Source organism: Shewanella sp. 4_MG-2023 (assembly GCF_030548015.1).
In the GTDB taxonomy this organism is placed as follows: Bacteria; Pseudomonadota; Gammaproteobacteria; order Enterobacterales; family Shewanellaceae; genus Shewanella.
In genome coordinates this window covers 1-57,671 of sequence record NZ_JAUORL010000019.1, presented here as the reverse complement: position 1 = coordinate 57,671, position 57,671 = coordinate 1, and the positions used below count along the sequence as shown (strand labels likewise).

Below are 57,671 nucleotides of genomic sequence, written 5' to 3'. Positions count from 1 at the left end.
AATGGATGGTAGTAATAACTATGACTCGTCGTTGGATTGTTCCAATTAACAAACTTCGACGCTTGCTTAAAACTGGCATCGCAATGAGTTAAAAAATCTGACTCGCGAATCCCGATATGTTTCAGCGTTTCACGCATTGAAGGCCAAGTCCCCTCACCCACGCCTATCGTGGGAATATCAGCGGATTCAACTAGGGTGATATTAAACGCTAGTGACTTTTTTTTGAACTGTGCAGCAAGGATCCCTGCCGTTAACCAGCCTGCTGTACCACCGCCAACAATAACAACTTCTGTGATTTTATTATTCATTGCTCACTACAAACACAAGTAAATAAGGGTGATAGCGACTGGGGACAGCCGCTATCATTTACAGCTCGCTACTAGAACGTATAGCGAACCCCTAATCCATATCGCGCACCTGTTTGTGTTGTTTCAAACACTAATTGGCTTTGACGACCATGCTTACGAACCACTTCTTCAGTAATGTTTATCCCTTCAGCAAAGACGGTAAGTCCTTCAACTGCTGGAATGTCATAACTGATACTGAAGTCAATTTGATAATATTCTTCAGTGTAGATAGGCGTGGTTAAATCGCCATTAACGCGTTTATCTGACAAGAACTCATCACGCCAGTTATAAGCAATACGCGCCTGCACACCGTAGTTATCGTAAAATAACACTAAGTTTGCAGTATCACTTAAGCCCACTAATGCTTCAGTATCTTCAAGTGAACTATCATCATATTGTAAATCTGAATCTACCATGGTGTAGTTTACAATACCGCCGAAACCCGTTTCACCAAATAAGTGTTGTACATTAAACTCAATGCCATCGATGGTATGTTCTGTGTCACCATTAATAGGCACATTTAAGTCAAATACGACTTCATCATCTGTTAATGGGTCGCCAGCAATCGTACCGCCATCTAACAAGCCATCATCATCAAAATTTGGTGTTACGTTTGGATCATCTGCATAATTTTCAAAAATATAAGTACGAATTTGCTCATTTGATGCGTTAGCACCTAAAGCTGCCACTGCCGCATTAAATTTATCACCACTCAAAGGGTTAGATAGATTGAAAATATTAGACTGTGTAGAGCCATAGCTAATCCAGTTAGACACGTCCTTTCTGAAATAACCCAAAGAAGCATAACTACCCGCATCGTAATACCACTCTGCAGACAAGTCATAGTTAATTGACTCTAATGGTTCTAAGCCAGGATTCCCTGAACTGCCAGAGTACCCACTTAAATTACCACCCGTATTAATGGTCGTTCCACCTAACAGCGAGTTATAACCCGCACGTGAAATTGTTTTACCTACTGCTGCGCGAACGCGTACATCTTCGGTCACATCTAAGTTAAAGTTAATGTTTGGTAAGAAAATATCGTAGTCAGCACTTTGCTTTAGAGTTTCAATACCTGTTTGCCCCGTGATAGAGGTGGATGTGTCTTCGTTCCATTCAACGCGGCTATAACCCGGCGCCGAAGCTGTCGAGACTACATCAGTTTGTTCATAACGTAGACCGACATGTACGCTATATGGCATATCAAACATTTCACCTAAGAAATTAGCTTGAATGTATGCTGCGGTGGTTTCTTCTTCAGTAAAGCGGTTGGTATCAGCATCCCAATTCGTCGAAGCACAGAATTGGCCTTCTCCATTAGGACCTGCAGCAGCGCCAGAGGCGGCCTTACAATCACCATATAGACCATCAACATTAGCGATAGGATCGGCATATTCTGCAGCACTGATGATCTCATCAAAGTCAGCAAAGAAAATACGATTAAATAAATCGTAATCACTTTGGGTTGGAGTACCTTCAAAATCACCAGCGGTACCTGTATCATCAAATTTGTCTAGGATGGTATCTTCAGTCCAATTAATATCCTCGAAGTCACCTTCTTCACCGACGCCACCCCAATCTGGGCGTTGCACTTGAGTATGACGATAGCGGTTATTCACAGTGTTAAGCGAAACACCAAAATCAATACTTAAATCACTGTTAAAATGGTATTTACCATCTAATTGAGTTTGATCAATTTCTGACGTGTATTTGTCATTGGCAAACCAACTTCCTGATAAACGCATGGTACTAGGGTTAAAGTTTTCGATATCGCCTACAGCAATGCCCGGTAAACTGCCCGTTAAATCAAGGCCGGTACGGCTACGCGTATATGACGGTAATTGCACGTTGTTACGAGTACCGTGACGTGGATCCGACGCTTTCATGTTGGCTTTAGAGCTATGATGATCTAGCGTTAACACTAAATCTTCTGTTACCTGCCAATCAAGGTTTAAGCCAATTGAATCAGTAACCTCTTCACGACCCCAAGCACCTACAGTTAATGAAGTATCTTTTAAATCACCAGGGCTGTTGATGTCATAAATTTCAGAATAAATTAATGGCACAGCATTGGGCTCACCCGTCCAAACCGATTCACTGCGATCGCCAGCATAGTTAAACCAAACTGAAGCATCAGTATGTTGTTCTTCAATAGTATTTCTAAAAGTGGTGTAATCAAGGGTTGCGGTAAAGTTTTCAATTGGACGATATTGTAATGTTAATTGGCCATTGATACGTTCGCGTTGACGTTCTTCCATGACATAGCGTGGCTGTTGTGGGTTTGAGTAAATACCCATAGTTGGACGATTAGTTCCGCCTTCAGCACCTGCTGGTACGCCGCCCCAACCTGTGTTGCTAGCGTCACTGGCACGATAGCCTTGATCGGCTAAAAACTGTTTCATACCACTTTCACGTTCTTGATAACTACCTGAAATAGCAATACCAAAAGTATCATCAGCAAAAGTTTGTGAATATAAACCGCTAAACTCAGGAGTAACCCCACCTGTTTCAGTCGAAGCATCATCTACAGCTTTACCTGAAAGACTGGCTGTTAGACCGGGTGCATCTAGTGGTTTATAAGTACTTAAATTAATCGTTGCACCAATACCACCAGTAGTAATGCTGGCATCAGAGGTTTTATAAACTTCAACACCGGATACACTTTCGGCAGCGACATTGGCAAAATCAAACGTACGACTCCCTGTAGTATTAGGTAACTGTCGTCCATTTAAGGTGATAAGATTTTGTGCCGAGCCAAAACCACGCACAGTCACAGTACTACCTTCACCGTTAGAACGGTCAATAGAAACACCAGTAATACGTTGCAGTGACTCCGCTAAGTTAGTATCCGGAAATTTACCGATATCTTCTGCAGAAATGGCATCAACAACACCTTCGGCTTCGCGTTTTAGATCCATTGAACGGATTAAACTGCCACGAATACCTGTCACTTGAATCACTTCGACGTCATCAGCTGCTTCTGCAGCATAACTGCTATGTGTCGCAGACATTGAACTTAATGCTGCTAGAATTGAAGTGGCTATTATCTTTTTATTAAACATCTCATTCTCCCCTCGCTTCGTTATTGCCAAAATGGCAATGACTCATTTTTCAATTAATTACTCCCCAGAAGTAACTAACCGTTTGATTTAAAAATCCAATAAAGAGTACTAACAAAGACTGCAATCGATTCGTATGTTATTAAATCGTTAAATTCAATATAAAGCTATAGTTTGTCGATTCTCTGCTCATTATTGCGTATTTAAATGTGTAAACTTTTCGTTAATCTTTACCTGTATCATTTATATCTACTGGTCAAATTGACCATAACTTATTTAGGCAAATAAAAATGCTGCTATCCAGCTTTATACAAAGCATTACTCATATGCTGTTACGGTTATTATTTGACCGTCTGAATCATGGTGTAATTGTGTTTTTTTCACACAACGTAAATGTGTTTGACCCGAAGATAAACTGGCATCATGGTAGAATAAAAACCACTTTCCTTGATGCTCCACAATTGAATGATGGTTAGTCCAACCTAAAACGGGATTTAATATCACACCTTGATATACAAATGGCCCATAAGGATTATCACCAATACCATAAGCAATATTATGGGTATCTCCAGTAGAGTATGAAAAATAATATTTCCCATTATGTTTATGTACCCAAGACGCTTCAAAGAAACGACGTTGGTTATCTGCTGTGGTGATTGGATGACCCTTTTCATCGACAATAACGATGTCTTGAACCTCTTCGGCTAAAGACAACATATCATCTGATAACTTTGCCATTTTGGCTGGCAATGCAGCTTGCTCATCTTCAGGGTAAATGTCTTGCTGACTAAACTGGCCTTCATGCCAATTTTGTAATTGCCCGCCCCATAAACCACCAAAATATAAGTAATAACTGCCATCATCATCTTCAAAAACAGCCGGGTCTATACTAAATGAACCTTCAATATAATTATCTTCAGCAACAAACGGTCCTGCTGGTGAATGGCTTGTTGCAACGCCAATTCTAAAAATACCTTGTAAATCACGAGCCGGAAAATAAAAATAATAAGCGCCATTTTTATGAGCAGCATCTGGCGCCCACATTTGCTTACTGGCCCACTTAACATTTTCTACACTCAGAGCAACACCATGATCAATCACGTCATTAGTATCATTATCAATAGATAAAACATGATAATCTTTCATGGCAAAATGATCGCCATCGTCATTAATTTGAGTATCAGTTTCTATATCATGTGAAGGATAGATATATATTTTATCCTCAAACACATGAGCAGAAGGATCGGCTGTATATATATGAGATACTAATGGTTCATCCTTCTGTTTAAAAGAATGAGCATTTTCAATATCCAATTGCTGCTTCCTTTCAGCATCACTTACTTCTTTATTAATCATGGTTTCCCTTTTCTATTTAACCTTAGCACCCAATACAACACCAAGATTTCAACGAATACTTTTAAATTAACAATTTTCAATAATTAAAAGTAACTAGCTGCATTTTGTTTCAAGTAGATTTAATTGAATTTTTTTAACTTCCATTTCTGTTAAACGATATTTACTAATGACAAATAAACAGATGATGGTGCACGCAATAGGTATTCCGGCAAAGGCCAATAAAATGCCTGACAATGTATGTTCAGTTTGTACTTCATTAGGGACATAGTCATACGCAGACAATATCCAACCAGCTAATGCGCCACCAATAGCAAACCCAAATTTAATGGCTAACAAATGCCCTGAAAAAGTGATAGCCGTTAAACGTTTACCCATTTTCTCAACGCCGTAATCAACAGTGTCAGCAACCATTGAAAACATAATGGGCGTTATGATCATATGGGCAAAGTTGGCGATGAAGTAAGTAATAAAGATAAGTGTTATTTGGTCACTGCCTATGACATAAAATAATGAATGTGAAATTATCACTACCACTAATGCCACCTGAAACAGGATCTTTTTCTCAATAAACTTAGACAGGAAATTAGTCGATATCGCACCAAGTACTGAACCCACTGCTGCCAATGTTAAAAAATTCGATAGCAGCGATTCATCACCGATGTAATATTTAATATAATGCGGTGCAACAGATGCTCGAATACCGATAAGAATTAACGTCGCTAGACTAATAATGGCAATGACTAACCATTGATCATTTTTAAATAACTGAAAGAAATCTTTAAAAATACTCTGAGTCGAGCGTTTACTCGCATCCGTGTTAGTGAGTGTTTCTTTGGTCATTGCAAAACACATTAAGAAACAGATAGCGGCTAATGTCCCCATGAAAATCATTGCTAATGGATAACCTACAGCATCATTCCCTTGACCAAAATATTCGACTAACCTTGGTATTGCCCAAACAATAACCACCAGCGCAGCCATCGCCATGGCAAATCTAAAAGATTGTAAAGAGGTCCTTTCTTTAGGATCTGAAGCCATCACCCCACCTAAAGCACCATATGGAATGTTAATTGCCGTGTAACATGTCATTAGCAGCCCATAAGTCACGTAGGCATAAATCAACTTACCCGTACTATCAAAATCAGGGGTGATAAACGCTAAGCAGGCTAAAACGCCATAAGGTACTGCTAACATTAGAATGTATGGACGGTATGAGCCCCAACGAGTACGAGTTCTATCTGCTAGACCGCCCATGATAGGGTCAGTTAATCCGTCAAAAAGCCTAACCGATAACAATAAGGTTCCGGCTGCTGCAGCTGAGAGACCATAAACATCGGTATAGAAAATCAACATAAAGTTGGCGACCATTTGAAACACGATGTTACTTGCAGTGTCTCCTAGGCCATAGCCAAGCTTTTCTTTAATGGTGAGTTTCTTATTCGTCTTTTCCATTACCATTACATTCCAATTAAAGGTTATAGTCACAAACACTATATCAATTAATTAACATTGTAAACAGCTTTAGGTAATTATTAACAGGATGTAAAAAAAAGACAGCGATTGCTGTCTTTGATGGGGTAGCAAAACTTATGTTTTAGTATTCAAAGGTATAACCGAATTGCGTCAGCTTTTCATAAACATCAATGTCAAAACGGTACAATGCGGCAGCGCGATGTGCCACATTACGTTGTTTTTCTTTGCAATCTATCAATAAATCCATCTTTAAAATTTTTCGACGAAAGTTAGGTTTGTCTAAGGTTAAACCCAATATAGATTCATACAATTCTTGCAGTTGTAATAAAGTGAACTTCTCAGGTAATAGACTGAAACCTAAGGGTTCATGTCTTACTTTGTATTTTAAATGATTTAAGCAGCTGGCGAGAATGTTGCCATGATCAAACATTAATTTAGGGACTTGTCTCACATCAAACCATTCACACTCAATAGCATTGGCACCATGAGCTAAATCAGTGTCATCAAAACGCACTAATGAATAAAAAGCAATGGTAATAATACGTCTGGCAGGATAACGGTCAACATCACCAAATGCACCTAGCTGATCTAAGTACAAGTTTTCGACACCCGTGGTATTTTTAACGACGCGAGATGCCGCCGTTTCAAGATTCTCATTACTGCGTACCCAGTGTCCAACGAGCCCCCACTGGTTAGTTGCAAGCCCTTGATTGTATTTAACGAGCAATACTTTTAGCTTACCTTCATGCAGGGTAAAAATAAGATTATCAACGGTTAAGTTACTAATACAATCAGCTGGAATCGTTTCTTCATTAATAACTTCGTTTATAAAGTTCACGGGGGGTATCCAAATAATAGAGCAAGCAATGTGATACAACTTGAGGGGATGTAGCAGTCAATAGCTAGCTAAACACCCTATTCTAAAGTCATACACAACAGAAATTTATAAAACACTTTACTCATCAAAATCATAATTGTAAATGACTGATACAATTTCAATTTATACTTTGAGAGACTGAAAAGTTAAATGTTGAGTGCATAAACACCCAAGTGTAAACGTGTGTTTATGCCTCCAAATTTTTGATGTGAGTATTGTTAAAACCAGTTTATTAACACTTTTAGTCGTTTACGTGTTCGCTTTACTCGACTCTCTTTGGATAATAGTAAAGTCTAGAATGTTGCGTAGTTGAGTGCCTTTTAGATCAGAAAAGTCTTTATTTTTATTAGCGGTAAATAAACTCACCGCTAACTTGGCCATGTCATTGATAGGTTGCCTAACCGTAGTGATGTTTGGCCATACAATCGTAGCAAGCGTTGTATCATCAAAACCGACAACAGATAAGTCATTAGGGACATTCAGCCCTTGGTTTTGGGCAATTGATATGACTGCGGCAGCCATATCATCATTAGCTGCAAAGATAGCGCTAGGTTTATCAGTTAACGACAACATTTTCTTCGCAGCTAACATTCCAGATTGATAGCTAAAGCAACCTTGCTCTATGTATTCCGGTGGGGTATTTATTCTATTTGAACGCAGTGCATCTAAATAACCTTGATAGCGTAAACGACTAACCCCTTGCTTCGGATCACCAATAATATGGCCAATTTTATGATGACCTTGTTTTATTAGTGTTTCCGTTAAATCAAAAGCGGCTTGATAGTCGTCCATACAAATATAGGGTGAAACAGTTAATTGACTATCCGGCGCGACTCTTACAAACGGAACATTAGCCCGTTGTAAACAATCAATTATTTCCTTTTGGTCACAAACCGGAGGCAGTAAAATTATTCCATCCACTTTGGTTTCGTTAATCAGATCATTTACTGATTGCAGTGTTATATCAAGGTTATTGTCTGCTTCATCTACCACGAGGTGAAACCCTTTAGCACGACAGTTTTTCAATGCACTTAACAAAAACTGGCTAATATAGGCATCACTTGGATTGTCATATATTAACCCGAGTAAATAGGATTTATTACTGGCTAATCGACGTGCAGATTCATTAGGTCGATAGTGTAACTGCTTAGCCACAGCTAGCACTTTACTGCGAGTATTATCACTGACGTTAGGATCTTGGTTTAAAACCCGCGATACTGTCATCATTGAGACACCAGCTGCTAATGCGACATCCTGTATGCGTGCTTTTTTTACCTTACCCATAACTTGCCTACTCATCATTATCAGGTCAAAAATATAAACAGCTACTCACGTACTTCATAAATATATCGTTAATATTAAAAAACTTAATGATACAGAAACACTAACCTTAAGCCTTAAATAAGCGCCTTAACCTTGGCTAACTGTACTTGAAACAATAAGCTATGTTGATGGGTAACCACTGCACTTTCAGCCTTGCCCTGCTTAATCAGTCGGCATGCTTCATCTGCCTCAAAGTGATAACCTAATGATTGTCTATCATCACTAAAACTTTCGATTAAATCATCAAGATGAAATAAATGACATTCTTTCGCTCTAAATGCATCAGGGATCAAGATGTAACCCTTATCGCCAATAAGATAAGCATTATTACCCAATCGGCATTGAAATGAGGTTGCAAGACTGACCATCACATCATCCCTTTTGCCAATAATGATGACATCATCTTCCACACCTGTTTCGCAGACATGTGCTTGAACATAGAGATTATCGATATCAGACTGTAGGAAGTAATCTGCAATTGCCAAGGGATAAATTCCCATATCCAATAAACAACCACCCGCCAATTCAGCATTATATTCTCGGCCATCTGGGTTAAACGGCACGGGATAACCAAAATCAACTTTAATGTGCTTAAGCTTGCCAATTCGGCCATCATTTAACCATTGCTTAGCTTGTTGCATCGCAGGTAAAAAGTAAGTCCATAAGGCTTCCATCAGCAGCAAGCCTTTATCTTGGGCTAAGGTGACCAAAATTTGGCATTGCTCTGTTGAAACTGTCATCGGTTTTTCGCACAGTACATGCTTTCCAGCAGTCAACGCATCGAAGGCTTGTTGAAAGTGAAAATTATGTGGGGTGCCGATATACACAATATCAACCTTTGGATCATCAAATAATGCTTGGTAGCCTTGATACGCTTTTTCAACCTGGTATTGCTTGGCAAATTCATCGGCATCAGTTTGCTTTCTGGCTGCTACCGCATATAAATGGCTATTCTCAGAAAAGACTAAGTCCTGACAAAATAAAGCTGCAATCCTTCCTGCGCTAACAATCCCCCAATTTAGCTTGGCCATACTTTACTCCCTTTATATTCATCAAATTGCCTTATCAAAAGCGATTTATCGCGCTGTAAAACCTGCGCTATCTGCTATTAACTCGATTAACAGCCAACCAAAGTTAACATTAATGAAACAAAATACACTTGATAGATTTAAAACTCAATGATAATGTTAGCGCTAACAAAAAATAGAAACTCATAACAACGGATAGAATTATGTACCTTGGAATAGACTTAGGAACCTCTTGTGTGAAGGTCATTATCTTAGACAATAATGATCAGTTGTTAGCACAAGCCAGTTCAGCACTGACAATATCTCGTCCCCACGACCAATGGTCAGAACAAGATCCAAATCATTGGTGGCAAGCTACCTGTTCAGCGATGGCAGAGCTTAAAACCCAAAAGCCTGAATTACTCAAAGCGATTAAGTCTATTGGTTTGTCAGGTCAAATGCATGGGGCGACTTTACTAGATAGCGACAACCAAGTTATTCGTCCGGCGATATTATGGAATGATGGTCGAAGCGAAATTCAATGTAAAACCTTAGAAGAAAATGAACCCAACTCGCGTAATATTACCGGTAACATTGCGATGCCAGGCTTTACTGCACCAAAGTTGTTATGGGTAAAAGAGCATGAACCTGAAAACTTTAACAAAGTATCCAAGGTATTATTACCTAAAGATTTTTTACGTTTCAAAATGACTGGGGATTTTGCATCAGACATGTCTGACTCCGCAGGTACCCTGTGGTTAGATGTCAAGAATCGTTGCTGGTCTGAAGCGATGCTAACGGCAACTTCTTTAAGCATTGAACATATGCCGCAGCTATTTGAAGGCACAGATATAACAGGCAAGTTAAGCCCGAATATTGCCAGTTTATGGGGCATGGATTCTGTGCCTGTTGTTGCTGGCGCGGGTGACAATGCCGCTGGCGCAATTGGTATCGGCGTGATTAAGCCAAACCAAGCATTTTTATCTCTAGGCACGTCTGGCGTTTATTTTGTTGCAAATGAGCAATATTTACCTAATCCAGATAACGCTGCCCATACTTTTTGTCACTGTTTGAGTGATACCTGGCATCAAATGTCGGTGGTATTAAGCGCGGCAAGTTGTTTGAGTTGGGTGACAAAACTAACAGGTTATGGCAATGAATCAGCCCTACTAGAACAAATCGCTAAATGTGATTTTAGTCAGCCAAACTCAGTGTTGTTTTTACCTTACCTTTCTGGTGAACGAACCCCGCACAATAACCCGAATGCCAAAGGCGTTTTCTTTGGTTTAGACCATAACACCACTGCTGCCAGCCTTGGCCGCGCAGTATTAGAAGGTGTGGCATTTGCTTTTGCTGATGGTCAACAGGTGTTACTAGATGCGGGTGCAACCATTGATGAAATTACGGTTATTGGCGGTGGTTCAAAAAGTCGATTATGGGGAGATATTCTTGCTAGCGTATTGAACCGTTCACTTTCATACCGTGAAGGCGGTGAAGTCGGACCGGCATATGGCGCAGCAAGGTTAGCAAGAATTGCTGTAGAACAGAGTCCTCTTGAATCAATCTGCACCAGTGGCAAGCTTGAACACCTGGTATTACCTAACCCTGAAATGCAAGTTTATTACGCCGATCAATATCAAAAATTTAAAGCCTTATACCAAGCAACCAAACATCTATTTTAATAATTAAACCCTTAAATAGTATTAAATTAACTAAAAGAAACGGAGTCAACATGAGCGAACAATTTTTTAATAATATCGAAAAAATCAAATACGAAGGCGAAGCCAGTAAAAACCCTTTAGCATTTCGTTACTACGACGAAAATCGTGTCGTTCTTGGTAAAACAATGAAACAACATTTGCGTTTTGCCGCTTGTTACTGGCATAACTTCTGTTCAACGGGTTTTGATATTTTTGGTGAAGGTACCTTCGATCGCCCTTGGATCCAACCTGTAGGTGATCAACTGGCTCTAGCTGAACAAAAAGCCAAGGTTGCATTCGAATTTTTTGAAAAGCTTGGTGTACCCTATTTTTGCTTTCACGACACCGATATTGCTCCTGAAGGCGCAACGTTAAAAGAAAGCCATGCTAACGTAAACCACATTGCAGACATTCTAGAAAAAGAAATGCAGCGTACTGGCGTTAAATTACTTTGGGGTACAGCTAATCTGTTCTCAAATAAACGTTTTTGTGCAGGTGGTGCTACGAATCCAAACCCTGAAGTGTTTGCCTATGGCGCAGCTCAAGTAAAACACGCAATGGAAGTGACTAACCGTTTAGGTGGCGAAAACTACGTGTTATGGGGCGGCCGTGAAGGTTATGATTCGCTACTGAATACTAACTTAAAGCAAGAAAGCGAACAGTACGCACGCTTTTTAAAAATGGTAGTAGAACATAAACATAAAATTGGTTTTAAAGGCACTTTGTTAATCGAGCCTAAGCCTCAAGAACCGACTAAACATCAATACGATTATGACACTGCAACCGTCGCAGGCTTCTTACACAAGCACGGTTTACAAGATGAAATTAAAGTAAATATTGAAGCTAACCACGCAACCTTGGCTGGACACAGCTTCCATCATGAAGTAGCTGTAGCATGTGCTGAAGGCATTATGGGCAGTATCGATGCTAACCGTGGTGATATGCAAAATGGTTGGGACACAGACCAATACCCTAACGATGTTGCTGAATGTACCTTAGTGATGTACGAAATTTTAAAATCAGGTGGTTTTACAACCGGCGGATTAAATTTCGATACAAAACTTCGTCGTCAATCGTGTGAAAATGATGATTTATTCCATGGTCACATTGGTGGTATGGATACCATGGCTAAATCACTACTTAATGCAGCACAACTTATTGAAGATGCACCGTTATCTTCATTTGTAGAGCAACGTTATGCAGGCTGGAATAAAGGACTTGGTAAAGATATTTTTGATGGTCAACATAGCTTAGAAAGCTTAGCTAAGGTAGTCCATGAGCAGAATATCAATCCAACATCGGTTTCTGGACGCCAAGAATTACTTGAAAATGTGGTTAATCGCTATATTTAAAATTGATTTCTAATAAACCTCTTTGCTTGTGGTTTAAATGAATGTATAGAAAATAGGCCATCTTATTTTAAGATGGCCTATTTTTTTAACGCTGATTTATTAAGATGTTAAATCGCTAATGCTTTTCTTGATAATCAAAATAGTTAAACTCAGCGGCAATATTTGCGCCGGTTAAATCTTGGCAACACATCCCAATAAATGCACCAGTAAAATTAGCGCCTTCACCCTTTCCTGCTTCATCAGAAATAACACTGTAATCTAATTCGCAAATAGGTAACCACACATCCTTCTCAACCGAATAACTAAAGGTCAGCAGCTCATTATCAACTTCAGCCCTAAGGCTCACAGTCTCGCTGCTAATTGGCAGCCGTTTTTGATAAATGGGAAAATCAGCTTTTAAAGATTCATCACCCAAACAGCTCATAACATCGATATGCACACCTTTTTCATCATCATATGAAACATACAAATAATGAAACTTATGCGCATTGTAATAGCAAATTAACCCTGCTTGTTGCTGAAAGCTCATTGGTTTAAAGCGTAATTGAGTTTGTGCCACAAAAGATAAATGCTGTTGTCTTCTCGCGATAAGTGCCTGTTTAAAGGTACTACCTACAGAATGTTTACCATACAAAGTCAACGCGCCAGGCTTATCCGTTAAACTATAAAAACATTCAGGATTTGGGATTCTCAACCATTGATAATGGCAGGGTAATATCGAGGTTGAAAAGTCATCATAATGTGAGAAATCTCTTTTGGGTGTAACGGTTAAGCCTATAGGATTAACCTCACCATACACTTCACCCGATGCCAGCCTAAACCAAGCATCATCATGTAATATTAATGCTTGAATACCGGTTTCTCGCCCTAACGGGCTGCGCTTAACACCATCATCTAGTTTTAGCGGCCTAGAGAGCAGATGGGTTAAATACCATTGCCCTTCTTGAGTTTGAACTAAACCTCCATGACCTGTTCGCTGTAAGGGTTTATCGAGATGATCTTTAGACGTCAATAGATGTACATTGGGATCAATCTCATAAGGACCCGCGATATGCTTTGAACGCGCAAACGTGCAAGCATGTTCATAACTGGTGCCACCTTCTGCCGTTAATAAATAATAATAATCATTTATCTTATACAAGTGTGGGCCTTCTGTAAGGCGATGAGGGCTACCAGCAAATATATTAACTGCTGTGCCAATTAACTTTTGCTGTTTGTGGCAATATTGCTGCAATACTATCCCTGCAAAGGGATGTTTATTTGGTCGATGATCCCACAGCATATTAACTAACCATTTACTGCCATCGTCATCATGAAATAATGATGGGTCAAAACCACTGCTATTTAAATAAACCGGGTTACTCCATTCACCATCAATGGTGCTACACGTCGTTAGATAATTAGGGGTATCTTTAAAATTTCCATCAAATCGTTTTACATTGGTATAAATGAGATAGAACAAACCTTCCGCATAACTCAAACAAGGCGCCCAGATACCACAGGAGTCAGGACAACCTGTCATATCCAGTAGTGCAGCCCGATTTAATGGCCTACTCACTAATGTCCAATTAACCAAATCCACAGAATGGAAAATTTGAACTCCGGGATACCATTCAAATGTCGACACGGCAATGTAATAGTCATCGCCTACTCTGACAATACTGGGGTCGGGATGAAACCCTGGTAAAATTGGGTTTATTTGTTGACTCATAAGCAACCTGTTTTGTAACGACAAAGTTAAAAAGTGAGTTATTTTATATCACACAACAGTTGTTAGCGCTAACATTAGGGGTGGAGTTATTGCTAAAAAAGCTTATTTTTCAATGTTCATTCACCAAAAAACTGACATATTAATTGCTTTTATATCAACTAAATAATTACTGTTTAATAGACTCTACTGAATGATACATGTGTCATATAACGGATAGGTTTAGGGCTAAATTTGGTTGGCGTGTATGTCGGACTTTTGCTGATATTTAAGAAAATGGAAATTGTTAGTATTGATGAAAAAGTGCCGACAACAGACTAGCTTTTAAAGGCATTCTTTCTGTTTGAATTGATCGTAGAAATGATTGTTTAAGTAATCGTTTAACTGATTGTTTAAGTAATCGTTTAACTGATTGTTGCTGTGATTATTTAAGGGGGATTTACTTAACCAAGATGTGTGATAAACGCCTTCATTTTCACATAAAGGCGCTTTCAACTCATGCTGCGAGACATTAAGACTAACGTTACGCTTGATCATAACCATTAGGATTAGCTGATTGCCAGCGCCAGGTATCAACCATCATTTGATCTAAACTGCGCTTTGCTTGCCAATTCAATTGTTGATTAGCTTTTTGGGCATTGGCCCAAAATGCAGCTAAATCCCCTGCGCGTCTTGGACTAACTTCATAAGGGATAGGTTTTTCAACCGCCTTTTCAAACGCTGAAACAATATCAAATACCGATACGCCATTACCTGTACCTAAGTTAAATGCCTCAACACCAGTAAAGCTGGTATTATTGTCTAACCAGTTCATTGCTGCAACATGCCCTTCAGCCAAATCCATTACATGCAGATAGTCACGTTCACAGGTACCATCTTTTGTTGGATAATCAGCACCAAAAATACTCAGCTTGTCACGTTTGCCCACCATAACTTGAGCAACATAAGGCAGTAGATTGTTAGGAATACCTTTAGGCGACTCACCAATTTGGCCGCTTTCATGGGCTCCAATTGGATTAAAGTAACGCAATGAAACTCCTCTAAAATTGCTGTTTGATGCCGCAAAATCTGCCATCACCCGTTCGACCATTACTTTAGTTGCCCCATAAGGGCTTGAAGGTGTACCTAACTTCATGGTCTCAACATAAGGCACATCATTTTCTTCGCCATAAACGGTCGCAGATGAGCTAAAGATAAAGTTATGAACATTATGTTCGGCCATGGCTTCCAATAAACACACAGAGCCGTGAACATTATTTTGATAGTACTCAAGTGGAATTTGCGCTGATTCACCGACCGCTTTAAGGGCTGCAAAATGGATCACGGTTTGAATATCAAATTGCTCAAAAACTGCGGTTAAAGCCTGTTTGTCACGAATGTCACCTTCTATAAAAATTACCGATTTCCCAGTTAATGCCTCTACTCGCTTAATTGACTCAATATTTGAATTAAACAGGTTATCAAAAACAACGACATTACAATTGTTTTCTAGCAGTGATAACACTGTATGTGAGCCGATATAGCCAGCACCACCGGTAACTAATACGTTCATTACTGTTCCTTGTGTGAAAGATAAAAATGAGCATTTATAATCAGTGATTTTGAACCTTAGCACTCAAAATTACTATTAAAAATTAGCTTCATGAGCGTAAATCAGCACAATATGTTAATGAATGTGGTTTTATTACCTATTTTTTTCCTTACCAGCCTCACATTTAAACCCAGTGTATACATTTACAACCTTGCCAATACTTATGTGACAAGCTCGTTTAACGGTATGAATTACTATCAAAAAATGGGACTTTATATGCACAATTGTCGCTATAGGTAATAAGTAAACTGTCAGTCTCGAAACATTTGAAACATTAAATTACACATTGTTACCACTTACAGTTAACAGTTTTATTAACATCTCCATATAATGTCGATAACTCATTTGCACACAAGCGCGAAAGGTTTGTGTTATCTCTTCAAAAAGGATGTCCCGTGGCGACCACAATGCAAAAAGTATTTCCTTTCTTAATTATAGGTTCTGGCATTGCCATAACTGCGGCCTTAGTTGCGATGAAGCAACCACCCGAAGAAAAACCAGCCGTAGACACTACACCGCTTGTATCAGTGCAGAGTATCGAATATAAGCCAATGACATTTACGGTTAGCTCTTACGGTGTTGTTAACCCTAAATATCAAACTGAATTAGTCGCGCAAGTTAGTGGGGAAATTACCTATCTAGCAGACAGTTTTGTAAAAGGTGGCTTCATCAAAAAAGGCGATATCCTTGCCAAAATTGACCCAAGTGATTACGAGTCTGCATTACTTGATGCCCAAGCAGAGTTAGCATCAGCCAAATCGAGCTTGGTGTTAGAAAAAGCTACCGCTGAAGTGGCCGAACGTGAATGGGCCGAAATTACTGATAGTAAGCCCAGTGATTTAAGTTTACGTAAACCTCAATTAGCCAAAGAAATCGCTAAGTTGAAAAGTGCTGAAGCCGGCTTACATCGTGCCCAACGTAATTTAGAACGTTCAGTGATTAAAGCACCTTATGATTCGTTAATCGCCAGTCGTAATATTGGCTTAGGCACTTATGTTGGCAATGGCGCATCAATTGGCACCTTGTATAACACTGAAATTGCTGAAGTACGTTTGCCACTTGCAGATAAAGAAATGCAATATCTAGACAGAAAAGGCGCTAATGCTGAAGTAAGTTTGGTGGGTAACTTCGCCGGTGAAAAACAGCAATGGCAAGGCACGATTGTCCGCAGCGAAGGTGTGATTGATAGTAAGAGTCGTATGACTTATTTAGTCGCTGAAATAAATGACCCTTATGCACTTAAAGGTAACCATAAAGAATTACGCTTTGGCACCTATGTCACAGCACATATTGGTGGCACACAAGCTGGCAGCGTTGCAATTATTCCCCGCCACCTGATTGTAAACGGTTTAGTTGCGGTCATGGATGCAGAAATGAAACTGCGTTATTTACCCGTTAATATTATTCGCCAAGACGGCAGTAACGTGATTATTTCAAGTGGTTTAGAAGATGGGATGAATATTATTACCTCGGCACTTGATTACCCTATTGAAGGCATGTCAGTAAAGTTACCTGAAGATAAGATTCTCCAGCAAGATGCTATTGAAGGTGACGACATTATTAAATCAGCAATCGCCATCAAAGATAAGGAATAATCATGGAAGACACCCATAAAGGTTTGATTGCTTGGTTTGCCCGCAACAGTGTGGCGGCAAACTTATTAATGATCATCATATTACTTGGTGGCTTACTGACAGCAAACACCATACGTAAGCAATTCTTCCCTGCAGTTGAAATTAACTGGATTGAGTTCAGCGCCGTTTATCCGGGCGCTGCGCCCCAAGAAGTTGAAGAAGGCATTACGGTCAAAATAGAGCAAGCCTTAGAAACTGTTCAGGGCTTGCAGCGGGTTATTACCTATTCTAATCGTAACCAAGCCTCTGGTTATTTCAGAATTGAAGACTCCTACGACCCACAAATTGTATTAGATGAAGTAAAGTCAGAAATTAACTCAGTATCGACATTCCCGGCAGGTATGGAGTTCCCAAAAGTTGAGCGCATTAAAATACGCCAAGAAGTGATGTATTTAAGCCTTTATGGCGACTTATCTCAACGACAACTCAAAGACTTAGGCGAAAAAATTCATCAAGAAATCATGCAACTGCCTAATGTAAATATTTCAGAATTCTATGGCGGACTTAATTACGAAATCAGTGTCGAAGTCAGTAAAGACAGACTCAGAGAATTTGGTCTTAGTTTTAACGATGTCGCTGAAGCAGTGCGTGGTTATTCCCGTAATATGTCAGCGGGACAAATTAAAGCTGAAAATGGCTACATTAACTTACGAGTAGAAAACCAAGCGTATGTCGGATATGAGTTTGAAGATTTACCCTTATTAACCTTGGATGACGGTACTAACTTATTACTGGGAGACGTTGCGACAGTCAACGATGGCTTTGAAGAAGGCATTCAATATTCGAAATTCAATGGCCAAAATGCAGTCACCTTTTTTGTCGGCGCCGCTAAAAACCAAAGTATCACCGATGTTGCCGATACTTTAAAAAAATACGTTGCTGACAAACAGGCTATTTTACCAGACGGTGTGACCTTAGAACCTTGGGTTGATATGACCTACTACCTTGAAGGTCGTTTGGATTTAATGCTCGACAGTATGAAAACAGGCGCATTTTTAGTCTTTATCATGCTAGCGTTATTTCTGCGAGTGCGGTTAGCGTTTTGGGTAATGATGGGCTTACCCGTGTGTTTCTTAGGTACGCTATTATTTATGCCAATGGGCTTTATTGATGTCACCATTAATGTCATCAGTTTATTCGCCTTCATACTGGTACTAGGTATTGTGGTCGATGATGCCATTGTTATGGGAGAAAGCGCCCATACTGAATGTGAAGAAAACGGTCAAAATATCGATAGTGTTATTCGCGGGGTTAAACGGGTCGCCATGCCGGCAACCTTTGGGGTATTAACCACCATTGCAGCTTTTTTACCGATCACCTTAGATGACGGCCCTTCATCAGCCTTTGGTCAAGCCATTGGGTTTGTGGTTATTTTGTGCTTAATCTTTTCATTAGTGGAATCAAAGTTAATTTTACCGTCACATTTAGCGCATATGAAAAAACCTAAAGTTGTGCAACCGGGTTCTAAAAATCCGTTAGATTGGTTAAGAAATATCGTTAACTTTATTCAAGGTAAAATTGAAAGAAACCTAGCGAATTTTATTGCTAATGTTTACCGCCCTAGTCTAACTGCTGCAGTAAAATACCGTTATTCAGTTATTGCGACCTTTGTGATGTTAATTGTTATTTGCGCAGCCCTTTATATAAGCGGCTTAGTACGCTTTATTGGGCAGCCTAAAATCCCCCATGATTTTCCTCGTATAACCTTGGAAATGAATGTCGATGCCGCTGAAACCGCAACCCTTAATGCCGCCCATGCCATTGAGTCTGCCCTGCGCACAGTAGAGAAAGATCTTGAATCTCAATATGGTCAAGGCATGATTGCTGAGTTACAAGTTGAGCTTCAAGGTCGTACAAAAGCAGAAGTGAGGACAAAACTGGTCGACCCCGAATTAAGACCTATCAATACCTTCGAAGTTGCCGAATTATGGCGCCAAGCAATGCCTAAAATACCAGGGGTTAAATCTTTTACCATCCAAGATAGCTTGTTTGGCGGTGGCCGAGATGATGGTGATATCAGTTTCCGATTAGAGGGTAACGATGAAGCGCAATTAATTGCTGCATCGAAGGAGTTAAAAGAAAAGTTAGGTACTTTAAAAGGGGTGAGTGACATTAATGACAGTCGTCAATCCTCTGCCAAAGAAGTGCAATTTGACCTAAAACCTTTAGCCCACAGTTTAGGCTTAACCCTGGCCAATATTGCTTCACAAGTCGGTAATAGTTTTTACGGGCTTGAAGCACAGCGGATTATCCGTAACGGCGAAGAAATCAAGGTGATGCTACGCTACCCAGAAGAGCAACGTAACTCTATAGCCCTCGTTCAGGAGGTGTTGATTAAAACGCCTCAAGGTGCTGAATTACCCCTGTCTGAAGTCGCTAATATAAACGTAGTTCAAGGCGTGAGTAGTATTCGCCGTGAAAATGGTAACCGAACAATTAATGTATGGGCCGCGGTTGATGCTGAACAAGCTGAGCCATTTAAACTCGCCAAAGATATTCGTGATAATTTCATTCCGCAATTATTAGCAAAGTACCCACGCGTACAAAGCGAGGTTTCTGGCAGTATTCAGGAGCAACTTGATAGTGCCGATACCCAAATGCGTGATTTTATTATCTCTATGTTGGTGATTTACAGCTTATTAGCGATACCGCTTAAGTCATACGTGCAACCCTTTATGATAATGTCGGTGATCCCATTTGGTGTCATTGGCTCAATGCTTGGCCATATCATTTTAGGTATTGATTTAAGTGCCCTTTCTGTATTCGGGATTATTGCCGCTGCAGGTGTGGTGGTCAATGACTCACTAGTGATGGTGGATTATGTGAATAATTCCCGTAAACAAGGGGTTAAACTCAATGATGCGGTAATTAACGCTGGTTGCAGACGTTTTAGAGCGATTATGTTGACCTCTTTAACGACCTTTATTGGTCTAGTGCCAATCATGACTGAGACCAGTATGCAGGCACAAATGGTGATACCAATGGCCGTATCACTGGCGTTTGGGGTGTTGTTCGCTACTGTGGTAACACTGTGTTTAATCCCTTGTCTTTATATAGCAATTGAAGATACGCGGATTTTCTTGAGAGGTTCTTGGAGACATTATTTTCCATTAACAGCTGAAGAGCATAAAGCAGAGTTAGCCAGTCAAGCAGTAAAATAATCGGTTAAAAATGTGACCAACTTAAAAGCGAAACAGGATGTTTCGCTTTTTTATTGTTTTAATTTCAGTTAATTGCATTGATAATTAACTAAAATACTTGTTAACTAATCAGCCTGCAAAATATGACACATCATATGATTGTCATCAACACTAACTATGCTGGCTAAATTAGATAATAAAAAGAGTTCAAAGTAATTTTTGTCTTCGACTAAATACAATAATAAAGGAAGCAATAATGCGTCAATGGTTAGCATCCAACAGCCTTGCAAGGTTAAAACAACTTAGTAGCAGTATTACTATCGCATTGGTTTTTTTAAGCCATAATATCATGGCAGATGAAACATCATCATTAGGGTCAAATCAGCCCCATAATGTCAATGATAAGCCCTATGTGTTACTTATCTCTATTGATGGTTATAGGCATGATTACAATAAAGTTCATCAGCCTAAGTTTCTTAATAACTTTGCCAGCAATGCCGCAACAATAACGCAATTAACGCCGTCATTTCCAACAGTCACCTTCCCTAACCATTTGACACTGGTTACCGGTCTCTATCCCAGTAATCATGGCATTGTTGCTAATCGTTTCTACAACCCCACAATAGGGCGCCATTACGCTTTAAGCGACCATGATGCCGTCACCGATGGCCGTTTTTACACTGGCGTTCCACTTTGGTCTTTAGCTGCCCAGCAAGGAATGAAATCAGCTACGTATTTCTGGCCCGGCTCAGAAGCTGAAATAGCAGGTTTTAGACCCACTTATTGGAAACGATATGACGGTAGAGTCGCAAATGAAACCCGTGTCGAGCAAGTTATTGAATGGCTTAAATTACCTGAAACGCAGCGGCCGCAATTTGTGACATTATACTTTTCAGATGTCGATAGCGCAGGTCATCATCACGGGCCGTTATCGCAGCAAACCCATGATGCTGTCAATTACATTGATAAGGTCATTGCTAGCTTAATTGAGCAAGTAAATGCGCTACCTTATGCGGTTAATATTATCATCACATCAGATCACGGTATGGCACAGGTTGCTGATTTTGAGCGTATCTACACAGACAAACTGTTTGCCGATGATGAGGCATTAAAATCTCGATTTAGTTTTATTAATGACGCCGCTTTTTCATTAGTGCGCGCCCATGGCAATAATAAAGACCAAGATTTAATTGCCCTTGAGAAACTAGTTGCTGCGACCGATGGCTTAGCATTTTATAGAAAGGAGTCGATACCTAAGCACCTTGAGTATGACTTTAATCCCGCCATTGGTGATGCGATTTTGGTCACCCATGATCATTACATTACCAGCAGTGATGCAAAACCTGGCGTTAAGGGTAAACATGGCTACTACGCTGAAGTGATGCCGGATATGAATGCCATTTTTTATGCCAACGGCCCGGCTTTTAACCATCAAGCAGAAATTGAGTTAGCTAAAAATATTCATGTTTACCCTTTAATTGCACACATACTTAATTTATCTATTAGTGAACCCATTGATGGCAAACTTGACGTGCTGTCTCCTTTATTAAAGCAATAAAAAAACGGGCAATATCTAATCGATATTGCCCGCTTCTTAAATACATTCTTTTAGCCCTGTTCTGCCAAAGTAATTTGATGATAAAGGGCGTCTTTCATTACTACACGCTGCTGCTTTAACTCATGGATGGATTCGTCTGCGATGGGCGAGTCTCGCATCTCAAGATCCCTAATTTGTTTATCTAACGCATCGTATTTTTTCATTATTTCAGCAAAATCGACATTGCTGCTAATAAGCGAAGTAATCGTATCTATGTGATCTGGAAATTCGTTTCTGAGGGAATGATTTTCACCTAGCATAAAAGCCTCTTATATCCTGTCTTCAATGAGTTAAACGTATCTATGTGTACTTACGCGGTAACGCTAGTCGTTCTCTTATTAAAATGTAGAGCAATTGATATAAAAAACAAGTTACGCCATTTAAATTAACGCTACATTTATCACAAAATAATACTTTGCCATAGAGTTGTAAGATCAAACCTCAATTCGATTATCAAGCCTTTAAGCTGCGTGCAACGTCCAGTCAAAAGTGAAAATGATTAACGAATCATAAATTGTCACACGCTAAGTGTTGGCTAATTGTTAATTTAACTTTACTATGACAATTAATTAGCCTTATCCGTAAATTTAATATGAAATTCAAGCCACTATTTAGTATTAGCTTACTAAGCTTAAGCACCTTTTTTAGTTTTAGCATTTTATTTACGAGTGCTATTGCTTATACCGCTGAGTTTAGTGGCAGCCAAACCTGTGTTGAATGCCACCAGCAACAATACAGCGATTGGCAAGGATCTCATCATGATATGTCTATGGGTCAGGCTACTGCAGATATCGTTCTAGCAAACTTTACCGATCAACAATTTGACTACCAAGGTGAAGTCTCACGCTTTTTTATGAAAGGAAGTGAGTACTGGGTCAATATTAAAGGCCCAGATGGCAAGTTTAACGACTATAAAATTAGCTATACCTTTGGTTATGAACCGTTACAACAATACATGGTTGAATTTGAAAACGGTGCGATACAATTAATCCCTTTTGCGTGGGATAGTCGTAGTAAAGATGAAGGCGGACAACGCTGGTTTTATTTGTATCCTGAAATGGATCCTTACGACGAGTTCTTTTGGACTAATAAAGGCCAAAACTGGAACTACATGTGCGCTGATTGTCACTCAACCAATGTCAAAAAAAACTATAACGTAACAGACAATAGCTTTGACAGTAGTTGGTCAGAAATCAACGTGGCCTGTGAAGCCTGTCACGGCCCCGCCAGTGAGCATATCAAATGGACAAAAAATCAAACACAGCCGCTGGCCCAATATGGTTTTAATCGCGATTTAACCCCTAAAGTAGGCGCTTGGGAGTTTAAGCAAGGTAAAAAAATTCTCCAGCCGAACAAAATCAAGCCTTCTGCGCAGTTAGCAACTTGCGGCCAATGTCATAGCCGCCGTTCACAGCTTACAGATAGCAATGATAAGGCACATGACCATATCGATAATTTTTACGACAAATACATCCTCAGCGAAATTGCGCCTAACTTATATTATCCCGATGGCCAAATTTATGATGAAGTATTTGTATTAGGCTCTTTTAAGCAATCTAAAATGCATATGGCAGGCGTAGTCTGTAGTGACTGTCACAATCCCCATAGCAATAAATTAACAGCCCCTATTGAATCAATTTGTTTTCAATGTCATATCCCCAGTGAATATAGTGCAGCTAAACACAGTCAGCATCAACAAGGGAGTGAAGCGGCGCAATGTGTTAGCTGCCATATGCCAAAAACCACCTACATGGAAGTTGACCCCCGCGCTGATCATAGCTTTAAAGTCCCAAGGCCTGATTTATCGATAACATTGGGGACGCCTAATGTCTGTAGCCAGTGCCATAATGATAAATCAGCTACTTGGGCAGCTGAAGCTGTTATTAAACAATTTCCAGATTCAACTATCCGCCAACAGCCTGGTTATGCAGAAGCTTTCTATCAAGCAGCGACTAACGATCCAGATAGTAGTGAGCTTTTAACGAAAATTGCTTTAAACCCATTACAACCAGCAATCATTCGCGCCTCTGCGTTCTCAAGATTGGCTAACTTCCCTAGTCAGCAAAGTTATCGTGCTATGGAGCAAGCTGTCACTGATCCTTCTGCGCAAATACGCTCAACGGCTATCTCTGCTTCTGCCGCATTTGAATTTGCCGATCGTTGGCGGTTAATTGCGCCACTGTTAACAGATACGGCTTATGCCATTAGAACTGAAGCGGCAGGCGCCCTAGCCACTAACTGGGAGAATATGACATCAGCGCAGCAGCAAGTGCTGCAACCTGCATTAACAGAATACCTCGAAATACAAGCTTATAATGCCGATAGAGGTTTTTCGTGGTTAAACCGCGGTAATGTTTACCTCGCTAAAAGACAGTTCGATAAAGCAGAACAAGCGTATAAACAAGCTATTGTTATTGAGCCAATACTGGCCAGCAGTTATGCCAACCTTGCTGATTTGTATCGAAAATTAGGTAAAGAACAAGCGTCCATGGCGATATTAAAACAAGGGATTACAAATCAGCCGAAAGCGGGCTCATTACGCTATAGCGCAGGGTTGGCTTATTATCGTCAGCAACAATTACCCCAAGCCATAGCGTTATTTAAACAAGCGACTGAGGTTGAACCAAGTAACCCTCAAAATTGGACGGTATTGGGGCTGGCACAAGAAAAAGTCAATCCTGTAGACATGATGAAGTCATTATCTACAGCCTATGAAGTCAGTAATGATCCACAGCATTTATACACATTATGTCAATTTAAAATTAAATATCGCGATCCAAGTACTAATGCATGTTTAGCGAAATTATCAACCTTAGTACCGCCACAGGTATTGAAACAATTGACTGGTAGTTAACTTAAATAATTATGATGATATGCGCGTTGAATTTGAGATAAGTCAGCGCGATTTTACTGGTTTTAAACAGCCATAAAGTTAGAAATTGAAATTCACTTTTGCTGTAAATAAAATCAACATCAGACAAGTACGTCCAATAGCTTCTACTTTCCTAGTGACTTCTATTTAGCAGCTATCAATCCCCGCAAAAAACTTCAAGACTCAACAGCTCACTATTTGTTCAAATAGCGAAACACTCTATTTTTATGCATGTTCAATAAGCGAACAATGTTTGATCTGTATCAATATACCTATCCCTAACAGATCTATATTTAATAAAGCAGTTTGATCCTCCAACATGGATAAGGTTATCAGATGGATACACATGCAGCTTTATATCAACGATGTAAAACACGAATTGCGCAATTGCAGCAGTTACAACCACGTCACAGCGTTAGCCTAAAAGATAAATTAATAAAAAATGGCATTAGCCGACGTGAGTTTATGACTTGGAGTGCATCTGTTACCGCACTACTCGCATTGCCCCTGCCTTTCACCAATCTAGTTGCCGAAGCCGCTGAGCTTGCTGATCGAGTACCACTGATTTGGCTGCATATGGCCGAATGTACCGGTTGTTCAGAATCCCTTATCAGAACCGACAGCCCTAATTTAGACAGCCTCATCTTTGATCATATTTCTTTGGAATATCATGAAACATTGATGGCTGCAGCCGGTTGGCAAGCGGAAGAAAACCTTGAGCATGCTATGGAGGCATATAAAGGTAATTACTTATTAGCGGTAGAGGGTGCTGTACCAACGGCTAATAATGGCACTTATTTAACGGTCGGCTGTAAAGGCCATACCGGAATGCAGATAGTAAAAGAAGCAGCTGCTGGGGCGGCTGCAATTATTTCTGTTGGAACTTGCGCCGCATTTGGCGGTGTACAAGCTGCAGCGCCCAACCCTACTGGTGCAAAAGGTGTGCAAGAGGTTATTGATAAACCGGTGATTAATTTAGGCGGTTGTCCTCCTAGTGAAAAGAACATTGTCGGTACCTTGATGTATTTCATCATGTTCGGAAAACTGCCCGCGTTAGATATGTTTAATCGCCCTAAATGGGCATACGGCGCTAGAGTGCATGATAACTGTGAACGTCGTGGTCGTTTTGACGCTGGCGAATTTGTAGAAACCTTTGGCGATCAAGGTGCTAAAGATGGCTACTGCCTATACAAAATGGGCTGTAAAGGCCCTTATACCTACAACAACTGCCCCACTGAACGCTTTAATCATCATACCAGTTGGCCAGTACTTGCAGGTCATGGCTGTATTGGCTGCGCTGAACCTAATTTTTGGGATGATATGGCGGATTTCGAAAAGCCATTAGGCAGACAGTTGCTCCACGGTATTGATGCCACTGCCGATACCATTGGTACCGTCATTCTTGGTGCGACCGTTGTGGGCATAGGTGCTCACGCAGTAACTAGTCTTTTTGCTAAGCCGCTAGAGGAATAAACCATGAGTAAACGAGTCGTTATCGATCCTATCACCCGTATCGAAGGCCATTTACGTGTTGAAGTTGAAGTTGATGAAAATAATGTTATTCAAAAGGCCTGGTCATCTTCTACCCTTTGGCGTGGTATTGAAGTCATTTTAAAAGGCCGTACTCCTATGGATGTCGGCCTAATTGTGCAACGTATTTGTGGGGTATGTACCTATTCTCATTATCGCTGCGGTACTGAAGCGGTTGAAAATGCCTTAGGGGTTAAAATCCCGCTCAACGCAAAGTACTTACGCTCGTTAATGCAAACCTCTTTGTATATGCATGATCACATTGTGCACTTCTATCATTTACATGGTTTAGATTGGGTTGATGTGGTGTCAGCCTTAAGTGCCGATCCGGCATTAGCCGCCCAAGAAGCCAATAAATACACCGAAAACCCTATCGCCACTGGCGAAGGTGAATTACGCGCCGTACAGCAAAGAGTCAAAGGCTTGGTTGATACCGGAAAGCTTGGGCCTTTTGCTAATGCCTATTGGGGCAATAAAACCTACAAGTTCACGCCAGAGCAAAACCTCATTGCCCTATCCCATTACCTTAAAGCGTTAGAAGTTCAGCGTGTAGCAGCTGAAATGCTAGCAATATTTGGCGGCAAGTCGCCGCATCCGCAATCCCTTGTAGTTGGCGGTGTTACCTCTGTTAGAGACATGCTAAGTCCTGCACGTTTACAAGAGTGGAAACAAAAACACGCTATCGTCCATGACTTTATTATCCGCGCTTATAAAGCCGACATCGTTATGGCAGCTGCCGCCTTTGGTGGCGAGCCAAGTGTGTTAGGCGGCGTCAATGTTAAAAACTTTTTAGCCACCGATGACTTTATCTTAGCTGATGGTCAATATCTGTTTGAGCAAGGCGTGATAATGAATGGAGATTTAGCCGGGGTGAGCGATTTAGATCCCGATGCCATAAAAGAAGATGTCACCCACTCATGGTATGACGCAAAAACCGCCCAGCACCCCTATGACGGCACAACGATTCCAAATTACACCGGATTTGTTGAGCGCGATACCGTGTATGGCAAATTACCGACTGTCGATGGTGATGGAAAATACTCTTGGGTTAAATCCCCACGATATCAGGGCGAACCCGTAGAAGTTGGGCCGTTAGCCTGTTTACTGGTGAACTATGCCCGTGGCAACAAGATTGTTGTTGATAGTGTTAATGGGTTGCTCGCCGCAACAGGCCTGCCTATAGAAGCATTATTCACCACCTTAGGCCGCACCGCGGCGCGCATGCTGCAAACCGTGATTGTGGCAGAAGAAGGCTTAAAAACCTTTGATGCCATGTTAACCAATATGCAATCGGATGAATCTACCTATGTGACACCAGAAATAGACTCTGATCGCGATTACATCGGCCATGCGATGATTGAAGCGCCGCGTGGAATGCTCAGTCACTGGATCAGAATTAAGGGCGGTAAGATAGAAAATTACCAAGCTATTGTTCCTACCACGTGGAATTCTGGCCCTGTCGATGCTGACGGTAAAGTTGGCCCTTATGAAGCATCACTGATTGGGCTTGAACTTGAAGATCCAACCAAACCACTGGAAGTCATTCGAATTATTCACTCGTTTGATCCATGTATGGCCTGCGCGGTACACGTAATGGATTATAAAGGTAATGATTTAGGTGAATTCCGCATCGATCCTAACGGGTTTTAGCAAGTTTGCGGATCTAAGAGGAAAGGATTATGACTCAAATTGCAACCCATCGCAGAGAACTCATCTTCTCACCTGCCATACGGATATTCCATTGGCTTAGAGCACTGTCCATTTTGATGTTAGTGGTAACTGGTTTTTACATTTCATGGCCATTTTTGGTGGCGCCCGCATCTTCTGATGTCTTGGTTCAAGGCGGGATCCGCTTTGTACATCTCGTGTTTGGCTTTGTACTTACCAGTATCACCATAGTACGTTTTTACTTGTTCTTTTTTGCTAAAAGCGCCATTGAACGACGTTCAATCAGAGATGTTTTAAGCCTGAAGAGCTGGATAGCACAAATTAAATCCTATATCTGGATGGGACACTTAGATAAAGCTGGCGTATACGGACCTTTGCAGTTTGTGACATACGTTGCCATATCATTTGCGGCTTTATTCATGTGTATCACTGGCTTGGTGCTTTATGCCAATGTTTATCATCAAGGGTTAGGTGGCGCTATATGGGAAGTTTCAGCTTGGTTTACGGCCTTAATGGGCGGGTTAGCACAAGTACGAATTTGGCATCACATAGTCACCTGGGCTTTCATTATATTTGTGGTTATTCATATCTATATGGCGGTTTGGTCAGGCATACGCTTTAAGCATAACTCTGTTGACTCTATCGTCTCCGGTTATGACTACCATAAGGATCACTAGCCTTTGTCTACTAGCTTACTAATAGGTATAGGAAACGTTTTGTACGCTGATGAAGGGATCGGCGTACATTTTGTTAATTATATCGATGAAAAATACGCTTTCTATCAGCCAAACCATCAACTCGATATTTTAGATGGTGGCACCCTTGCTCAAGGACTTATCCCTATTCTTTGTCAATATGACAACTTAATTGTGGTGGATACCGTAAACAGTCCAGGGGTAAAGCCCGGAGAGGTGTATTCATTTAATTTTGATCAAGCGCCACCCGAAATTGATTGGCAAGGCAGTGCCCATGAGGTTGAGATGCTGCAAACCCTGATCATGATGGACATGGTCGGTGATAGACCCAATACTCACGTGATTGGAGTTACGCCGACAGTCATCGAGCCGATGACATTAGGCTTAACTGAGTCAATACAAGCTGCGGTGCCGACGATGGAAAAAGCCTTACTGGCACACCTTGAAAAAGCAGGTTTTAGCTATACAAAAAAACACAGTGTTAATATTAACGACTTAATCCCTGATTCCTATAAACGTGGATGTCAGCCCTATGCATAAAGTCAGTTTTAATTTTACCTGCCAGCGCCCAGTGGCCTTTTATGCGCAGCTTTGTAATCAATATATAGCCGATACCCGCTTTGACTTTAGCGCGGGTTTTAACAACAATCGCTATTTTTTAGAAGTTGAGGCCACAGAGCCACAACTCGCCGCCCTTGCCGATGAGATTGCCGCCAAATTTTTATATTCAATCTGGTTATGCTCTGCTGATGTCGGTGTCATCAAAACCCGTAAAGGCAGCCAAAAGCCGCTAGCCCATGCTGAGCTCAACATCAGTTACTGTAGTGAATGCCAGCCGCAGATGGTTAATGCCGCAGATGCTAACTTTTTAAAGCTTGATCTAGTTTGTCCCCATTGTCACGGCCATGAGCGTATAAGCACCTTAGAGCAATCTATGGCGCCGCAAGATCTTATTGCAATTGCAGCGCGGTTAAAAAATGACACCAAGATTAGTTTAAGCAGCAGTGGCAGCACTTATTTAAGTTCTGAATTAAGTTCTGTATCAAGTTCGGATCCAAGTTCAAATTTCAGTTTGAGCTTACAACCTTTTGCCAAAAACGCTGGCCAACAACATATTTTAATCTGTAACCCCCAGCATTTAAGTAAGTATTTTGCAGTGCAGCAGTACCATACCCTCGCCTTATCCAGTTTAGAAAAACCGCGACTCAAACTGATGTCAGCTGATGCAGCAGTCTTTTCAGGTGTTACTACTGCTAAACATCAAGCTAAGTGTAAAGTCCAGCCAACACTTACTGATCCATACTATCAAGTGAGCTTTGCTGACAGTCGTTTACTTATGGCACTGGCTGATCAGCTAAACACTATTGGTATTGATTGGGTCTATATTGATACAAACGATTCAGTTAGCGCTGATACTCATAACGACTTACACAAGCCTTTAACTAAGTCCATAGCTAAGCCAAGCGTAACTCGCATCAATAATGCTTGGGTAGAAATCGCCAGCAATCACCAATTCTCCATTAATGGCGCCAGCCCATTACATGATGTTGCTCAATACAAACACTATGAAGCCAGCTGGAATAACAAACAGATCCATTGCCGTATGTCAGCAGCTGATAACACCGCTGTGACTGAATTAACAGTGACTGGAATAGACGCGGCTAGCTGCGCCATGCACGCAGGTTTGCTGAATTTGTCTGAAGCTGTGATCAGTCAAATTGCCAATCGAATGCTGTCGAATCAAACGCTAGCAGCAACAGACAAACAATCCATCACCAGTGCCACACTCTATTTTAGCCATGACAACCCCAGTGTAGTTATTACCCAAAATAAACAACAAAAAATTGCCCAGTTTTTACGATTACCGACTTTTGAGCAACATGGCGCTGATATTATTGCGCAATTACAGCACGAAGAATCAAAAGTACTCGCTAAGTTTACCCTAGCATTTCCACAACAAATCCATCAATTAGCACTAACCACACTGGATAAAACTAGTGATAATATTCAACATTTTATTGGCCTAGCTGCCATGTTGATTTTAGATGATGAGGCCTTAAATCAATTAACCAGTATTGACGCGAAAGCAGATGCGTTTCATGCACTGGCGCAGCAGTATCATGGTAATAATGCCCCTAGAATTGATTTTCCACTTTGTTCAGAAAACGGCTATAGGAGCATTAATTGGCGCCGTACCTTTGCCAGCTTAATGAGTTTTAAATTAGCTGGCGCCAATCCCGCCATTTTAGCTTTTGGCTTTTTTGATTCACTGGCTGATTATCTTAGTAACTGGCTTGATCATCTGGAGCAGCAACAAGGAATTGATGCCGTGGTGTTAGCAGGCAACGATTTAGTCTATAGCGTACTTGCTGAGCGCCTATGTATGCGGCTACAAAAGAATTACCCTCTAGTGGTAAACCATCAATTAGATCTCGATGGCGCCAACATTGCCATTGGTGGTTTGTATCTCGCCAAAAGACGCGGGTTAAGGTAAGCCTATGGGACTGCACCAAGCCTATCTTCAACAGGTAAAACTCAATATAAACGGCATAGTCCAAGGGGTTGGTTTTCGCCCTTACGTTTATCAATTAGCCACTCAGTCTAATTTGCTCGGCAGTGTGCTAAATAATGAGCAAGGTGTATGCATTCATCTACAAGGATTAAATACTGATATCAATCATGTGATCCATCAGTTAAGAGTTAATCCACCGCCATTAGCCAGAATCGATAAACTGAATGTGGTAGAAGAACGAATCGATACAAGACTAGCCGACTTTTCAATCAGCCAAAGTCAGTCAAATCAACAAGCCATAGTGTCAATTTCAGCCGATAAAAGTAGCTGCACAGATTGCTTAGCTGACATCGCAGATCCAAATAATCGTCATTACCAATACCCTTTTACAAATTGCACCAATTGCGGGCCAAGATACAGCATTGTTAAGCAACTTCCCTATGATCGCCATCTTACCTCAATGGCTAATTTTGCTATGTGTGATGACTGCCGAAAAGCCTATGAAGATCCCTTAAATCGACGCTACCATGCTCAGCCAGTGAGCTGCCCTAAATGCGGCCCCAAGTTACGTTTTGACAAGCTTACCCATGGGCAGATAACTGAGGTTATTGCTGATCAACAGCAAGTGTTTTCAGCCATCATCAGCGCGTTAAATAATGGCAAAATTTTAGCAGTTAAAGGTCTAGGGGGCTTTCATATTATTTGTGATGCCACTAATGATGAGGCCATTAAAAAGCTAAGATCACGTAAAAAGCGCCCAGCAAAGCCCTTTGCCGTTATGGCAGCAGATATCGAGCAAGCCAAACAACTCGTTACTGGCACAAAAACAGAGTGGCAACTCTTAAGTAGTGCTGAAAAACCTATCACCTTAATGGCTAAACACGCCAATATTGATTATTTTATCAGCAAGTTAATTGCACCCGACATAGATAAATTAGGACTGTTTCTGCCCTACACTCCCATGCATCATCTGCTGCTTAATGCCTTTACCAAACCCATTGTTGCCACCAGCGCAAATCTTTCAGGCTTACCCATTATTACCGACGCCAACGAGATTATGTCGCAACTAGGCCATGTGATTGATGGCCTCGTTGACCACAACAGAGCCATTGTAAACCCTTGTGATGATAGCGTTGTTCAAGTAATTAACGAGCAAATTCAGGTTATTCGATTAGCAAGAGGCTATGCGCCATTAAGTATTGCCTTACCCAGCGCCATTAAATATCCAATTCTTGGGGTCGGGGCGCAGCAAAAAAATACTCAATGCTTTGCTTTTAAACAACATGCCTTTATTAGCCCGCATATTGGTGACTTGTATAACCTCGAAACTAACCAGTTATTTGAACACACCTTAAACACATTTAAGCGACTGTATCGTTTTAACCCTAAGACAATAATAAGTGATAAGCACCCTGATTATGCATCTAGCCAATGGGCTAATAATCAACACAATGTCCCGATTTCACAGGTTCAACATCACCATGCGCATATCCTTAGTGTGCTGGCGATCAATAACTACCAAAAACCAGTATTAGGATTTAGTTTTGATGGCACAGGCTTAGGTGATGATGACAGCCTTTGGGGCAGTGAGTGCATGTTGCTTGATGGCATTAATTATCGCAGTGTCGCTCACTTGAAGTCATTTAAGTTAATTGGTGGCGAGCAAGCGATTAAACATCCCGTAAGGATTTTATTAGCCTTGTTATTCGAGCACTTCAGCCTTGCTCAAATAAAAAACCTGCCCATCGAGGCAATTCAAACAATGCCTGCTCATACCTTAGATAATTTACATCGTATGTGGCTTAACAATAGTGCTTGCATTGAATCACGCTCAATAGGACGGCTGTTTGATGCCATTGCTGTTGCACTTAATCTTATTGAAACGAATCAGTTTGAAGCCCAAGCAGGCATGTTAATTGAAACTTGTGCTAATAACTGGCTCAAGCAATCAATAGCATCTAATACAACAAATACTGCCAACACTGAGCAGCAATTACTGGCATTGTCTCCAGAGCCAACAGTAGCTGCTTCTGCAGTTAAAGTTTGGGATAGCAGCGGATTAATCAAACAAGTTATCGGGCTTATCACGGCTAAACAGCCGCCATCGACCGAACAATTATGTTTTGCATTCACTGCGAGTTTAAGCCGAGCTGTCGCTGATGTTGCTAATCAGTACCCTGAATATGCTTTAGTGTTTAGCGGCGGTGTGTTTCAAAATAAATTACTACTAACACAATGTCAGCAAGCGTTAAAGCAGCGGCAAATACTACCCAGTAAACTTATCCCTATAAACGATGCCGGCATCTCTTTAGGGCAATTATGGTTTGCCTATTTACAACAACAAACAACACAAATAGCCAATTAATATTTAAATAACGATTAATTGCTGATGTTAATCAAAGAATAATTTTTAACCGCCATTGATACTGAGATATAGCAAGAGGCGTTTCGAATAAGGAATATTGATATGTGCCAAGATTGCGGATGTTCAATTACAGATCATCAACATAGCCTACACTCTAACCCGCAGCTTAATGATACTAAGACCTTATCTGTTATTCATAAAATATTAGATAAGAATGATCATGAAGCCCAGCATAACCGTGCGCATTTTGAAGCCAATAACGTCATGGCTTTTAACTTAATGAGTAGCCCAGGTAGCGGTAAAACCACTTTACTGGAATATTTACCCACTCATTTAATGGCTAAATTTGCGGTCATTGAAGGCGACTTAGAAACCTCTCGTGATGCTGACCGCTTAATCGCTAAAGGCATTAGTGCTTATCAAATTCAAACCGGCTCAGCCTGTCACTTAGATGCCTTTATGGTGCATCAAGCGCTGCACCATATTGACCTTAAACCTATTGATGTCTGCTTCGTAGAAAACGTTGGCAATCTTGTTTGCCCCGCCAGTTACGATGTCGGCACCCACAAAAATATCGTACTGTTATCTGTGCCTGAAGGTGACGATAAAATTGAAAAGTACCCGGTGATGTTTCGCCGTGCAGATTTGGTACTCATAACCAAAATGGATTTAGCCGAGCATTTTGACTTTTCCTTAACCGAATGCGAGCAGCAACTAAAAAAACTCAATCCTGATGTGACCTTATTACCCATTTCAGTCAAAGACCCACAATCTCTTAACCAAGTGGCTGATTGGATAAACAGCGCAATTGGAGCGCAATAATATGTGCTTATCAGTGCCTTCTCAAATTACCGCTGTTCACGATGATACTAGTGTCACCGTCGATACCTTAGGGGTTAAACGCCGGGTCAGTAGTCACCTAATGACAGAGCCATTAAAGGTGGGCGAATTTGTGCTGATCCATATCGGATTTGTGATGAATAAAATCGATACAGAAGATGCCAAATTAAGTTTGGAACTCTATAAAGAGATTGTTGATAAACTTAATGATGAAGGAAATGATTTATGATCCTCACTGATCTATATCAACAGTTTCGCAATCCTGACACCATCAAAGCGTTAGCAGAAGAGATAAACTCACATGCTAGTCAGATAGATACTGATATTAACATAATGGAAGTATGCGGCGGTCATACCCACACCATAATGAAATATGGTTTAAAGCAATTGCTGCCTGTTAACATCAACTTTATTCATGGACCCGGCTGCCCTGTGTGTATTATGCCAAAAGAGCGCATCGACCATGCTGCTGCATTAGCACAGCTTGATGACGTTATATTATTGACCCTAGGCGATATGATCCGAGTGCCTGGTTCAAAAGGTAGCCTTGCTCAATTTCGTGCTAAAGGTTGTGATATTCGGCCTTTATACGACCCTATGGATGCGCTTAGTATCGCAAAAGACAATCCCGATAAAACCATTATCTTTTTTGCCATCGGCTTTGAAACATCAACCCCAATGACTGCCGTGTTAATTGACCAAGCTGAAAAACAGCAAATAAATAATCTGTTATTTCATATCAACCACGTACTAGTGCCACCAGCGATTGATGCCGTGATGGCCAACCCACAAGCTAAAGTAAATGCCTTTATAGGACCTGCCCATGTGAGCGTGATTAGCGGCGCTAAAATTTACCAAGCGGCTGTAGATAACTACAACACACCAGTGGTAGTAGCGGGATTTGAACCTGTGGATGTGATGGAATCGATTCTTAGAATTGTAAAACAAAAACAGCAAAATATTGCCAAGCTTGATAATCAATACAGCCGCGCGGTCAGTTACGAGGGTAATCAAGCAGCGCAGGCATTAATCGACCAATACTTAACCCTAAGAGCATCATTTAGGTGGCGTGGTTTAGGGCCGATTGCAAAATCAGCATTAACCTTAAAACCCCAGTATGCCCATCGCGACGCCGAAATTATATTCAAACAACAGCTACCCACTGTAGAAATTGATGACCACAAAGCCTGTCAATGCGGTGATATTTTGCGCGGTCTCGCCAATCCACAAGATTGCAAAGTCTTTGGCAGAGGCTGCTCTCCAGACAATCCATTGGGCAGTTGTATGGTCAGCTCAGAAGGTGCCTGCAATGCATATTATCGTTATACAGGAGTAACGAATGCCAGCGAATAAATATCAACACGTGCAGTTAAGCCATGGTGGTGGCGGTAAAGAGATGAACAGTTTAATTACTGATATGTTCTTTAAAGCTTTTTCAAATCCAATTTTGGAGTCTCAAGAAGATGCTGCGGATTTAAATTTAACTGGCCATTGTGCATTTACTACCGACTCTTTTACCGTTGAGCCTTTATTTTTTGCTGGTGGTGATATCGGCAAACTGGCCGTTGCTGGCACAGTCAACGATCTAGCCATGATGGCAGCGCAGCCAGAATATTTAAGCTGCAGTTTTATTATTGAAGAAGGCTTTGCCATTAAAGATCTGAATACCATAGTGCAAAGCATGGCCGCTGAATTACATAAATCTGGTGCACGTATTGTCTGTGGTGATACTAAAGTAGTGCCTAAAGGTTGCGCTGACGGCATATTTATCAATACCTCAGGTGTGGGCCGAATTTTAAAACCCGGTATTTCAGTTAAAAACCTGCAACAAGGTGACGCTATTATCGTATCCCGCGACATTGGAAGGCACGGAGCAGCCATTTTAATGGCACGTGATAGCTTATGTTTAGAGTCTGAACTCACCAGTGATTGCGCCACACTCTGGCCCATAGTCGAGCAACTCATTGCAGCGAATATCGAAATCCATGCCATGAGAGATGCCACTCGCGGCGGCCTGTCAGCGGTATTAAATGAATGGGCCAATGCATCTGCTGTTGGCATTGAAGTCGATGAAAAATTAATTCCAATATCGCCACAAGTCCAAGGCCTGTGTGAACTTTATGGTTTTGAAGCCTTTGATTTAGCAAATGAAGGCACCTTTATTATGGCCCTGCCACAGGAGAGAGCTGAGCAGGCTTTAACTATCATGAAACAATATTGCCACTGCGATCAAGCCTGCATTATCGGCAATGTGACTAATCAACACCTTGGCAAAGTAGTATTAACCACACCATGGGGCAGTAGCCGCTATTTAGATGTTCCCCAAGGTGAGCTATTACCAAGGATTTGCTAATGCACGAGTATTCAATTGTGATGTCATTATTGGAGCAAATTGAGCAATTAGCGGCCCAAAATCAAGCTAATGAAATCATCAGAGTACAGATTAAAGTTGGGGTGTTAAGTGGCGTCGAGCCACGTTTATTGGCCACGGCGTTTGAAACTTTCAAACTTGAAGGGATTTGCCACAACGCCATGCTGGATATGAATATACAGGCGCTAATCATTCACTGCCGCCAATGTGACACGCAATCAGAATTAACCGAACGTAATATTGTTTGCCCAAGATGTTTAAGTACCAATACTCAGGTAATAGATGGTGAGCAGATGATGTTAATGCAACTTGAAATGAATACCGATTAAAGCTCAATTTGTAATAACTTTTATTAACCAATTAAAAAAGAATTATTGAGGAACTAACAATGAAAACGAAACTAACCGCAATGCTAATGGCTGCATCCCCTACTCTTGCATTTGCCCACGAAGGTCATGGCGCAGTCAGTCTATTTCATCATCTGTATGAACTCGCACCTGCTATTGCATTAGTAGCCATTGTCGCCTTAGTTATTTACAACAAAACGCGATAACTTGCTTAGACAGCACTTATTTAAAACAGCACTTATTTTAACAAAAGTCGCTTAGTCAATATTAGTTAGCCAGATACAGCCGGCTTACTTTTAATGCTATCCCTTTGAGCCAGAGCTCCCCACTGCGCTCAATGGGTAGTTTTTTTGTATTTATCAGCAAGCCCCGCAAACATAACTAATTTGTCTGGCAATAATGCTAAGCTGCCTCACCTTCTATCTTGAAACAGTCGTGGTTAAAATAAATCCTCAGCAGTGCAAGCGTCTATCAAGCCAAAAATGATATTACCCTCTATTTTGTGTAGTTTATGTCATTCTTAAGGCTAATTTGTTCATAAAACCATCTAAAAAATCTAGTTCACGCTTATAAATCGGCTTTGTTTAGCTTAAGGTAATATTTCACCAAGACCACAAGTTAACTGATCCAAGGATGTACTATGTCAGCAGCTGCGATAATTGCCACTAACCGATTTGGACTTGGCGCGAGGCCAAACGAACTATCCCTAGCGACTAACGATCCAAAAGCCTACTTAGTTAAACAATTGGTGATCCCAGAGTTTGAAGCAACTGAATTCAACTCTGACGAAATAATCCGTCAAGTAAGCGAATTTTTAAGACAAGAGCAGCTAGCAAAAAAAAACCGTCAAACTGAAAATATGATGTCCATGCAAGGTCAATCTAATGCAAATAAAGCCAACAATAAAAAGAAATTTAACGGGCCAAAGCCACTGCCGCCACACAAACAAGCCTATTACCAGCTAACAGCCAGTGCATTTAATAGCGCAATCAATTCTCCAAACTCATTAAGCTGGCGTTTATTACATTTTTTTTCAAATCATTTTAGTGTCACAGTCAGTGGACGAGTGATGACAGCACTTGCCGCCACATTAGAGCGTGAAGCCATAGCGCCAAATTTATTAGGATCATTTGCAGACATGCTACTGGCAGTGACCAGTCATCCTGCCATGATACGTTATCTCAATAATGAAAAGTCGTTCGGTGCAAATTCCCCTCTTGGCAAGCGAGGCAAAGGGTTAAATGAAAATCTAGCTCGAGAAATCCTCGAACTACACACCCTTGGGGTTAATGGTGGTTACACTCAAGCTGATGTCATTGAGCTAGCAAACGGAATTAGCGGGTGGAGCATTGCCAACCCCAGAAAAGATAATGCCACAGGTTTTATCTATCGAGTCAATGGCCATGAGCCAGGACCTAGAACCCTACTTGGTAAACAATATCCTGCCGCACAAGACAATGCCTCTGGCGTTAAGCAGGGTCAAGTTATGCTAGCTGATATTGCCAAACAGCCACAAACTGCAACCCACCTGTGCTATAAAATAGTTAAATATTTTATAAGTGATAATCCTTCTGAAACACTGCAAACCAAGCTTGTTGAAACATGGAACAGCACCAATGGCAACATCAAACAAGTTATGCTGACCTTAATTAATGCAGACGAGTCATGGCAGCCTGAACAGCTGAAGTTTAAAACCCCCGTTGAACATGTCATCTCTAGTCACCGCGCAGTTAATAAGCCTGTCACTAACATGCAAAAATTACTTAAGCAGTTAGGTGAAATGGGTCAACAGCCTTTTAAAGCGGGCTCCCCTGAGGGATTTGGCGATCTAGAACCAGACTGGAACAGTGCTAATGCATTAATGACCAAAATCAACTGGACCACACAATTTGCTACCTCCCAACGAGATTCTGATACCGCTCAGGCAATTAATACCTTATATGGCAACTCATTATCTGAATTATCATTTAATACCATTACCCGTGCAGAAAGTCGTGAACAAGCTTTAGCGTTATTATTACTTAGCCCTGAGTTCTTAAGGAGATAACATGCAACGTCGTGAATTTATTAAAGGGATCAGTGCCAGTTTAGTGATGTTAAGCAGCGGCCTAGCGCCTAGCTCTGTGGCGAATGCAACATCCGCGTCCTCAGCTAAAACTAAAAAGAATATCGTCTGGGTCATACTTCGCGGCGCACTTGACCCATTGCATACCATAGTGCCACTAAAGGAGCCTAACTTTTCTCAATTAAGACCCACGCTAGCCGGTAATGTCGCCAATTCAAAACTCGTGTTAAACCCACAATTTAGTTTAAATCCAGTATTAACCAATATGCATCAGTGGTATCTCGACAAGCAACTGTTACCTATTGTGGCAGTATCGTCTGGTTACCCTGAGCGGTCACATTTTGCTGGACAAGACTTTTTAGAAAGCGGTGGAGAACTTAAAGAGCTTGAGTCTGGCTGGTTAGGACGAGCCATAAGTGCTTCACTAGATCATAAAAACAATAGCGCTATTGCCATATCAAACGCTATCCCTATCAGTTTACGCGGGAGTGATAGTGTCAATACTTGGTATCCCACTAAAGGAGAGCCCGCTGATGAAGATATTTATCAGCAGTTAGCCGTGCTTTATCAACAAGACAAAAAATTATCTCAAAACCTAATGGATGGGATCTCATTGAAAGAAATGGCCATGCTAGGTGGTGGCAATAAGAGTCGTAAATTTGTCGCCTTAGCTAAAGCCTGTGGTAATTTTTTAACCCAAAGTGATGAAATAGATTGCGCCATGTTAGAAATGGGCGGCTGGGATACCCATAGCAACCAACATAGTCGCCTTAACCGTCAATTGAGCCAATTAGATAAAGGCCTAGAAGCACTTAAAAGCGCTTTAGTTAATCAATGGCAAAATACTGTGATAATTGTTGCTACCGAGTTTGGCCGCACTGTAAAAGAAAATGGCACCTATGGTACGGATCATGGCACTGGTAGTGCTATGTTTATCGCAGGTGGCGCAGTAAAAGGCGGTAAAGTCTTAGGGCAATGGCCGGGACTTAAACCTGAGCAGTTATTTCAAAATCGAGACTTACAACCTACCAGTAATAGTTTTAGCTGGATATCGACTGTGATGCAGCAACATTGGCAATTAACAACTGAAGAGATAAATCACATACTGCCAAACAACACACCCTATGATGTACCTATCATTAGCTAAACCCGTAGCAATACAATCCCTAAAAAAATGCCTGACTTATTGCTAAGTCAGGCATTTATCATCTGAGGCTATTAACCCTTTGGTTTAAACTTTAGGCTTTTAACGCACTATCAATCATGACTTGTGCCTGACTGATAATTTCAGCTAAATGCGCCTCACTGACAAAGCTTTCAGCGTAAATTTTAAATAATGCTTCAGTGCCAGATGGACGCGCGGCAAACCAGCCATTTTCGGTGGTGACTTTAATGCCGCCAATTGCCGCATTGTTACCTGGCGCATGAGATAAAATAGCCGTAATGGTTTCACCTGCAAGGACTGTATCGGTAAAGCTATCTGACGATAAGGTCTCAAACTTGGCTTTTTTCTTCAGGCTTATAGGACTATCGATACGGGTATAGTAACTCTTACCAAACTGTTCAGTTAGCTCGACATAACGCTGGGCAGGCGTTTTACCTGTTACCGCTAAAATTTCAGCGGCTAACAAAGCCAGAATAAAACCATCTTTATCGGTACACCAAGTAGAACCATCTTTATTTAAAAAGGCAGCGCCGGCACTTTCTTCACCGCCAAACGCAATACTGCTGTTAGCAAGACCGTCAACAAACCATTTAAAGCCGACTGGTACTTCTAAACAATGTCGTTGATGTGATTGACAAATTCTGTCGATAATTGCACTTGATACTAAGGTTTTACCAATGGCTAAGTCTGCCGCCCAATCTTTGCGGTAAGTCAGCAAGTAATCTATAGCGACAGCAAGGTAATGATTTGGGTTCATTAATCCAAAACCTGGGCAAACAATACCGTGACGATCGTAATCTGGATCATTACCTACACACACATCAAAGTTTTCGCTATGTGCCAGTAATCCCGCCATGGCATAAGGTGATGAACAATCCATGCGGATTTTTCCATCTTTATCTAACGGCATAAAACCAAAACTTGGGTCGACTTTGTCATTGACTAAGGTAATGTCTAAACCATATTGCTCAGCAATGTGAGACCAATAGTAAATACCAGAGCCACCCAATGGATCGACACCAATTTTAATTTTAGCTTTTGCTATCGCTTCGAGATCAATAACCTTGCTTAATGCATTAACATAAGGTGCGATAAAATCAACTTCATTAATCCAGCCTGACTCTACAGCAGTACCGTAATTGACTTTTTTAACGCCATTTAATTGATTAGCTAAATATTCATTGGCAGCGGTTTCAATTTGTTTAGTGATCTCGCCTTCAGCAGGTCCACCATGGGGCGGATTATATTTAATACCACCATCTTGAGGCGGATTATGCGATGGTGTAATAATAAGACCGTCAGTGAGATCGCCGCCATTAACATTGGCACTCACAATAGTTTGTGAGACGACCGGTGTTGGGGTAAAACCCTCATCTTTTTGCACTCTTACAGCGACTTGATTCGCTGTGAGTACTTCAAGCACCGACATATAAGCTGCATACGATAGGGCGTGGGTGTCAAAACCTACAATCATAGGCCCGCTGATACCCGCTTGTTGACGATAATTAACCACAGCCTGAGTAATAGCCCAAATATGATTTTGGTTAAAACTGGCCTTAAGTGAACTGCCGCGATGACCTGATGTACCAAAGGTCACTTTTTGCTGCACATCTTCAACATTAGGGACGATTCGGTAATAGTGACTCATCAATTTGGGTAAATTAATCAAATCCTTTTGTATTGCTACAGTGCCTGCTCTGTCATGAATTGCCACGGTATACTCCCTATTTTAGAAATTTAAAATTGCCTTAGATTCTGTCTGAAATTGATTTTGCCAGCTCTTCATTACAGCCGAGTTGCAATAACACTTCTGATAAAATAGTGCGCTTTTTGGCGGTGTTGTTATTAGTGGTAACCCAATAACCGCTAGTACCAATTTCCTTCGGATTAGCAGACTGACTGGCTTTTAATAATTCCGCTTTTGAACGAGCAAAATATAAACGGCCCCGGCCTTGGATTTTTAATATTTGATCAAAAGTGGCTGGCGTCATTGCAGAAAGTGACTCTAACAAAAACATAAAGCGCCCTACTGCGCCTTTTTGCTGAGATAACATATGTTCATGTACAACAGTGTTGAAATCGACCTCAGTGTTTACTTCTTCAATTACGGCAGGTTCAACGACTTCTGGTGTGATAACCTCAGCCTTTACTTTAGCAACGCTTGTAGCATGGGCGGTTTCTAAGCTAGGTTGGCTTATCGCTAAAGGCTCTACAGGTTCAACTGATTCAATAGAAAGATCCAACAAACGGCGTAAAATATCAGATGCACTTTCACCAATGCGTTCTGTTTTACTTGCAATATAACGATAGAGTTCTTCGTCTATCTCAATATATTTACTCATTAATGCTTCCTTTGGTCTTAATCTATAGTCAAAAACGTCAAGCCACTTACGACATTAAATAATGACCAGTGGCATTACCGATCGATTTAGATCGATCTTTATATAATGACAGTCTACCCATCTCACGCCGATGGTAAAGAGTAAAAACAGCTAAACATCTCAAAATTAGTCAATTTCACATCATCAATGGCACTGATGGATGCTTTAATGAACATATAACAACTGACTAATTCATTTCAGTTCTTGATCATCATCCCCTTTTACAGGCAAAATCACGCCTTCGTTGACAATCAAAATGGACATTTCAATGCATTACGTTTCATCAGGTACTGGCCCTACAGTGGTTTTAATTCATGGCTTATTTGGTAATTTGGACAACCTGAAAAACCTCGCAAATGCACTGGAAGCAAACCATCAGGTTATTCGTGTCGACTTACCTAACCATGGTTTAAGTGAACATTGGCAATATTTGGACTACCCACTCCTTGCCGAAGCTTGCGTAGAGTTGCTAAACAGCTTGAATTTAACCGAAGCACATTTTGTTGGCCATTCGATGGGCGGTAAAGTCGCCATGGCTTTAGCGTTATTACATCCCGAAAAAGTCACTAGTTTAGTCGTAGCAGATATCGCCCCTGTGGCTTATGAACCACGTCATCAAACCGTATTTGCAGGGTTAACATCCTTAACTCTAGATCAATCCACCAACAGAAAATCAGCATTAGAGCATTTAATCAGCGCTGATATTGATTTAGGTACCGCGCAGTTTTTGCTTAAAAACCTGCAGCGAACCGACAATGGCTTTGAGTGGAAAATGAATCTTGACGGTTTAATCGAGAATTATCCGCAAATCATTGCTTGGGATATCACCGACAAACAATACGATAAGGCCTGTTTCTTTATCCGTGGTGGTGACTCTCAATACGTGCTTGCAGAGCACACCAATGCCATCATGACGCAGTTCCCTCGTGTCAGTGCCAAAACCATCAATGGTACAGGTCATTGGTTACATGCCCAAAAACCTGAAATATTTAATCGATTAGTTGCTGAGTTTATCGATAGCAATAGCCAATAATTAACTTGTAAATTTTCATTAATAGAAGCCAACAAATATGGCTCATAGTATATCTATGTGATATATTCCCGCCCTCTTTTAGCCTTAAAGCATTACTAAAGGAAAAAACATGTTGAATCAGTATATGGATCAAATTGAGACATTAGGTCTAAACTTGTTTTTTGCTTTAATATTTTTCTTTATTGGTATGGCTATTCACGATGTCCTTAAGCAAGGCCAAGTGCCCAAATTTGGACGTTACATCGTATGGTTAGTATTATTCCTTGGCTGTGCCGGGTTTGTAGCAAAAGGTATTATTCAGATCACCTGGGAAGGTTCAGGGATCGGTTAAACAGAACGATGGCAAAAGAAACAACAGATAGAACCACCATTGACCTGTTTGCTTCAGAGAAGCGTCGTGGACGTCCTAGAAGCAACCCCTTAAGTCGGGAACAACAGTTAAAGGTCAATAAGCGCAATCAAATACAACGTGATCGCGCTAACGGATTAAAACGAATAGAGTTAAAGGTGTCACAAGTTTTATATGACGCCTTGAACGAACAAGCATTGGCCAGTAACATCAGCCGTAGCCAGTTAATCGAATTAATCTTGCAACAACAAATCGACAACTGAACCGTTTTTTTAAATTCGCAAAGCGAACATGATATTTAAAGGATAGACAATGGCAACTGTAGGTCTTTTTTTCGGTAGTGACACTGGTAATACCGAGGCTGTAGCCAAAATGATCCAGAAGAAGTTGGGTAAAAAAATGGTCGATGTCAAAGACATCGCCAAAAGCACCAAAGAGCAAATCGCTGAGTTCGATTTGATCTTATTTGGTATTCCAACATGGTATTACGGTGAAGCTCAATGCGATTGGGATGACTTTTTCCCAGAGCTAGAACAAGTTGACTTCACTGATAAGTTAGTCGCAATTTTTGGCTGTGGCGATCAAGAAGATTACGCTGAGTACTTCCTTGACGCTATGGGCATGGTTGGTGATATCGTATCTGAGCGTGGCGGGATCATTATTGGTCATTGGCCAACAGAAGGTTACGACTTTGAAGCATCAAAAGGTTTAGTTGACGACAAACACTTTATTGGTTTAGGTATTGATGAAGATCGTCAACCTGAACTGACTGAAGAGCGTGTTGACGCTTGGGTTAAGCAAATTTATGAAGAAATGTGCTTAGCTGAATTAGAAGACTAATATTGAGTCTCTAACTTTGTTTTTACTGTTAAGTAAAAACAGTTTAAAAAGCGGCCATAGCCGCTTTTTTTAGCGCTGACATTTAGCGCCAAATAGCTAGCTGCTGTGTTGAGAGAAAAAAGTGAACAAATCAAGCAATCAACATTGGGATATATTCTGCGCTGTTGTTGATAACTACGGCGACATCGGTGTCACCTGGCGTTTAGCCAAACAATTGCACGCAGAATACGGTATTGAAATCAATTTATGGGTCGATGACTTACACAGTTTTTCGCATATTTTGCCGCAATTAAACCCAGCTATAGCCCAGCAATACTTTTGCGGTGTTAATATTTTTCAATGGAACAACCCATTAGATATAGAGTACAAAGCTGGAAGCGTATTGATTGAAGCTTTTGCTTGTGAATTACCTTCACAAGTTAAAAGCAGTATTGAAGAACTCCATAATCATAATAAACACCACACTTCAACCTCATCACATACTCCACCGCTATGGATAAACCTTGAATACCTTTGCGCTGAAGATTGGGTCGACGGCTGTCACGGTTTACCTTCAATGCAACAAAGTGGCCTTAAAAAGTATTTTTATTTTCCTGGGTTTACTGCAAAAAGTGGCGGATTGATTTGCGAGCAAGACTTATTTAGTCAACGTAATGCTTGGCAAGCTGATAGCAGTAATAAACTGTCATTGTTTCGCCAATTAGGTTTATCTGGCATTAACGCTGAAGATGACGTCGTATCAGTATTTAGTTATGAGTCACAAGCCCTAGCAAGTTTGGTCAAGCTTTGGCGTCAATCAAGCCAAACCATGCATGCGTTAATTCCCGTGGGCAAAAGCTTAACCAGCATCATTGATTTATTGCCAGTGACCATAGAAAACATTAAACCAGGTCAGCAATATCAGCTGGAAAATCTGATTATTCACATTCTGCCTATGACAGATCAAAGCGGCTTTGATCGACTGCTTTGGAGCTGTGATATCAACATTGTTCGCGGAGAAGACTCTTTTTTGCGCGCTCAGTGGGCAGCTAGGCCGTTTATTTGGCATATTTACCCACAAGATGAAGATTATCACCTAGTAAAACTGCAGGCTTTTGTTAATATCTATACCCACAAACTTGATGATAGATTTGCAAATATCTTCTCGGAAGTAAATTTTGCATTCAATCAGCAACGTGCCGATATCTCAGATTATTGGCAACAACTTATTTCAGTGCAATTGCCTATGCAGCGTCATGCTACAGATTGGGCAGTTGATGCTAAAAATGATGCAGATCTTGCTACACGTCTGGTTCAATTTATTAAAACCAGCTAAGATACTGCGCAATTAAAATTAATACCTAAAATATAGGAATAAAGTAATGAAAACTGCTCATGAACTCCGTCCTGGTAACGTGATCATGTTAGATGGCAGCCCATGGGTTGTTCAGAAAACTGAAACAACTCGCTCTGGTCGTAACGCTGCAATCGTTAAAATCAAATTAAAGAACGTTCTACAAGACTCTACCACTGAAACCACCTTTAAAGGTGATGACAAAATGGAAGATATCATCCTAGAACGTTTAGCATGTACTTATTCTTACTACGCAGATCCTATGTATGTATTTATGGATGCTGAGTACAACCAATATGACGTTGAAGCTGACAACTTAGGTGATGCTTCTGCTTATATCGTTGACGGTATGGAAGAAGAATGTTCAGTCACTTTCTACGAAGGTAAAGCGATTTCTGTTGAATTACCGACTAGCATCGTTCGTGAAGTAACTTACACTGAACCTGCTGCTCGTGGTGATACTTCAGGTAAAGTAATGAAGCCAGCAACCATTACTGGTGGTGGTACTGTTACGGTAGCTGAATTCGTTAAAATCGGTGATAAAATCGAAATTGATACTCGTACTAACGAGTTCAAAAAACGCGTTTAATTATCGCTATCATTAGGGAGGCCCTTAACGGAACCACCCTAAAAGTCTAAAAGCCAGCAATTGCTGGCTTTTTTGTTTTTTGTATTTATTTTATGCACTTAGTTAGCTTATCTTTAATAAGAGAGTTGCACTCAAAAACACCAGTAATTCAGTGTTTCATCTTACTCATGCTCACCAATTTAGTCATTTAACCTAACCGAGTGTCGATAATATAAGCCGCACAGTACAATCTGCTAATAAACTCAATAAAATATTCAATTAATCCTTTTCTCACTGCCATTAATTCGTTATTGTTCGGATACTTATGTCGTATTAGTAACTTGAGGCAAGTATGCGCCCTATTATCAAATCCAATAAACTCGATAGTGTTTGCTATGATATTCGAGGACCTGTTCATAAAGAGGCACGCCGCCTAGAAGATGAAGGTCATAGAATATTAAAACTTAATATCGGCAACCCTGCCCCTTTTGGATTTGAAGCCCCTGAAGAAATTGTCCGTGACGTCATTTTAAACTTACCAAGCGCTCAAGGTTATTGTGAATCAAAAGGGCTATTTTCAGCCCGTAAAGCCATTGTGCAGCATTATCAAGCTCAAGGGATCTTTGGTATTGATATCGAAGATGTCTATATCGGTAACGGTGCATCTGAGCTTATCTGTATGGCATTACAAGGTCTACTTAATACCGATGATGAAGTACTGATCCCCTCACCTGATTATCCGCTATGGACCGCTGCTGCCAACCTTGCTGGCGGTAAAGCGGTGCATTATCGCTGCGATGAAGAGTCAGACTGGTTTCCGGATATTGACGATATTAAAAGTAAAATCACCCCGCGTACCCGCGGCATTGTGATCATCAACCCCAATAACCCTACAGGTGCGGTATACAGTCGTGAGTTATTGTTAGAGGTGGTTGAACTGTGCCGTCAACATGACATCATTTTATTCGCCGACGAAATCTACGATAAAATTCTTTATGATGAAGCTGTGCATGTACATGCAGCTTCGCTTTCAGATGATATTTTGACAGTGACGTTTAATGGCTTATCTAAAGCTTACCGCGCTGCAGGTTTTCGCGTTGGCTGGATGGTTCTCAGTGGCAATTTAAAAGCCGCCAAAAATTATATTGAAGGTTTAGACATGTTGGCCTCAATGCGCTTGTGTTCAAACGTACCTAATCAACATGCGATACAAACTGCTTTAGGTGGCTATCAAAGTATTAACGAACTAATACTGCCAAATGGCCGTTTAACCGCCCAAAGAGACGTCTGTTATGACGTGCTTAATTCAATACCCGGTGTTAGCGTTAAAAAACCTAAGGGAGCTTTATATGCCTTCCCTAAGCTGGACTTAAAGAAATTTAATCTTAGAGACGATGAAAGACTGGTACTGGATTTATTAAAATCTGAAAAAATGCTTTTAGTCCAAGGTACCGCCTTTAACTGGCCAGAGCCAGATCATCTGCGAGTGGTATTTTTACCCCACAAAGAAGACTTAACTAAGGCGCTCACAGATTTTGGCAACTTTTTAGAGAACTACTCACAGTAATCAAATTACTGCCGTATTTATCAGTAATAGTCATAACAAACACAGCCACTATAGTTTTTATCGTGGCTGTTTTTATATGCTCATGACAAGGCGCTATCGATTACGCGAAACTCTATAGCAACCAGCTAAAGTAAACGGCTAAAGTGAACGGCTAAGTGAAAAGCTATAGTAAAGGGCTAAACAAATAAAAAACTTGTTCAATCACCCTTTTGTACCAAGGGCGTTTATTCCACTGTGCTAAAGTAAGTTGCTCAGAATCATCAATATAGCTTTGCTGTAACTGCTGTAATTTATAAGCAAACTTAACATCGTCAACCGCTAAAGTGAGTTCAAAATTTAGCCACAAGCTACGCATATCCATATTTACCGTACCAATCAAACAATGTTCATCATCAATCAACACCGACTTAGTGTGCAGCAAACCACCGTTAAACTGATGAACTTTTATGCCAGCATTTAACAGTTCAGTGAAAAACGAACTACTGGCCCATTTGACCATAGTGGAATCGTTGCGCCTTGGGATAATAATATTAACATCAACTCCCCGTAACGCTGCGGTGACTAAGGCCACTAACAAGTATTCACTGGGTACAAAGTAAGGTGTGGTAATAACAATGCGTGTACGGGCTTGATATAAACTTTGTAATAATACTTGATGAATAACATCTTCCGGCATCCCTGGGCCCGATGGAATAACTTGAACTAATGACGATGTATGAGTCGACTCTGCCGCTGGCGGCTGCTCAGGTAAAAAGCGCTCATTGGTTTCAACTTCCCAGTCCCAGCTGCTTACGGTATTAATCACTGGTACAACAGGTCCGGTGATCCGCACCATCATATCAATCCACTCTCCCACCTCGCTGGACTGCTTAAAATATTTAGGATCAACTAAGTTCATTGAGCCGGTATAGCCCACGGTATTGTCTATGACAACAATTTTACGATGCAAACGCAGATCCATGCGCCTAAACAGCATACGCAGTGGACTAACAATCAATGCCGGCACCACTTTAATTCCTGCATCTGTCATTAACTTTGGCCATGATGATTTGAAAAACTGGCGACTGCCGGCTGCATCCAATAGTAATTTAATGGCGACATTACGCTGGCTAGCGGCAATCAATGCATTAGCCACTTCATCTGCAAGACCACCGGGATGCCAAATATAAAACTCCATATGAATACAATTTTTAGCCTTATTTATATCGCTAATTATTGAGTTTAAAATGTCATCGGTAGTATGTTTTAACACCATTTCATTGGCAGTAAGAGATGGGATCCTTAATTGGGTGTCACACAAATGACTAATAGGAATAGCATAATGACTTTGGCTTTCGGGTTTATGGGCATTATGCTCATATAACGCTTTAAACCACTCGGCATAGGGTTTATACATGGCTTTTGAACGATTTGAGCGGGTTTTACCCAAATGCAATTCACCAAATAATAAGTAGGCAAACACCCCAACAAAAGGCAAAAAGTAAATAATCAACAACCAAGAAAATGACACGCCGATACTTCGACGTTTGATAACGATTCGAATTGCCACCACACCTAAAATAAGCCAATAAAGCACCACACCAACAATGGCAATAATTTGGGTCAATTGATCCATAGTTTTTACAGTATTCCTAGGTGTATTGAAAAGTTAATAGTAAAGTTGATTGTACTCTTTAAACAAGCAAGCATATAGCAAAGCTAATCATTCAGCTGTCATACATCTATCTCGAGGTAACATTGAACCTTAAAAAATTAAAATATTGGATCATGATCGGGCTATTGTTAAGTGGCGGTTTGTATTTATTTGTAGTGACGAAATTCAATGGCGAAGCCGAGGTTATGATGAGTGAACTACAACCCATGTTTGTGTCTCAATGTTTATCCCAAACAGTCAGCAAGCCCCTTGATCAACAAGGACGCTTACGTATTGCTGTTTGGAACATTTATAAACAACAAAAGAGAAACTGGCAAACTGAATTACAGCAAATCACTCAAGGCTCAGATTTGTTACTTCTGCAAGAAGCCAAACTTAATCGTCGTTTCTCAAAGTACTTAGCCGATACCCAGCACCATGTGGTAATGGCCAAAGGGTTTAACCTGCTTAACGTACCAATGGGGGTTATGAATATTTCATCTCAACCAGCTAGTGAAGCCTGTGCCTATCAAACTGCAGAACCGTTAATCCGATTCGCCAAATCGACTCTTGTGGCCGCCTACCCATTATCTAATGGCCAGCAATTACTGGTGGTCAATTTACACGGCGTTAATTTTGACTGGCGACTAAATAGTTACGAATCACAACTGAAAAAAGTGCTAAAAAAAGTCGCCATACATCAGGGGCCGGTTATTTTAGCAGGAGACTTAAATACCTGGCGAGAAGGTAGAATGAGTATCGTAAGGCAACTCACTCATGGCCTGAGCCTAACAGAAGCTAAATACAAAGCAGATTTTCGTAAACGGGTGTTTGGCTTACCACTTGATCATTTATTTTATCGCGGTTTAACCTTAATAAATGCAGACTCTAACGAAACCTCAGCCTCAGATCATAATCCGATCCAAACAGAGTTTATCCTGCAATAACACCCTGAGCAAAATTAAACCACTTTAAAACTAATCAATTTGGCTTCTTCAGCAAAAAAGCGATAAAAATCCTCTTGCTGATCTTGCTTGCCAACAAACGCCACTAAAGCTTTTTTATTGGTACCTTTTACTAGCTCAAGTATCTGACTCAAGCGTTTTACAAAATTTGTTTTTGTAGCTTCAGGCCATGCACTGGTTTGAATTTTGACAACATAGGGTCTGAGGTTTTTATTCTTATTATCCACTTTTTGCCACCAGCCAGCGGATAACTTAATCATAATATAGTCAGCTTCAACTTGTGGTTTATCCCATGCTAAGGTGCTGTAAAACACCTTGGTATCATTATTGTCAGTTTGAAAACGAAACTTTTGCTTGCCTACTGGGTTAATGATTTTTGTGAAAATCTGCCCATATTGGTTTCCCTCAACCCCTTCAAATGAAAGCGCCCTGTCACGATCGTAAGGAAAGTCAAAATACTGATCGACTATGCTTTGAAAAGAGCTGGTCAGATAATTCGCTTTACGCTTACTGCTTACAGTTTTCGCGGCCTTCGACCTTGTTAATTGATTAACATCATCAGCGGCAATCTCGGTAGTACTCACCGCTTTAACTGACTTTGCGGCGGTTAAAGTAAACCGATTTGGATAGGCTAACGGAAAGCCTTCATCACTGCTCAGCCGTGATGTTTTGCCTTGCTGCTTAATTTTACTGCTGGCTTTAGCGTAACAATGCTGCTCATGTTCAACGTTTTTTGAGGTTTTAAAATAAGGTCTACGTAAGTTAACCGCTTTTTTGTAAGAGCAAGGTATAAGCGCCACAGCGCATTCATCGCACACAAAATTAAGTGATTTTACATTGTCGAGTATATAAAGCTCTTCGTTGGTGACTAATCTATCTAATTGCAAACAGCGAGCATCATCCATATTTAATCTCATTTAACTTAACATTTTCTTTCATAATCAAGCTTATCCGTTGTTATGCTAACGTAAATTTTAGTTAATTGTTAATATAAAATACAGTTGTATGGCGCAGTGTAGTTGATTACAGTAGACAGATAGCTTTTTAGCCATAATCCGTATTCATTAGCGACACGGATCTGCTATTCGCCTTAATCCTATTACCGAGGCAGATTATGAAACCAAGCACTTTTATGGCATGGATCACCCGTATGCCATTGTTAGAACGTTGGGCTTTGATGCATTGTTTTCAAAAAGAAAACGTATCAGAGCATTGTCATCAAGTCGCTGTGATTGCGCACTTATTGGTGGTCATTAAAAATAAACGCTTTGGCGGTAAGCTAAATCCAGAAAAAGCGGCTACCATCGCCCTTTACCATGAAGTATCAGAAACCAAGCTCCAAGATATCAACTCCAACACCAAATATCACAGTCCTGAATTTACCAAAGCCTTTAAAAAGCTTGAAGATCTGGCAGAAAAAGAATGCTTAGCCTCGTTACCAGAAGATCTGCGTGAAGAAATGGAGCCACTATTAGTTCAAACCCAAGTCGACCCAGAATACAAAGCTATCGTCAAAGCCGCAGATATTTTACAAGCCTATGTGAAAACCATGAATGAGCTACGCTTTAACAATGACGAGTTTCAACATGTAAAAGTTAACTTGGATAAAAAGCTTAAGCAAATGGAACAAGATTTACCTGAAGTAAAATGTTTTATCGAAATTTTCCTCGATAGCTGCACTTCCACATTAGATAAATTGACTGAAAACGAATTAACTAACTGATGCTCACACAGTAAAGGATGATCAATGTCAGACAATGAAATACACAGTAGTGATGTCACTGAAAATGAATTAGCTGCCATCAATGACAAACAAATGAACGCTGATATTGAGGGCAGCACTAAGATAAATCCATGGCATGAACGCCGCCTAGGTGAAGATAAATTACGCCGTAATGATCACCGCAGTCCATTTCAGCGTGACAGAGCAAGAATACTGCACTCAGCCGCCTTTCGTCGCCTACAAGCTAAAACTCAGGTACACGGCATTGGCATGAACGATTTTTTTCGCACTCGTTTAACCCATTCATTAGAAGTATCACAAATAGGCACAGGCATCGCTGCCCAGCTTAAACGTAAATTCCCTGACATTGAGCAACTATTAGATTCAATGAGCTTAATAGAGTCACTATGCTTAGCCCATGATATCGGTCATCCGCCATTTGGTCACGGCGGTGAAGTGGCCTTGAACTATATGATGCGCCATCACGGCGGATTTGAAGGCAACGGTCAAACTTTTAGAATTTTAGCCAGACTTGAACCCTACACCGAATACTGGGGCATGAATCTAACCAGGCGAACCTTACTTGGAGTGTTAAAGTATCCCGCTTTATATAGCCAGTTACATGTCGATTTAGGTCACCCAGAAATAACCAGCCACAGACAATTAAGACCTTCACAGTGGCCATCGGTAAAAGGCCTTTTTAACGATGACAAAGATATCTTCGATTGGGTGCTTTCAGGTTTGAGTGTAAATGATAGAAACCGCTTTATCAGCATTAAAAACAGCACTAATCAACACTATCCTCACCACAGAACCCAGTATAAATCTTTTGATTGCTCCATCATGGAACTGGCGGATGATATCGCTTATGCAGTCCATGATTTAGAAGATGCTATTGTCATGGGCATAGTCACGCCTTTGCAATGGCAGCAGGATGTCGCTGACAAATTAAGCCAAAGTAATGACCCATGGCTTAGTCACGAATTTACCCATATCGCAGATAAATTATTTTCCCATCAACATCACTTACGTAAAGATGCCATAGGTACCTTAGTGAATGGTTTTGTCACTGCCATTAATATCGAGCAAGACGACAAATTTGATGAACCTTTATTAAAATACAATGCCAGCCTAGAGCCTGACTTTGCCATCGCATTGCATACTTTAAAACAATTTGTCTATAAGTACGTTATCCGTAAACCTGAAATGCAAATGCTCGAATACAAAGGCCAACAAATTGTCATGGAATTATTTGAAGCCTTTGAGTCTGATCCACAACGTTTGCTGCCATTAAACACTCAAGAACGTTGGTTACATGCCAAGGAGAATAACCTTAATCCAATGCGAATTATTGCAGATTATATTTCTGGAATGACCGATGAATTTGCCGGTAAGTTGCATCAGCAATTATTTGGCCCCAAGTCTTCTGGCATTTTTGAGATTAGCTTAGAAAGATAACCTTACTTACCTATCAAGATGAGACCCCTGTGTTAGTGGCTTTGATGAGCGTTAAGCATCTAAAGTCACTAACACTGTAATAAAACTTCAATTTACTTCCAGCCAAAGCACACTCAGTTAGCTTAAATTTTTATGCTATTAATTCAAAGGTAAAACACTCTTAGTGAATTAACCGCCAGCTTTGCTGGCATGATAATAATCACTTAACTCAGCCTTTTTGTGTAATTAAATTACCATTCGTAGTGATTTGTGCTGTGGATCACGACATATATACCGCTAAAGGAGTAATTTTATCACGTAGACGCTAATAATTTGCCAAGGTCACAGCTATAACAGCTGCTAAGAGTTGTTAACTAAAACGCTTTAGTTAACAATTTTTGAGGACGTAATGATGACTGTCAACAACACCGAACAACTTGAGCTACTGGTAGAGCGAGTCGCTAAAGCGCAGAAAGAATATGCTAATTTCAGCCAAGAACAAGTCGACAATATATTCAGAGCAGCAGCGCTTGCCGCCACTGATTCTCGTATTAAACTTGCTAAAATGGCAGCAACAGAAACCAACATGGGTTTATTAGAAGACAAAGTCATTAAAAATCACTTTGCATCTGAATATATATACAACAAATATAAAGATGATAAAACCTGCGGTATCATCGCTGAAGACATCACTTTTGGCACCATCACCATTGCCGAACCTGTAGGGATAATTTGCGGCATAGTGCCCACAACTAACCCTACCTCAACTGCCATTTTCAAAGCGCTGATTAGCCTTAAAACCCGTAACGGTATTATATTCTCGCCACATCCAAGAGCCAAGCAATCCACCACGACTGCAGCACGTATTGTTTTAGATGCCGCCGTTGCCGCTGGTGCCCCCAAAGACATTATCGGCTGGATTGACGAACCTTCAGTGGCGCTGTCTAACCAACTTATGACACACGATAGCATCAACCTTATCCTCGCAACTGGCGGCCCCGGTATGGTTAAAGCTGCATACTCATCGGGTAAACCTGCCATTGGGGTTGGTGCGGGTAATACCCCAATCGTGATTGATGAAACCGCTGATATAAAACGCGCAGTAAGCTCAATCCTTATGTCAAAAACCTTCGATTACGGCGTCGTGTGCGCCTCAGAGCAAGCCATCATCGTGGTAGACAGTATTTATGAGCAAGTTAAACAACGCTTTGAAACTCATGGCGGTTACCTGTTATCCGATTCAGAGACCGCTGCCATGCAAGAGGTTATTCTTAAAAATGGTGGGTTAAATGCTGACATCGTTGGTCAAAGTGCCCCAACCATTGCCAACATGGCAGGAATTACTGTCCCAAGCTGGACTAAGGTATTAATTGGTGAGGTGACGGATATCAATGAAGCTGAAGCCTTTGCCCATGAAAAGTTATCACCACTTTTAGGTATGTACCGCGCCACTGATTTTAATGATGCCATGGACAAAGCTGAAGCATTAGTGACATTAGGCGGCATTGGTCATACCTCAGGGTTATACACTGACCAAGATGGCCAAGTAGAAAGAGTTAAAGCCTTTGGTTTTAGGATGAAAACTGCGCGGATATTAATAAACACTCCAGCATCACAAGGAGGTATTGGCGATTTATATAACTTTAAATTAGCGCCATCACTGACTTTGGGCTGTGGTTCATGGGGCGGTAACTCAATATCTGAAAACGTTGGCCCAAGCCATTTAATTAATAAGAAAACTGTCGCTAAAAGGGCTGAAAATATGTTGTGGCACAAACTACCCTCTTCAATTTATTTCCGCCGAGGCAGTTTACCCATTGCATTAGAAGAGCTATCAACTAAAAAACGCGCCTTAATTGTCACTGACAAGTTTCTGTTTAATAACGGCTATTGCGATGAAACCATTAAAATCTTAAAAGCTCAGGGGCTTGAAACAGAAGTATTCTATGACGTTGAAGCGGATCCTACTTTAGCCATTGTGAAACAAGGCGCTAAAGTTGCTCAAAGTTTCCAACCTGATGTCATCATAGCATTAGGTGGTGGTTCGCCTATGGATGCGGCTAAAATAATTTGGGTATTGTATGAACATCCTGACGTTGATTTTGCTGACTTAGCTTTGCGTTTTATGGATATTCGCAAACGTATTTATAAGTTCCCCAAATTAGGGGTTAAAGCGCAAATGGTGGCAATACCGACCACCTCTGGCACAGGCTCAGAAGTGACCCCGTTTGCCGTGGTAACCGATGAAGTGAGCGGCATGAAATACCCTATTGCTGATTATCAACTCACTCCTAACATGGCAATTGTCGACCCCAATTTAGTAATGGATATGCCAAAGTCATTAACCGCTTTTGGTGGCATTGACGCTGTAACTCACGCATTAGAAGCTTATGTTAGCGTGATGGCAAATGAATTTAGTGACGGTCAGGCCTTACAAGCACTGGAATTATTATGTGAGCATTTACCGGCAGCTTATGAACTGGGCGCTAAAGCCCCCATAGCCAGAGAAAAAGTCCATAACGGCGCCACTATCGCAGGTATTGCCTTTGCTAATGCTTTTTTAGGCATTTGCCACTCAATGGCCCATAAGCTCGGTGCTGAGTTTCATTTAGCCCATGGGTTAGCAAACGCATTGTTAATCAGTAATGTTATTCGCTTTAACGCCACCGATATGCCGACCAAGCAAGCTTCTTTTAGTCAGTACGACCGCCCAAAAGCCTTATGTCGTTATGCAAAGATAGCTGAAACCCTAAAGCTTGAAGGTATTGACTCAAACACCACTGATAAAGACAAGGTAGCATTGCTAATAAGTAAAATAGAACAGTTAAAAACCGCAGTCGGTATTCCGACATCTATCAAGGAAGCTGGTGTTAATGAAGCCGATTTCTTAGCCAAATTGGATGAATTAGCCGAGCACGCTTTTGATGATCAATGTACTGGCGCCAATCCGCGCTTCCCGCTTATTAGTGAGTTAAAGCAGATATTATTAGATAGCTTTTATGGTAAGCCATATCAAGATAACTAATGGCTATGTTCTAGTTGCTACTTTTCGGCACTGGCTCTGGTACAAGTCTACACAAGCTAGAGTTATAAAAGAACTGGCTTGAACAGTAGCGATTAATTAACCGCTGATACAATATTGATTATCATCAAATGTATCAGCGGTATTTTTGAGACTGTAACTAATTTTGTGTAACTGCTTATTAACACGTACTCTATAGAGAGTCAAGGATAGGCAGATACTCATG

The 57,671-nt window shown here is 40.8% G+C and carries 45 protein-coding genes (1 of these 45 running past the window's edge); 31 read left to right on the top strand and 14 right to left on the bottom strand.

Going from position 1 to position 57,671, the window contains the following annotated elements; translation table 11 throughout:
* From Q4546_RS11985 to Q4546_RS11955, 7 genes are all read right to left on the bottom strand, one after another.
* Positions 1–308: the 5' end (the start) of a tryptophan halogenase family protein gene (locus Q4546_RS11985; protein WP_102476772.1), read on the bottom strand. The gene continues 1,324 nt to the left of window position 1, outside the view; only the first 308 of its 1,632 coding nucleotides appear in the window; its start codon is at positions 306–308; the stop codon falls past the left edge of the window.
* A gap of 71 nt (positions 309–379) precedes the next feature.
* Positions 380–3,409: a TonB-dependent receptor gene (locus Q4546_RS11980; protein ID WP_303446333.1), complete on the bottom strand. Its 3,030-nt coding sequence runs from the start codon at positions 3,407–3,409 to the stop codon at positions 380–382.
* Between the two features lie 315 nt (positions 3,410–3,724).
* The gene (locus Q4546_RS11975) at positions 3,725–4,762 is read right to left on the bottom strand and encodes a glycoside hydrolase family 43 protein (protein WP_303413018.1); all 1,038 of its coding nucleotides are present in this window, start codon (positions 4,760–4,762) and stop codon (positions 3,725–3,727) included.
* 93 nt (positions 4,763–4,855) lie between these two features.
* On the bottom strand, positions 4,856–6,214 hold the full coding sequence (locus Q4546_RS11970; RefSeq protein WP_303446332.1) for an MFS transporter: 1,359 nt from the start codon (positions 6,212–6,214) through the stop codon (positions 4,856–4,858).
* A gap of 142 nt (positions 6,215–6,356) precedes the next feature.
* Entirely contained in the window at positions 6,357–7,073 is a 717-nt protein-coding gene (locus tag Q4546_RS11965; protein ID WP_102435451.1) for an NUDIX domain-containing protein, read from the bottom strand.
* Positions 7,074–7,361: 288 nt separating this feature from the next.
* Complete coding sequence (locus Q4546_RS11960; protein WP_102435453.1) at positions 7,362–8,396, bottom strand: LacI family DNA-binding transcriptional regulator; 1,035 nt, start codon at positions 8,394–8,396, stop codon at positions 7,362–7,364.
* A 113-nt stretch (positions 8,397–8,509) separates the two neighbouring features.
* Entirely contained in the window at positions 8,510–9,466 is a 957-nt protein-coding gene (locus Q4546_RS11955; RefSeq protein ID WP_303446331.1) for a Gfo/Idh/MocA family protein, read from the bottom strand.
* A gap of 200 nt (positions 9,467–9,666) precedes the next feature.
* On the opposite strand from Q4546_RS11955, the gene xylB reads away from it, so the two are divergent.
* A complete protein-coding gene (gene xylB, locus Q4546_RS11950; protein WP_102435456.1) occupies positions 9,667–11,124 on the top strand; it encodes a xylulokinase in 1,458 nt (485 codons plus the stop codon).
* 50 nt (positions 11,125–11,174) lie between these two features.
* On the top strand, positions 11,175–12,494 hold the full coding sequence (xylA, locus tag Q4546_RS11945) for a xylose isomerase (protein ID WP_102435458.1): 1,320 nt from the start codon (positions 11,175–11,177) through the stop codon (positions 12,492–12,494).
* A 115-nt stretch (positions 12,495–12,609) separates the two neighbouring features.
* Here the strand turns inward: xylA and Q4546_RS11940 are convergent, their stop codons facing one another.
* Together Q4546_RS11940 and galE are read right to left on the bottom strand one after the other, a co-directional pair.
* On the bottom strand, positions 12,610–14,205 hold the full coding sequence (locus tag Q4546_RS11940) for a glycoside hydrolase family 43 protein (RefSeq protein ID WP_102476767.1): 1,596 nt from the start codon (positions 14,203–14,205) through the stop codon (positions 12,610–12,612).
* A gap of 520 nt (positions 14,206–14,725) precedes the next feature.
* Positions 14,726–15,754 carry a UDP-glucose 4-epimerase GalE gene (gene galE / locus Q4546_RS11935; RefSeq protein ID WP_303446330.1) on the bottom strand — a complete coding sequence of 343 codons (1,029 nt, stop codon included), beginning with the start codon at positions 15,752–15,754 and terminating at the stop codon, positions 14,726–14,728.
* 434 nt (positions 15,755–16,188) lie between these two features.
* Between galE and Q4546_RS11930 the strand changes: the two genes are divergently transcribed.
* The 3 genes from Q4546_RS11930 to Q4546_RS11920 all read left to right on the top strand — a co-directional run bounded on the left by Q4546_RS11930 (position 16,189) and on the right by Q4546_RS11920 (position 22,125).
* Positions 16,189–17,388, top strand: a complete 1,200-nt coding sequence (locus Q4546_RS11930; RefSeq protein WP_303446329.1) for an efflux RND transporter periplasmic adaptor subunit — start codon at positions 16,189–16,191, stop codon at positions 17,386–17,388.
* 2 nt (positions 17,389–17,390) lie between these two features.
* The gene (locus tag Q4546_RS11925) at positions 17,391–20,588 is read left to right on the top strand and encodes an efflux RND transporter permease subunit (RefSeq protein ID WP_303446328.1); all 3,198 of its coding nucleotides are present in this window, start codon (positions 17,391–17,393) and stop codon (positions 20,586–20,588) included.
* Positions 20,589–20,823: 235 nt separating this feature from the next.
* Entirely contained in the window at positions 20,824–22,125 is a 1,302-nt protein-coding gene (locus Q4546_RS11920) for an ectonucleotide pyrophosphatase/phosphodiesterase (protein WP_303446327.1), read from the top strand.
* A gap of 50 nt (positions 22,126–22,175) precedes the next feature.
* Here Q4546_RS11920 and Q4546_RS11915 read toward each other — a convergent pair whose 3' ends face one another.
* Entirely contained in the window at positions 22,176–22,424 is a 249-nt protein-coding gene (locus tag Q4546_RS11915; protein WP_102476762.1) for a YdcH family protein, read from the bottom strand.
* A 332-nt stretch (positions 22,425–22,756) separates the two neighbouring features.
* Between Q4546_RS11915 and Q4546_RS11910 the strand changes: the two genes are divergently transcribed.
* From Q4546_RS11910 to Q4546_RS11840, 15 genes are all read left to right on the top strand, one after another.
* Complete coding sequence (locus Q4546_RS11910; RefSeq protein ID WP_303446326.1) at positions 22,757–25,018, top strand: tetratricopeptide repeat protein; 2,262 nt, start codon at positions 22,757–22,759, stop codon at positions 25,016–25,018.
* Positions 25,019–25,372: 354 nt separating this feature from the next.
* The gene (hyaA, locus tag Q4546_RS11905) at positions 25,373–26,509 is read left to right on the top strand and encodes a nickel-dependent hydrogenase small subunit (protein ID WP_102435474.1); all 1,137 of its coding nucleotides are present in this window, start codon (positions 25,373–25,375) and stop codon (positions 26,507–26,509) included.
* Positions 26,510–26,512: 3 nt separating this feature from the next.
* Complete coding sequence (gene hyaB, locus Q4546_RS11900) at positions 26,513–28,216, top strand: nickel-dependent hydrogenase large subunit (RefSeq protein WP_102435476.1); 1,704 nt, start codon at positions 26,513–26,515, stop codon at positions 28,214–28,216.
* A 29-nt stretch (positions 28,217–28,245) separates the two neighbouring features.
* A complete protein-coding gene (cybH, locus tag Q4546_RS11895) occupies positions 28,246–28,911 on the top strand; it encodes a Ni/Fe-hydrogenase, b-type cytochrome subunit (RefSeq protein WP_076540932.1) in 666 nt (221 codons plus the stop codon).
* A 3-nt stretch (positions 28,912–28,914) separates the two neighbouring features.
* Entirely contained in the window at positions 28,915–29,469 is a 555-nt protein-coding gene (locus tag Q4546_RS11890; RefSeq protein WP_102476759.1) for a HyaD/HybD family hydrogenase maturation endopeptidase, read from the top strand.
* The gene (locus Q4546_RS11885; RefSeq protein ID WP_303446325.1) at positions 29,462–31,423 is read left to right on the top strand and encodes a hypothetical protein; all 1,962 of its coding nucleotides are present in this window, start codon (positions 29,462–29,464) and stop codon (positions 31,421–31,423) included. Before Q4546_RS11890 ends, Q4546_RS11885 begins: the two co-directional genes overlap by 8 nt.
* A gap of 4 nt (positions 31,424–31,427) precedes the next feature.
* Positions 31,428–33,806, top strand: a complete 2,379-nt coding sequence (gene hypF / locus Q4546_RS11880; RefSeq protein ID WP_303446324.1) for a carbamoyltransferase HypF — start codon at positions 31,428–31,430, stop codon at positions 33,804–33,806.
* Between the two features lie 102 nt (positions 33,807–33,908).
* Positions 33,909–34,628, top strand: coding sequence for a hydrogenase nickel incorporation protein HypB (hypB, locus tag Q4546_RS11875; protein WP_303446323.1), 720 nt, complete (start codon positions 33,909–33,911; stop codon positions 34,626–34,628).
* A gap of 1 nt (position 34,629) precedes the next feature.
* Positions 34,630–34,875 (top strand): HypC/HybG/HupF family hydrogenase formation chaperone, encoded by a 246-nt coding sequence (locus Q4546_RS11870; RefSeq protein ID WP_102435486.1) that lies wholly within the window; start codon positions 34,630–34,632, stop codon positions 34,873–34,875.
* A complete protein-coding gene (gene hypD, locus Q4546_RS11865) occupies positions 34,872–35,999 on the top strand; it encodes a hydrogenase formation protein HypD (RefSeq protein WP_303446322.1) in 1,128 nt (375 codons plus the stop codon). The genes Q4546_RS11870 and hypD overlap by 4 nt, the downstream gene beginning before the upstream one ends.
* Positions 35,986–36,999, top strand: a complete 1,014-nt coding sequence (gene hypE, locus Q4546_RS11860) for a hydrogenase expression/formation protein HypE (RefSeq protein ID WP_102476754.1) — start codon at positions 35,986–35,988, stop codon at positions 36,997–36,999. The genes hypD and hypE overlap by 14 nt, the downstream gene beginning before the upstream one ends.
* Positions 36,999–37,346 carry a hydrogenase maturation nickel metallochaperone HypA gene (locus Q4546_RS11855; protein ID WP_102435491.1) on the top strand — a complete coding sequence of 116 codons (348 nt, stop codon included), beginning with the start codon at positions 36,999–37,001 and terminating at the stop codon, positions 37,344–37,346. The genes hypE and Q4546_RS11855 overlap by 1 nt, the downstream gene beginning before the upstream one ends.
* A gap of 59 nt (positions 37,347–37,405) precedes the next feature.
* Positions 37,406–37,570 carry a hypothetical protein gene (locus Q4546_RS11850; RefSeq protein ID WP_198589276.1) on the top strand — a complete coding sequence of 55 codons (165 nt, stop codon included), beginning with the start codon at positions 37,406–37,408 and terminating at the stop codon, positions 37,568–37,570.
* Between the two features lie 434 nt (positions 37,571–38,004).
* Positions 38,005–39,411 (top strand): DUF1800 family protein, encoded by a 1,407-nt coding sequence (locus Q4546_RS11845; protein ID WP_303446320.1) that lies wholly within the window; start codon positions 38,005–38,007, stop codon positions 39,409–39,411.
* 1 nt (position 39,412) lies between these two features.
* On the top strand, positions 39,413–40,576 hold the full coding sequence (locus Q4546_RS11840; protein ID WP_303446319.1) for a DUF1501 domain-containing protein: 1,164 nt from the start codon (positions 39,413–39,415) through the stop codon (positions 40,574–40,576).
* Positions 40,577–40,667: 91 nt separating this feature from the next.
* Here the strand turns inward: Q4546_RS11840 and pgm are convergent, their stop codons facing one another.
* Together pgm and seqA are read right to left on the bottom strand one after the other, a co-directional pair.
* Positions 40,668–42,308 (bottom strand): phosphoglucomutase (alpha-D-glucose-1,6-bisphosphate-dependent), encoded by a 1,641-nt coding sequence (gene pgm / locus Q4546_RS11835; RefSeq protein WP_303446318.1) that lies wholly within the window; start codon positions 42,306–42,308, stop codon positions 40,668–40,670.
* A gap of 34 nt (positions 42,309–42,342) precedes the next feature.
* Positions 42,343–42,936, bottom strand: coding sequence for a replication initiation negative regulator SeqA (gene seqA, locus Q4546_RS11830; RefSeq protein ID WP_102435498.1), 594 nt, complete (start codon positions 42,934–42,936; stop codon positions 42,343–42,345).
* A 307-nt stretch (positions 42,937–43,243) separates the two neighbouring features.
* Here seqA and Q4546_RS11825 point away from each other — a divergent pair, with 307 nt between their 5' ends.
* From Q4546_RS11825 to Q4546_RS11795, 7 genes are all read left to right on the top strand, one after another.
* Positions 43,244–44,008 carry an alpha/beta fold hydrolase gene (locus Q4546_RS11825; RefSeq protein WP_102476750.1) on the top strand — a complete coding sequence of 255 codons (765 nt, stop codon included), beginning with the start codon at positions 43,244–43,246 and terminating at the stop codon, positions 44,006–44,008.
* Positions 44,009–44,117: 109 nt separating this feature from the next.
* Complete coding sequence (locus tag Q4546_RS11820; protein ID WP_076540959.1) at positions 44,118–44,339, top strand: DUF2788 domain-containing protein; 222 nt, start codon at positions 44,118–44,120, stop codon at positions 44,337–44,339.
* Positions 44,340–44,347: 8 nt separating this feature from the next.
* Complete coding sequence (ybfE, locus tag Q4546_RS11815) at positions 44,348–44,620, top strand: LexA regulated protein (protein ID WP_076540961.1); 273 nt, start codon at positions 44,348–44,350, stop codon at positions 44,618–44,620.
* 49 nt (positions 44,621–44,669) lie between these two features.
* The gene (fldA, locus tag Q4546_RS11810) at positions 44,670–45,197 is read left to right on the top strand and encodes a flavodoxin FldA (RefSeq protein ID WP_076540963.1); all 528 of its coding nucleotides are present in this window, start codon (positions 44,670–44,672) and stop codon (positions 45,195–45,197) included.
* Positions 45,198–45,318: 121 nt separating this feature from the next.
* The gene (gene earP, locus Q4546_RS11805) at positions 45,319–46,512 is read left to right on the top strand and encodes an elongation factor P maturation arginine rhamnosyltransferase EarP (RefSeq protein ID WP_303446317.1); all 1,194 of its coding nucleotides are present in this window, start codon (positions 45,319–45,321) and stop codon (positions 46,510–46,512) included.
* Between the two features lie 46 nt (positions 46,513–46,558).
* On the top strand, positions 46,559–47,119 hold the full coding sequence (efp, locus tag Q4546_RS11800; RefSeq protein ID WP_076540967.1) for an elongation factor P: 561 nt from the start codon (positions 46,559–46,561) through the stop codon (positions 47,117–47,119).
* Between the two features lie 331 nt (positions 47,120–47,450).
* Positions 47,451–48,665 (top strand): pyridoxal phosphate-dependent aminotransferase, encoded by a 1,215-nt coding sequence (locus Q4546_RS11795; protein WP_102476748.1) that lies wholly within the window; start codon positions 47,451–47,453, stop codon positions 48,663–48,665.
* Positions 48,666–48,828: 163 nt separating this feature from the next.
* On the opposite strand, the gene cls is transcribed toward Q4546_RS11795, so the two are convergent.
* Entirely contained in the window at positions 48,829–50,280 is a 1,452-nt protein-coding gene (gene cls / locus Q4546_RS11790) for a cardiolipin synthase (RefSeq protein ID WP_102476747.1), read from the bottom strand.
* Positions 50,281–50,432: 152 nt separating this feature from the next.
* Here cls and Q4546_RS11785 point away from each other — a divergent pair, with 152 nt between their 5' ends.
* Positions 50,433–51,245, top strand: a complete 813-nt coding sequence (locus tag Q4546_RS11785) for an endonuclease/exonuclease/phosphatase family protein (RefSeq protein WP_303446316.1) — start codon at positions 50,433–50,435, stop codon at positions 51,243–51,245.
* 14 nt (positions 51,246–51,259) lie between these two features.
* Here the strand turns inward: Q4546_RS11785 and Q4546_RS11780 are convergent, their stop codons facing one another.
* Positions 51,260–52,168, bottom strand: a complete 909-nt coding sequence (locus Q4546_RS11780; protein ID WP_303446315.1) for a hypothetical protein — start codon at positions 52,166–52,168, stop codon at positions 51,260–51,262.
* A gap of 209 nt (positions 52,169–52,377) precedes the next feature.
* On the opposite strand from Q4546_RS11780, the gene yfbR reads away from it, so the two are divergent.
* The 3 genes from yfbR to adhE all read left to right on the top strand — a co-directional run bounded on the left by yfbR (position 52,378) and on the right by adhE (position 57,448).
* Complete coding sequence (gene yfbR / locus Q4546_RS11775; RefSeq protein ID WP_303446314.1) at positions 52,378–52,986, top strand: 5'-deoxynucleotidase; 609 nt, start codon at positions 52,378–52,380, stop codon at positions 52,984–52,986.
* Between the two features lie 93 nt (positions 52,987–53,079).
* On the top strand, positions 53,080–54,444 hold the full coding sequence (locus tag Q4546_RS11770; protein ID WP_102435644.1) for an anti-phage deoxyguanosine triphosphatase: 1,365 nt from the start codon (positions 53,080–53,082) through the stop codon (positions 54,442–54,444).
* 391 nt (positions 54,445–54,835) lie between these two features.
* The gene (adhE, locus tag Q4546_RS11765; RefSeq protein WP_102435513.1) at positions 54,836–57,448 is read left to right on the top strand and encodes a bifunctional acetaldehyde-CoA/alcohol dehydrogenase; all 2,613 of its coding nucleotides are present in this window, start codon (positions 54,836–54,838) and stop codon (positions 57,446–57,448) included.
* Positions 57,449–57,671 lie beyond the last annotated feature (223 nt).

Coding starts and splice junctions, on each gene's coding strand:
- cls (WP_102476747.1), bottom strand. CDS start 50,280: ATGGATCAATTGACCCAAATTATTGCCATTGTTGGTGTGGTGCTTTAT.
- adhE (WP_102435513.1), top strand. CDS start 54,836: ATGACTGTCAACAACACCGAACAACTTGAGCTACTGGTAGAGCGAGTC.
- Q4546_RS11970 (WP_303446332.1), bottom strand. CDS start 6,214: ATGGAAAAGACGAATAAGAAACTCACCATTAAAGAAAAGCTTGGCTAT.
- hypE (WP_102476754.1), top strand. CDS start 35,986: ATGCCAGCGAATAAATATCAACACGTGCAGTTAAGCCATGGTGGTGGC.
- Q4546_RS11910 (WP_303446326.1), top strand. CDS start 22,757: ATGAAATTCAAGCCACTATTTAGTATTAGCTTACTAAGCTTAAGCACC.
- hyaA (WP_102435474.1), top strand. CDS start 25,373: ATGGATACACATGCAGCTTTATATCAACGATGTAAAACACGAATTGCG.
- Q4546_RS11885 (WP_303446325.1), top strand. CDS start 29,462: ATGCATAAAGTCAGTTTTAATTTTACCTGCCAGCGCCCAGTGGCCTTT.
- Q4546_RS11780 (WP_303446315.1), bottom strand. CDS start 52,168: ATGGATGATGCTCGCTGTTTGCAATTAGATAGATTAGTCACCAACGAA.
- Q4546_RS11955 (WP_303446331.1), bottom strand. CDS start 9,466: ATGGCCAAGCTAAATTGGGGGATTGTTAGCGCAGGAAGGATTGCAGCT.
- hypF (WP_303446324.1), top strand. CDS start 31,428: ATGGGACTGCACCAAGCCTATCTTCAACAGGTAAAACTCAATATAAAC.
- hypD (WP_303446322.1), top strand. CDS start 34,872: ATGATCCTCACTGATCTATATCAACAGTTTCGCAATCCTGACACCATC.
- Q4546_RS11870 (WP_102435486.1), top strand. CDS start 34,630: ATGTGCTTATCAGTGCCTTCTCAAATTACCGCTGTTCACGATGATACT.
- Q4546_RS11940 (WP_102476767.1), bottom strand. CDS start 14,205: ATGAGTCAACAAATAAACCCAATTTTACCAGGGTTTCATCCCGACCCC.
- Q4546_RS11845 (WP_303446320.1), top strand. CDS start 38,005: ATGTCAGCAGCTGCGATAATTGCCACTAACCGATTTGGACTTGGCGCG.
- fldA (WP_076540963.1), top strand. CDS start 44,670: ATGGCAACTGTAGGTCTTTTTTTCGGTAGTGACACTGGTAATACCGAG.
- Q4546_RS11855 (WP_102435491.1), top strand. CDS start 36,999: ATGCACGAGTATTCAATTGTGATGTCATTATTGGAGCAAATTGAGCAA.
- Q4546_RS11980 (WP_303446333.1), bottom strand. CDS start 3,409: ATGTTTAATAAAAAGATAATAGCCACTTCAATTCTAGCAGCATTAAGT.
- Q4546_RS11820 (WP_076540959.1), top strand. CDS start 44,118: ATGTTGAATCAGTATATGGATCAAATTGAGACATTAGGTCTAAACTTG.
- Q4546_RS11825 (WP_102476750.1), top strand. CDS start 43,244: ATGCATTACGTTTCATCAGGTACTGGCCCTACAGTGGTTTTAATTCAT.
- Q4546_RS11785 (WP_303446316.1), top strand. CDS start 50,433: ATGATCGGGCTATTGTTAAGTGGCGGTTTGTATTTATTTGTAGTGACG.
- Q4546_RS11915 (WP_102476762.1), bottom strand. CDS start 22,424: ATGCTAGGTGAAAATCATTCCCTCAGAAACGAATTTCCAGATCACATA.
- Q4546_RS11840 (WP_303446319.1), top strand. CDS start 39,413: ATGCAACGTCGTGAATTTATTAAAGGGATCAGTGCCAGTTTAGTGATG.
- xylB (WP_102435456.1), top strand. CDS start 9,667: ATGTACCTTGGAATAGACTTAGGAACCTCTTGTGTGAAGGTCATTATC.
- hyaB (WP_102435476.1), top strand. CDS start 26,513: ATGAGTAAACGAGTCGTTATCGATCCTATCACCCGTATCGAAGGCCAT.
- Q4546_RS11920 (WP_303446327.1), top strand. CDS start 20,824: ATGCGTCAATGGTTAGCATCCAACAGCCTTGCAAGGTTAAAACAACTT.
- Q4546_RS11925 (WP_303446328.1), top strand. CDS start 17,391: ATGGAAGACACCCATAAAGGTTTGATTGCTTGGTTTGCCCGCAACAGT.
- Q4546_RS11770 (WP_102435644.1), top strand. CDS start 53,080: ATGAACGCTGATATTGAGGGCAGCACTAAGATAAATCCATGGCATGAA.
- Q4546_RS11975 (WP_303413018.1), bottom strand. CDS start 4,762: ATGATTAATAAAGAAGTAAGTGATGCTGAAAGGAAGCAGCAATTGGAT.
- Q4546_RS11960 (WP_102435453.1), bottom strand. CDS start 8,396: ATGGGTAAGGTAAAAAAAGCACGCATACAGGATGTCGCATTAGCAGCT.
- Q4546_RS11795 (WP_102476748.1), top strand. CDS start 47,451: ATGCGCCCTATTATCAAATCCAATAAACTCGATAGTGTTTGCTATGAT.
- yfbR (WP_303446314.1), top strand. CDS start 52,378: ATGAAACCAAGCACTTTTATGGCATGGATCACCCGTATGCCATTGTTA.
- hypB (WP_303446323.1), top strand. CDS start 33,909: ATGTGCCAAGATTGCGGATGTTCAATTACAGATCATCAACATAGCCTA.
- cybH (WP_076540932.1), top strand. CDS start 28,246: ATGACTCAAATTGCAACCCATCGCAGAGAACTCATCTTCTCACCTGCC.
- xylA (WP_102435458.1), top strand. CDS start 11,175: ATGAGCGAACAATTTTTTAATAATATCGAAAAAATCAAATACGAAGGC.
- Q4546_RS11850 (WP_198589276.1), top strand. CDS start 37,406: ATGAAAACGAAACTAACCGCAATGCTAATGGCTGCATCCCCTACTCTT.
- efp (WP_076540967.1), top strand. CDS start 46,559: ATGAAAACTGCTCATGAACTCCGTCCTGGTAACGTGATCATGTTAGAT.
- ybfE (WP_076540961.1), top strand. CDS start 44,348: ATGGCAAAAGAAACAACAGATAGAACCACCATTGACCTGTTTGCTTCA.
- galE (WP_303446330.1), bottom strand. CDS start 15,754: ATGAACGTATTAGTTACCGGTGGTGCTGGCTATATCGGCTCACATACA.
- seqA (WP_102435498.1), bottom strand. CDS start 42,936: ATGAGTAAATATATTGAGATAGACGAAGAACTCTATCGTTATATTGCA.